The organism is Streptomyces sp. NPDC107517, from assembly GCF_055582645.1.
Genome location: NZ_JBVJPM010000012.1, coordinates 228,195 through 283,753, shown reverse-complemented (window position 1 = coordinate 283,753; position 55,559 = coordinate 228,195). Strand labels below are relative to the sequence as shown.

Annotated in this window: 51 protein-coding genes, 2 tRNA genes, 1 pseudogene and 1 riboswitch (2 of these 55 cut by a window edge); of the genes and pseudogenes, 22 read left to right on the top strand and 32 right to left on the bottom strand. The window is 70.4% G+C overall.

Going from position 1 to position 55,559, the window contains the following annotated elements; genetic code table 11:
* Nucleotides 1–527, top strand: the 3' portion of a protein-coding gene (nagB, locus tag ACZ67T_RS27145) for a glucosamine-6-phosphate deaminase (RefSeq protein WP_469987574.1). It extends 259 nt beyond the left edge of the window; the window shows 527 of its 786 coding nt (coding positions 260–786); its start codon lies off the left edge, out of view; the stop codon is at nucleotides 525–527.
* Between the two features lie 176 nt (nucleotides 528–703).
* On the opposite strand, the gene ACZ67T_RS27140 is transcribed toward nagB, so the two are convergent.
* From ACZ67T_RS27140 to ACZ67T_RS27125, 4 genes are all read right to left on the bottom strand, one after another.
* Nucleotides 704–2,197, bottom strand: coding sequence for a glycoside hydrolase family 3 protein (locus tag ACZ67T_RS27140; protein WP_469987573.1), 1,494 nt, complete (start codon nucleotides 2,195–2,197; stop codon nucleotides 704–706).
* Nucleotides 2,198–2,206: 9 nt separating this feature from the next.
* Nucleotides 2,207–3,046, bottom strand: a complete 840-nt coding sequence (locus tag ACZ67T_RS27135; protein WP_469987572.1) for a carbohydrate ABC transporter permease — start codon at nucleotides 3,044–3,046, stop codon at nucleotides 2,207–2,209.
* On the bottom strand, nucleotides 3,043–4,029 hold the full coding sequence (locus ACZ67T_RS27130; protein ID WP_469987571.1) for a carbohydrate ABC transporter permease: 987 nt from the start codon (nucleotides 4,027–4,029) through the stop codon (nucleotides 3,043–3,045). The genes ACZ67T_RS27135 and ACZ67T_RS27130 overlap by 4 nt, the downstream gene beginning before the upstream one ends.
* Nucleotides 4,030–4,127: 98 nt before the next feature.
* The gene (locus ACZ67T_RS27125; protein WP_469987570.1) at nucleotides 4,128–5,408 is read right to left on the bottom strand and encodes an extracellular solute-binding protein; all 1,281 of its coding nucleotides are present in this window, start codon (nucleotides 5,406–5,408) and stop codon (nucleotides 4,128–4,130) included.
* Nucleotides 5,409–5,710: 302 nt separating this feature from the next.
* Here ACZ67T_RS27125 and ACZ67T_RS27120 point away from each other — a divergent pair, with 302 nt between their 5' ends.
* The 5 genes from ACZ67T_RS27120 to ACZ67T_RS27100 all read left to right on the top strand — a co-directional run bounded on the left by ACZ67T_RS27120 (nucleotide 5,711) and on the right by ACZ67T_RS27100 (nucleotide 12,724).
* Nucleotides 5,711–6,499: a GntR family transcriptional regulator gene (locus ACZ67T_RS27120; protein WP_100595947.1), complete on the top strand. Its 789-nt coding sequence runs from the start codon at nucleotides 5,711–5,713 to the stop codon at nucleotides 6,497–6,499.
* 173 nt (nucleotides 6,500–6,672) lie between these two features.
* Nucleotides 6,673–6,927, top strand: a complete 255-nt coding sequence (locus ACZ67T_RS27115; RefSeq protein ID WP_100595948.1) for a DUF3311 domain-containing protein — start codon at nucleotides 6,673–6,675, stop codon at nucleotides 6,925–6,927.
* Complete coding sequence (gene mctP / locus ACZ67T_RS27110) at nucleotides 6,924–8,555, top strand: monocarboxylate uptake permease MctP (protein ID WP_469987569.1); 1,632 nt, start codon at nucleotides 6,924–6,926, stop codon at nucleotides 8,553–8,555. The genes ACZ67T_RS27115 and mctP overlap by 4 nt, the downstream gene beginning before the upstream one ends.
* Nucleotides 8,556–9,085: 530 nt before the next feature.
* A riboswitch (cobalamin riboswitch) is annotated at nucleotides 9,086–9,203 on the top strand.
* Between the two features lie 117 nt (nucleotides 9,204–9,320).
* Nucleotides 9,321–11,705 carry a ribonucleoside-diphosphate reductase subunit alpha gene (locus tag ACZ67T_RS27105; RefSeq protein ID WP_469987568.1) on the top strand — a complete coding sequence of 795 codons (2,385 nt, stop codon included), beginning with the start codon at nucleotides 9,321–9,323 and terminating at the stop codon, nucleotides 11,703–11,705.
* On the top strand, nucleotides 11,705–12,724 hold the full coding sequence (locus ACZ67T_RS27100; RefSeq protein ID WP_469987567.1) for a ribonucleotide-diphosphate reductase subunit beta: 1,020 nt from the start codon (nucleotides 11,705–11,707) through the stop codon (nucleotides 12,722–12,724). The genes ACZ67T_RS27105 and ACZ67T_RS27100 overlap by 1 nt, the downstream gene beginning before the upstream one ends.
* A 52-nt stretch (nucleotides 12,725–12,776) precedes the next feature.
* Here ACZ67T_RS27100 and ACZ67T_RS27095 read toward each other — a convergent pair whose 3' ends face one another.
* Entirely contained in the window at nucleotides 12,777–12,944 is a 168-nt protein-coding gene (locus ACZ67T_RS27095; protein ID WP_469987566.1) for a hypothetical protein, read from the bottom strand.
* A 93-nt stretch (nucleotides 12,945–13,037) separates the two neighbouring features.
* Here ACZ67T_RS27095 and ACZ67T_RS27090 point away from each other — a divergent pair, with 93 nt between their 5' ends.
* Nucleotides 13,038–14,000, top strand: a complete 963-nt coding sequence (locus ACZ67T_RS27090; protein ID WP_469987565.1) for a GlxA family transcriptional regulator — start codon at nucleotides 13,038–13,040, stop codon at nucleotides 13,998–14,000.
* Between the two features lie 74 nt (nucleotides 14,001–14,074).
* Here ACZ67T_RS27090 and ACZ67T_RS27085 read toward each other — a convergent pair whose 3' ends face one another.
* From ACZ67T_RS27085 to ACZ67T_RS27040, 10 genes are all read right to left on the bottom strand, one after another.
* Complete coding sequence (locus ACZ67T_RS27085) at nucleotides 14,075–15,454, bottom strand: bifunctional albaflavenone monooxygenase/terpene synthase (RefSeq protein WP_469987564.1); 1,380 nt, start codon at nucleotides 15,452–15,454, stop codon at nucleotides 14,075–14,077.
* Nucleotides 15,451–16,551 (bottom strand): epi-isozizaene synthase, encoded by a 1,101-nt coding sequence (gene cyc1, locus ACZ67T_RS27080; protein WP_469987563.1) that lies wholly within the window; start codon nucleotides 16,549–16,551, stop codon nucleotides 15,451–15,453. Before cyc1 ends, ACZ67T_RS27085 begins: the two co-directional genes overlap by 4 nt.
* A gap of 323 nt (nucleotides 16,552–16,874) precedes the next feature.
* The gene (gene def, locus ACZ67T_RS27075; protein ID WP_116510169.1) at nucleotides 16,875–17,525 is read right to left on the bottom strand and encodes a peptide deformylase; all 651 of its coding nucleotides are present in this window, start codon (nucleotides 17,523–17,525) and stop codon (nucleotides 16,875–16,877) included.
* Between the two features lie 64 nt (nucleotides 17,526–17,589).
* On the bottom strand, nucleotides 17,590–18,570 hold the full coding sequence (locus ACZ67T_RS27070; protein WP_469987562.1) for a tetratricopeptide repeat protein: 981 nt from the start codon (nucleotides 18,568–18,570) through the stop codon (nucleotides 17,590–17,592).
* Nucleotides 18,571–18,720: 150 nt separating this feature from the next.
* Complete coding sequence (locus ACZ67T_RS27065) at nucleotides 18,721–20,079, bottom strand: HD-GYP domain-containing protein (RefSeq protein WP_469987561.1); 1,359 nt, start codon at nucleotides 20,077–20,079, stop codon at nucleotides 18,721–18,723.
* Nucleotides 19,998–21,323 (bottom strand): HD-GYP domain-containing protein, encoded by a 1,326-nt coding sequence (locus ACZ67T_RS27060; protein WP_469987560.1) that lies wholly within the window; start codon nucleotides 21,321–21,323, stop codon nucleotides 19,998–20,000. Before ACZ67T_RS27060 ends, ACZ67T_RS27065 begins: the two co-directional genes overlap by 82 nt.
* A gap of 239 nt (nucleotides 21,324–21,562) precedes the next feature.
* Nucleotides 21,563–21,874, bottom strand: a complete 312-nt coding sequence (gene rsrA / locus ACZ67T_RS27055; RefSeq protein ID WP_326774182.1) for a mycothiol system anti-sigma-R factor — start codon at nucleotides 21,872–21,874, stop codon at nucleotides 21,563–21,565.
* A complete protein-coding gene (gene sigR / locus ACZ67T_RS27050) occupies nucleotides 21,871–22,536 on the bottom strand; it encodes an RNA polymerase sigma factor SigR (protein ID WP_199841903.1) in 666 nt (221 codons plus the stop codon). Before sigR ends, rsrA begins: the two co-directional genes overlap by 4 nt.
* A gap of 305 nt (nucleotides 22,537–22,841) precedes the next feature.
* Nucleotides 22,842–23,438, bottom strand: a complete 597-nt coding sequence (locus tag ACZ67T_RS27045) for an alpha/beta hydrolase family protein (RefSeq protein WP_469987612.1) — start codon at nucleotides 23,436–23,438, stop codon at nucleotides 22,842–22,844.
* Between the two features lie 106 nt (nucleotides 23,439–23,544).
* Complete coding sequence (locus ACZ67T_RS27040; RefSeq protein WP_469987559.1) at nucleotides 23,545–24,360, bottom strand: SOS response-associated peptidase; 816 nt, start codon at nucleotides 24,358–24,360, stop codon at nucleotides 23,545–23,547.
* A gap of 49 nt (nucleotides 24,361–24,409) precedes the next feature.
* On the opposite strand from ACZ67T_RS27040, the gene ACZ67T_RS27035 reads away from it, so the two are divergent.
* The 4 genes from ACZ67T_RS27035 to ACZ67T_RS27020 all read left to right on the top strand — a co-directional run bounded on the left by ACZ67T_RS27035 (nucleotide 24,410) and on the right by ACZ67T_RS27020 (nucleotide 27,982).
* On the top strand, nucleotides 24,410–25,132 hold the full coding sequence (locus ACZ67T_RS27035) for a M50 family metallopeptidase (RefSeq protein WP_469987558.1): 723 nt from the start codon (nucleotides 24,410–24,412) through the stop codon (nucleotides 25,130–25,132).
* Nucleotides 25,133–25,198: 66 nt separating this feature from the next.
* The gene (gene aroA / locus ACZ67T_RS27030; RefSeq protein ID WP_469987557.1) at nucleotides 25,199–26,515 is read left to right on the top strand and encodes a 3-phosphoshikimate 1-carboxyvinyltransferase; all 1,317 of its coding nucleotides are present in this window, start codon (nucleotides 25,199–25,201) and stop codon (nucleotides 26,513–26,515) included.
* Between the two features lie 16 nt (nucleotides 26,516–26,531).
* The gene (rsgA, locus tag ACZ67T_RS27025) at nucleotides 26,532–27,542 is read left to right on the top strand and encodes a ribosome small subunit-dependent GTPase A (protein WP_469987556.1); all 1,011 of its coding nucleotides are present in this window, start codon (nucleotides 26,532–26,534) and stop codon (nucleotides 27,540–27,542) included.
* A 116-nt stretch (nucleotides 27,543–27,658) separates the two neighbouring features.
* A complete protein-coding gene (locus tag ACZ67T_RS27020) occupies nucleotides 27,659–27,982 on the top strand; it encodes a DMT family transporter (protein WP_116510189.1) in 324 nt (107 codons plus the stop codon).
* Between the two features lie 55 nt (nucleotides 27,983–28,037).
* On the opposite strand, the gene ACZ67T_RS27015 is transcribed toward ACZ67T_RS27020, so the two are convergent.
* Nucleotides 28,038–28,643, bottom strand: coding sequence for a TetR/AcrR family transcriptional regulator (locus tag ACZ67T_RS27015; RefSeq protein WP_469987555.1), 606 nt, complete (start codon nucleotides 28,641–28,643; stop codon nucleotides 28,038–28,040).
* Nucleotides 28,644–28,775: 132 nt separating this feature from the next.
* On the opposite strand from ACZ67T_RS27015, the gene hisN reads away from it, so the two are divergent.
* A complete protein-coding gene (gene hisN / locus ACZ67T_RS27010; RefSeq protein ID WP_469987554.1) occupies nucleotides 28,776–29,570 on the top strand; it encodes a histidinol-phosphatase in 795 nt (264 codons plus the stop codon).
* Nucleotides 29,571–29,769: 199 nt separating this feature from the next.
* Nucleotides 29,770–30,171, top strand: coding sequence for a CBS domain-containing protein (locus ACZ67T_RS27005; protein ID WP_100595972.1), 402 nt, complete (start codon nucleotides 29,770–29,772; stop codon nucleotides 30,169–30,171).
* Nucleotides 30,172–30,253: 82 nt separating this feature from the next.
* Here the strand turns inward: ACZ67T_RS27005 and ACZ67T_RS27000 are convergent.
* Nucleotides 30,254–31,725: pseudogene (locus tag ACZ67T_RS27000) on the bottom strand (catalase).
* Nucleotides 31,726–31,852: 127 nt separating this feature from the next.
* Between ACZ67T_RS27000 and ACZ67T_RS26995 the strand changes: the two are divergent.
* The 4 genes from ACZ67T_RS26995 (at nucleotide 31,853) to ACZ67T_RS26980 (ending at nucleotide 35,294) form a co-directional block, all read left to right on the top strand.
* A complete protein-coding gene (locus ACZ67T_RS26995; protein ID WP_469987553.1) occupies nucleotides 31,853–32,269 on the top strand; it encodes a Fur family transcriptional regulator in 417 nt (138 codons plus the stop codon).
* A gap of 214 nt (nucleotides 32,270–32,483) precedes the next feature.
* Entirely contained in the window at nucleotides 32,484–33,266 is a 783-nt protein-coding gene (locus ACZ67T_RS26990; protein WP_469987552.1) for an ABC transporter ATP-binding protein, read from the top strand.
* Entirely contained in the window at nucleotides 33,263–34,126 is an 864-nt protein-coding gene (locus ACZ67T_RS26985; RefSeq protein WP_469987551.1) for an ABC transporter permease, read from the top strand. Before ACZ67T_RS26990 ends, ACZ67T_RS26985 begins: the two co-directional genes overlap by 4 nt.
* Before the next feature lie 31 nt (nucleotides 34,127–34,157).
* Nucleotides 34,158–35,294 (top strand): ABC transporter substrate-binding protein, encoded by a 1,137-nt coding sequence (locus ACZ67T_RS26980; RefSeq protein WP_469987550.1) that lies wholly within the window; start codon nucleotides 34,158–34,160, stop codon nucleotides 35,292–35,294.
* Nucleotides 35,295–35,363: 69 nt separating this feature from the next.
* Here the strand turns inward: ACZ67T_RS26980 and ACZ67T_RS26975 are convergent.
* The 4 genes from ACZ67T_RS26975 to ACZ67T_RS26960 all read right to left on the bottom strand — a co-directional run bounded on the left by ACZ67T_RS26975 (nucleotide 35,364) and on the right by ACZ67T_RS26960 (nucleotide 40,713).
* Nucleotides 35,364–35,437: transfer RNA gene (locus ACZ67T_RS26975), tRNA-Met, on the bottom strand.
* 137 nt (nucleotides 35,438–35,574) lie between these two features.
* A complete protein-coding gene (locus ACZ67T_RS26970; protein ID WP_469987549.1) occupies nucleotides 35,575–37,443 on the bottom strand; it encodes a tetratricopeptide repeat protein in 1,869 nt (622 codons plus the stop codon).
* A 210-nt stretch (nucleotides 37,444–37,653) separates the two neighbouring features.
* A tRNA-Met gene (locus tag ACZ67T_RS26965) sits at nucleotides 37,654–37,727 on the bottom strand.
* Nucleotides 37,728–37,770: 43 nt separating this feature from the next.
* Entirely contained in the window at nucleotides 37,771–40,713 is a 2,943-nt protein-coding gene (locus tag ACZ67T_RS26960) for a UPF0182 family membrane protein (RefSeq protein WP_469987611.1), read from the bottom strand.
* 140 nt (nucleotides 40,714–40,853) lie between these two features.
* On the opposite strand from ACZ67T_RS26960, the gene ACZ67T_RS26955 reads away from it, so the two are divergent.
* Nucleotides 40,854–41,396, top strand: coding sequence for a PPA1309 family protein (locus tag ACZ67T_RS26955; RefSeq protein WP_469987548.1), 543 nt, complete (start codon nucleotides 40,854–40,856; stop codon nucleotides 41,394–41,396).
* 73 nt (nucleotides 41,397–41,469) lie between these two features.
* Here the strand turns inward: ACZ67T_RS26955 and ACZ67T_RS26950 are convergent, their stop codons facing one another.
* The 4 genes from ACZ67T_RS26950 to ACZ67T_RS26935 all read right to left on the bottom strand — a co-directional run bounded on the left by ACZ67T_RS26950 (nucleotide 41,470) and on the right by ACZ67T_RS26935 (nucleotide 44,697).
* Nucleotides 41,470–42,558, bottom strand: a complete 1,089-nt coding sequence (locus tag ACZ67T_RS26950; protein ID WP_469987547.1) for a YlbL family protein — start codon at nucleotides 42,556–42,558, stop codon at nucleotides 41,470–41,472.
* 25 nt (nucleotides 42,559–42,583) lie between these two features.
* The gene (locus ACZ67T_RS26945) at nucleotides 42,584–42,820 is read right to left on the bottom strand and encodes a hypothetical protein (RefSeq protein ID WP_469987614.1); all 237 of its coding nucleotides are present in this window, start codon (nucleotides 42,818–42,820) and stop codon (nucleotides 42,584–42,586) included.
* Between the two features lie 169 nt (nucleotides 42,821–42,989).
* A complete protein-coding gene (locus ACZ67T_RS26940) occupies nucleotides 42,990–43,454 on the bottom strand; it encodes a molybdenum cofactor biosynthesis protein MoaE (RefSeq protein ID WP_469987546.1) in 465 nt (154 codons plus the stop codon).
* Between the two features lie 130 nt (nucleotides 43,455–43,584).
* The gene (locus tag ACZ67T_RS26935) at nucleotides 43,585–44,697 is read right to left on the bottom strand and encodes an SDR family oxidoreductase (protein WP_469987545.1); all 1,113 of its coding nucleotides are present in this window, start codon (nucleotides 44,695–44,697) and stop codon (nucleotides 43,585–43,587) included.
* A gap of 190 nt (nucleotides 44,698–44,887) precedes the next feature.
* Between ACZ67T_RS26935 and ACZ67T_RS26930 the strand changes: the two genes are divergently transcribed.
* Together ACZ67T_RS26930 and ACZ67T_RS26925 are read left to right on the top strand one after the other, a co-directional pair.
* Nucleotides 44,888–46,360: a zinc-dependent metalloprotease gene (locus tag ACZ67T_RS26930; protein ID WP_469987544.1), complete on the top strand. Its 1,473-nt coding sequence runs from the start codon at nucleotides 44,888–44,890 to the stop codon at nucleotides 46,358–46,360.
* A complete protein-coding gene (locus tag ACZ67T_RS26925; RefSeq protein WP_469987543.1) occupies nucleotides 46,357–46,881 on the top strand; it encodes an NUDIX hydrolase in 525 nt (174 codons plus the stop codon). Before ACZ67T_RS26930 ends, ACZ67T_RS26925 begins: the two co-directional genes overlap by 4 nt.
* A gap of 92 nt (nucleotides 46,882–46,973) precedes the next feature.
* Here the strand turns inward: ACZ67T_RS26925 and ACZ67T_RS26920 are convergent, their stop codons facing one another.
* From ACZ67T_RS26920 to ACZ67T_RS26905, 4 genes are all read right to left on the bottom strand, one after another.
* Nucleotides 46,974–47,729: an AIM24 family protein gene (locus ACZ67T_RS26920; RefSeq protein ID WP_469987542.1), complete on the bottom strand. Its 756-nt coding sequence runs from the start codon at nucleotides 47,727–47,729 to the stop codon at nucleotides 46,974–46,976.
* 16 nt (nucleotides 47,730–47,745) lie between these two features.
* The gene (locus ACZ67T_RS26915; protein WP_100596677.1) at nucleotides 47,746–48,426 is read right to left on the bottom strand and encodes an AIM24 family protein; all 681 of its coding nucleotides are present in this window, start codon (nucleotides 48,424–48,426) and stop codon (nucleotides 47,746–47,748) included.
* Between the two features lie 11 nt (nucleotides 48,427–48,437).
* Complete coding sequence (locus ACZ67T_RS26910; protein WP_469987541.1) at nucleotides 48,438–50,129, bottom strand: TerD family protein; 1,692 nt, start codon at nucleotides 50,127–50,129, stop codon at nucleotides 48,438–48,440.
* Nucleotides 50,130–50,383: 254 nt separating this feature from the next.
* Nucleotides 50,384–50,980 carry a M48 metallopeptidase family protein gene (locus ACZ67T_RS26905; protein WP_469987540.1) on the bottom strand — a complete coding sequence of 199 codons (597 nt, stop codon included), beginning with the start codon at nucleotides 50,978–50,980 and terminating at the stop codon, nucleotides 50,384–50,386.
* 326 nt (nucleotides 50,981–51,306) lie between these two features.
* Here ACZ67T_RS26905 and ACZ67T_RS26900 point away from each other — a divergent pair, with 326 nt between their 5' ends.
* On the top strand, nucleotides 51,307–52,500 hold the full coding sequence (locus tag ACZ67T_RS26900; RefSeq protein WP_469987539.1) for a ThiF family adenylyltransferase: 1,194 nt from the start codon (nucleotides 51,307–51,309) through the stop codon (nucleotides 52,498–52,500).
* Between the two features lie 41 nt (nucleotides 52,501–52,541).
* Nucleotides 52,542–54,044, top strand: coding sequence for an ABC1 kinase family protein (locus ACZ67T_RS26895; RefSeq protein WP_469987538.1), 1,503 nt, complete (start codon nucleotides 52,542–52,544; stop codon nucleotides 54,042–54,044).
* Between the two features lie 370 nt (nucleotides 54,045–54,414).
* Here ACZ67T_RS26895 and ACZ67T_RS26890 read toward each other — a convergent pair whose 3' ends face one another.
* The 3 genes from ACZ67T_RS26890 to ACZ67T_RS26880 all read right to left on the bottom strand — a co-directional run.
* The gene (locus ACZ67T_RS26890; RefSeq protein WP_326774205.1) at nucleotides 54,415–54,738 is read right to left on the bottom strand and encodes a hypothetical protein; all 324 of its coding nucleotides are present in this window, start codon (nucleotides 54,736–54,738) and stop codon (nucleotides 54,415–54,417) included.
* Nucleotides 54,735–55,103, bottom strand: coding sequence for a WhiB family transcriptional regulator (locus ACZ67T_RS26885; protein WP_469987537.1), 369 nt, complete (start codon nucleotides 55,101–55,103; stop codon nucleotides 54,735–54,737). The genes ACZ67T_RS26890 and ACZ67T_RS26885 overlap by 4 nt, the downstream gene beginning before the upstream one ends.
* Nucleotides 55,104–55,275: 172 nt before the next feature.
* A protein-coding gene (locus ACZ67T_RS26880; RefSeq protein WP_227297114.1) for a hypothetical protein crosses the window boundary here: on the bottom strand, nucleotides 55,276–55,559 show its 3' portion. It continues 40 nt past the right edge of the window; only the last 284 of its 324 coding nucleotides appear in the window; the start codon falls outside the window, past its right edge; it ends in the stop codon at nucleotides 55,276–55,278.

The following is a 55,559-nucleotide window of genomic DNA, read 5'->3' as shown; positions in this document are numbered from 1 at the left end:
AGGTCGTCGAGCCGCTCGGTCTGAGCGAGGGCTCCTTCATGGGCCCGGACGGCAGCGCCGATGACGTACAGGCGGCCTGCGAGGCGTACGACAAGGCGCTCGCGGCTGCCGGCGGTGTGGATCTCCAGCTGCTCGGCATCGGCACCGACGGACACATCGGCTTCAACGAGCCGTGCTCGTCGATCGCCTCCCGCACGCGGATCAAGACGCTGACGCAGCAGACCATCGCGGACAACGCGCGCTTCTTCGACGGCGACCTCAGCCAGGTGCCGCGCCATGTCATCACGCAGGGCATCGGCACGATCCTGGAGGCGCGGCATCTGGTGCTGCTCGCCACGGGTGAGGGCAAGGCGGATGCCGTGGCCGCGACGGTCGAGGGGCCGGTGGCCTCTGTGGTGCCGGCGTCGGCGCTTCAGCTGCACCCGCACGCGACGGTTGTCGTCGACGAGGCGGCGGCGTCGAAGCTGAAGCTTGCCGACTACTTCCGGCACACGTACGTGAACAAGCCCGACTGGCAGGGGCTGTAAGCGAGTTCGGGACGACATGAAGGTGCCGGTCACCCCTGGTGAGGGGTGACCGGCACCTTCATGTCCGTCGTCCGTCGTCCGTCGTCTGTGGGAGGCGGGAGCGTCGCGGCTTGTCGCGCCCACGCGGCGAAACCCGCACCGCGTCACCGCCCCGCGCCCCCGAAGGGGCGCTCGGCTCACCCGGCGACGATCACCTCGGCGGCGGCCAGGCCACACACCCGGGCCGCGCCGTGTGTCGCCACGTGGAGGGCTCCCCGGGGCGGCGCCTGCGGTACGCCCATCTCGACCACGACCGTGTCGGGGCGGGCCGCGAGGAGCGTGTCCAGCGACTGAGCCATCCACGCGTGCCGATGGGCGTCGCGGACCACGGCGACGATGCGCCTCTCCCCCGCCGCGGCCAGGGCGGCGGCGCCCGCGTCCGCGCCGGAGAAGCTGCCGGTCTCCGTGCCGGGCAGCAGCCGCTCCAGTTCGGCGGCGACGCCCCACGGCGTCTCGTCGCCCACGGCGATATTGGCGACGGGCGTGAAGGCGGCGACGTACGGCGCCTCGGTGACCGGGGCCGCGTGCTCACCGCGCGTGACGGTCACCGCCCGCCGCGCCGCGACCAGTCCGATCCCGGTGTCGGGCGCGCCCCCCGAGTGCTCGGCCGCGCCCGGCACCGAGGCCCACCGGGCGAGCGAGCGCACCCGCGCCGCGGCGTCGGCGAGCCGTTCCTCGGGCAGATCGCCCGCGTGCACCGCGGCGACCAGCGCGTCCCGCAGCCGCAGCACCGTGTCGTCGTCGGCGAGCCCGCCGCCGACGCAGATGGCGTCGGCGCCGGCCGCGATGGCGAGGACGCTGCCGCGCTCGATGCCGTACGTGGCGGAGATGGCCTGCATCTCCATGCCGTCGGTGACGATCAGCCCCTCGTAACCCAGCTCCTCACGGAGCAGGCCGGTCAGGATGCGGCGCGAGAGGGTGGCGGGGCGGTCCGGGTCCAGGGCGGGGACCAGGATGTGGGCGCTCATCACCGCGCGCGTACCGGCCGCGATCGCCGCGCGGAACGGCGCGAGTTCACGCTCGTGCAGCACGTCGAGGCCCACGTCGATGCGGGGCATGTCGTGGTGCGAGTCGACGGCGGTGTCGCCGTGGCCCGGGAAGTGCTTGGTGCAGGCGGCGACGCCCACGGACTGGAGCCCGGTGACGTAGGCGGCGGTGTGGCGCGAGACGAGGCCGGTGTCGGCGCCGAAGGACCGTACGCCGATGACCGGGTTGGCAGGGTTGGAGTTGACGTCCGCGGACGGGGCCCAGTTGAGGTTGACGCCGCAGGCGGCGAGGCGGCGGCCGAGTTCGGCGGCGACGGACCGGGTGAGCTCCACGTCGTCGACGGCGCCGAGAGCGTGGTTGCCGGGGAACGAGGAGCCGGAGCGCACCTCCAGGCGGGTCACGTCCCCGCCCTCCTCGTCGATGGCGACCAGGACGTCGTCGCGCTCCGCGCGCAACTGGGCCGTCAGGGCGGCGAGTTGCCCGGGCGAGGCGATGTTGCGGCCGAACAGGCCGACGGAGGCCAGGCCTTCGCCGAGCCGGCGCAGCAGCCAGTCGGGGGCGCTGGTGCCGGTGAAGCCGGGCTGGAGGACGGTGAGCGCGTCACGGGTGAGGGTGTCGGTGCCGCGTGCGGTGAGTGTCGTCATCTGGCGGTGTTATCCCTTCACGGCGCCGTCGGTGAGGCCGCTGACGGCCCTGCGCTGCAGGAAGACGAAGAGGATCAGGATCGGGATCGCGAAGAGCGAGGACGCGGCCATGGTCGCACCCCAGTCGTCGCCGAACGCGGTCTGGAAACTGGAGAGCCACAGCGGCAGCGTCTGTGCCTCGGGCGACTTGTTGAGGACGAGGACCATCGGGAACTCGTTCCAGGCGGTGATGAAGCCGAACATCGACGTCGACATCAGGCCGGGCGCGAGCAGCGGCAGGATCACCCTGCGGAAGGCCTGCATGCGGGTGCAGCCGTCGACCATCGCGGACTCCTCCAGCTCCCTGGGCACGGCGGCGACGAAGCCGCGCAGCGTGAGGAGGGTGAAGGGCAGGATCATCACCATGTAGAAGAGGGTCAGCGGGACGAGGCTGTTCAGCATCGACGCGTCGCGCACGATCATGTAGATCGCGATGACCATGACTTCCCAGGGCGCCATCTGGGCCAGCATGAACCCGATGATGAAGCCGCGGCGGCCCTTGAACCGCATCCGCGCCAGGGCGAACGACGCGGCCAGGCCGATGATCAGCGAGAAGACGACCGCGAGCACGGTCACGGTGACCGAGTTGCGCACCAGCGTCCAGAAGTTGTCGGCGCCGAACGCCGTCCTGAAGTGCTCGAACGTGATGTCGGTCGGGAACCAGACGGGGTTCTCGCTGATGATGTCGCCGGTCGGCTTGAGCGACGTGGCGAACATCCAGTAGACCGGGAAGACGAAGCCGACGAACAGGATCACGGCCGTCACGTTGGGCCAGGCACGGCGGAACGTCGACGAAGCGGAGCGCTTCACTGCTCGTCCTCCTCTTGCTTGAGCACGATCCGGAGGTAGTAGGCGGTCAGCACGAGCAGGATCAGGATCGTCAGGACGGCGATCGCCGCGCCCATGCCGAAGTGCTGGTTGCCGACGCCCTCGATGTACGCGTACACGGGCAGGATCTCGGTGAGCCGGTCGGGGCCGCCACCGTTGATCGTGAAGACCTGGACGAACGCCTTGAAGACCCAGATGATCTCGAGGAACGTCGTCGCGTAGAGGAAGGGCCGCAGATACGGCAGCGTGACCGAGAGGAAGCTCTTCCAGGGGCCGGCGCCGTCGAGGGACGCGGCTTCGTAGAGCTCCTTGGGGATGGTGGTCGTCGCGGCGTAGAGGTTGATCGCGACGAACGGGATCGACATCCAGACGATCAGCACGGTGACGACGAAGAACGTCGACATCTGGGTGCCGGTCCAGCTGTAGTCGGCCATGGAGTGCCAGCCGAGCTTGTCGAGGACCCAGTTGACGACGCCGAAGCGCTCCGCGAACAGCCACTGGTAGACGGTGGTCGCGGCGACGACGGGCATCGCCCAGGCGAGCACGAGCCCGACGAGGAGCAGGACGCGCATGCGCCTGCCGAGCCGGGCGAGGAGCAGGCCGACGAGGGTGCCGAGCACCATGATCAGGACGGCGTTGACGAGGGTGAAGACGATGGAGCGTCCGGTCACCCGCCAGAAGTCCGAACTGGTCAGTACCTCTTGGTAGTTGTCGAAGCCGTTCCACTCGGTGACATGCTGGATCAGCTGCCCCATGTTGAGGTTCTGGAACGACAGGAGCCCGTCCTTGAGCAGCGGCCAGCCGAGGAGCAGCACGGTGGCCGCGACCGCGGGAAGCAGCAGCAGATAGGGCGCGAGCGCCCCGGCCCGTGCGCGGGCCTGCTTTCTCGGTCCGCCGGATCCCCCGCCGTCCGCTTTCAGGACCTCCGCCGGGCCGGAGGGCGGCCGTTCGGTCTGCACGGTCATGCTCGCCATCTCTTTTCTGGGCCTGCCGGGACGCCGTGAACCCCGCGGGGGCGGAGGGCGCATGGCCGCGCTCCGTCCCCGCGGGGCCTGTCGCTGCCTTACTGCTTCTGCGAGAGGCGCTTGTTGAACTCGGCCTCGACCTGCTTGGCGGCGGCGGCCGGGGACTTACCCTTCAGCACCGCGGTCATGTAGGTCTTGACCGGGTTGGGAGCGTTCTCGACCGGGGCCCACTCCGGGATCAGCGGGGTGGTGCCGCCGCCGGCGGCGGCGGGAGCGGCGGCCTCGGCGGCCGCGTTGCCCTTGAGGTTGGACTGCAGCGCCTCCTTGTTGGGGATCACGCCGCCTTCCTTGGCGAGCTGGCCCTCGAACTTGTCGGAGAGCGCGATCTTCAGGAACTCCTTGGCGAGGTCCTGCTTCTTGCTGCCCGCGGCGACGGCGAGGTTGGAGCCGCCGAGGAAGACGCCCTCGGGCTTGTCGGCCGTGGCACCCGGAACGGTGAAGTAGCCGATCTCCTTCTCGATCTTCGGGTTGGCCTTGATGGCGAGGGCGGACTCCCAGCCCATGCCGATGAAGGAGCCGGTCTTGCCCTTGGCGAAGACCTCGGCCTGCTGCGGGGTCGCCTCGTCCTTGTCCTTGGGGGCCTTGGACAGCGCCTGGAACTTCTTGTACGTCTCCATGGCGGCGCCCACCTTGGGGTCGGCCAGGTTGGAGACGTACTTGTCGCCGTCCTTCTTGACGAGCTCGGCGCCCTCACCGATGGTCAGGCCGACGAAGTGGTACCAGTTCTGCCCGGGCAGGTAGATCGGCTCGGCGTCCGTCTTCTTGCCGATGGTCTGGAGGTCCTTGTAGAACTCGTCGCGCGTCTTGGGGAGGTCCTTGATGCCGGCGTCGGCCCAGATCTTCTTGTTGTAGATGACGACGCGGTTCACGACGAACCACGGGGCGGCGTACTGCTTGCCGTCCGAGACCGCGGACTTGTTCATCGACTCGGCCCAGTCGGCGCCGAGGGACGACTTGAGGTCGGAGAGGTCGGCGAGGCCGCCGGTCTTGGCGTAGGCGGGGGTCTGTGTGTTGCCGACCTCGAAGACGTCCGGCGGGTTCTCCTCGGACAGGGCGGTGGTCAGCTTCTGCTGAATGCCGTTCCACTGCTGGATCTCGATCTTCAGCTTCGCGCCGGTCTTCTTCTCGAAGGCCGCCGTGACGTCCTTCTGCCAGGTGTCCGGCGTGGAGCCGTCCATGGCCCACACGGTCAGCGTCTGCCCCTTGTAGCCGTCGGCTCCGGCCTTCTTGTCCGTGCTGCCGTCATCACCACTGCCACAAGCCGCGATCGAAACCAACATGCCCGCGACACCGATAGCCGCAATGAGCCTGCGCTTCACGTCACCCTCCTCAGGGATGCCAGCAACCCCCCGCCCACAACGACGGATACGACGAACACAACAAACTCGACGTGGTACTGCACGTGGGACTGGGACCTGGTCTTTAATGGTGTAGACCAGTACCCGGAGCTTGGCCTAGACCTTTAGGGGTGTCAAGGGTGTATAAGAAGGGCTGTCACGTCCGTTATCGGACCGACACCTGAGGGAGCACGGCTCCCCCGGGGAGGGCCGTGCCACGATGTGAGCCGCGACAGACGGAGGAGCCGGTGACGGCAGCACCACAGGAGCCGGGAAGGCGGGCCATGGGCACCCATGCGGGCAGCAGCGGAACCGATGCGGGCGGCGCCACGACGGCGGAGGCACCCGCAGCGGGCCGCACCGCGCGTGTGCCCAAGTACTACCGCCTGAAGCGGCACTTGCTGGACATGACCGAGACGCTGCCCCCGGGCACACCGGTCCCGCCCGAGCGCACCCTCGCCGCCGAGTTCGACACCTCCCGCACGACCGTGCGCCAGGCCCTTCAGGAACTGGTCGTCGAGGGCCGGCTCGAACGCATCCAGGGCAAGGGCACGTTCGTCGCCAAGCCCAAGGTCTCGCAGGCGCTGCAACTGACCTCGTACACCGAGGACATGCGCGCCCAGGGCCTGGAACCCACCTCGCAGCTCCTGGACATCGGCTATGTGACCGCCGACGACACCCTCGCCGGGCTCCTCGACATCACGGCGGGCGGGCGCGTCCTGCGCATCGAGCGGCTCCGTCTCGCGAGCGGCGAGCCGATGGCCATCGAGACGACGCACCTGTCGGCCAAGCGCTTCCCCGCGCTGCGCCGCTCCCTGGTCAAGTACACGTCCTTGTACACGGCGCTCGCCGAGGTCTACGGCGTACGCCTGGCCGAGGCCGAGGAGACCATCGAGACGTCCCTGGCGACCCCGCGCGAGGCGGGCCTGCTCGGCACGGACGTGGGCCTGCCCATGCTGATGCTGTCGCGGCACTCCGTGGACGGCACCGGGCAGCCCGTCGAGTGGGTGCGCTCGGTGTACCGGGGCGACCGCTACAAGTTCGTGGCCCGCCTCAAGCGCCCGACGGACTGACGGACGTCGCACGCGAATCCGCTTGTGCCGACCGAGAAGTCGGCACATGAACGGCATGTCGGCCACGCTTTGTCCGATATCCGGACGGGGGTTCCATACGACGAGATCGTCGCCTAGATTTCCGCCACGTTAAGCATGAGATAAGCGGGATCAGCGAGGGGACGGACCGCCGAATGTCGGATGTGCCTGAAGTGAAACGGCCGGTGGTCACGCCGGTGCGAGTGGTCATTGCCCTGTGCCTCGTCGCACCGTTCGTGGCGATGCTCTGGGTCAGCTCATACGCGAAGGTCGACCCGGCCTTCATCGGTATTCCGTTCTTCTACTGGTACCAGATGCTGTGGGTCCTCATCTCCACGGCGCTGACGATGATCGCGTACAAGCTGTGGCAGCGTGACCAGCGCGCCCGGAAGACGGGTGGGCAGGCATGAACGGCGGAGTCAACGGCGTCGCGCTCGGCGTCTTCATCTTCTTCTTCATCGCCGTCACGGTCATGGGCTTCCTGGCCGCGCGCTGGCGCCGGTCCGACAACGAGCAGAGCCTCGACGAATGGGGCCTGGGCGGACGGTCGTTCGGCACCTGGGTCACCTGGTTCCTGCTCGGCGGCGACCTCTACACGGCGTACACCTTCGTGGCCGTCCCGGCGGCGATCTACGCGGCCGGCGCCTCCGGCTTCTTCGCCGTGCCCTACACGATCCTCGTCTACCCGCTGATCTTCACCTTCCTGCCGCGCCTGTGGTCGGTGTCGCACAAGCACGGCTACGTGACGACCTCCGACTTCGTGCGCGGCCGCTTCGGCTCCAAGGGCCTGTCCCTGGCCGTCGCCGTCACGGGCATCCTCGCCACGATGCCGTACATCGCGCTCCAACTGGTCGGCATCCAGGCCGTCCTGGACGTGATGGGCGTCGGCGGCGACGAGTCGACCAACTGGTTCATCAAGGACCTGCCGCTGCTCATCGCGTTCGCGGTGCTCGCCGCGTACACGTACTCGTCGGGTCTGCGGGCGCCCGCGCTGATCGCGTTCGTCAAGGACGGTCTGATCTACCTCGTCATCGCCGTCGCGATCATCTACATCCCGATCAAGCTGGGTGGCTTCGACGCCATCTTCCACGCGGCGAACGAGAAGTTCGCGACGCCCAACCCGGCGACGGGCAAGCCGGTCGGATCGCTCGCCCCGGCACCGGCCGGGCAGTGGACGTACGCGACGCTGGCCCTCGGCTCGGCGCTGGCGCTCTTCATGTACCCGCACTCGATCACGGCGACGCTGTCCTCGCGCAGCCGCAACGTGATCCGCCGCAACACCACCATCCTGCCGCTGTACTCCCTGATGCTGGGCCTGCTCGCGCTGCTCGGCTTCATGGCGATCGCGGCCGGGATCAAGGTGCAGAACGGGCAGCTGGCGATCCCGCAGCTGTTCGAGAACATGTTCCCCGACTGGTTCACGGGCGTCGCGTTCGCGGCCATCGGCATCGGCGCGCTGGTGCCCGCGGCGATCATGTCCATCGCGGCGGCGAACCTGTTCACGCGCAACATCTACAAGGACTTCATCAAGCCCGACGCCACCCCCGAGCAGGAGACCAAGGTCTCCAAGCTGGTCTCGCTCCTGGTGAAGGTGGGCGCGCTCGCCTTCGTCCTCACCATGGACAAGACCGTCGCGATCAACTTCCAGCTCCTGGGCGGCATCTGGATCCTCCAGACCATGCCGGCCCTCGTCGGCGGCCTGTTCACCCGCTGGTTCCACCGCTGGGCGCTGCTCGCCGGCTGGGCGGTCGGCATGGTCTACGGCACGCTCGCCGCGTACGGGGTCGCGTCGCCGACGCAGAAGCACTTCGGCGGCAGCGCCAAGGAGATCCCGGGCATCGGCGAGATCGGCTACATCGGCCTCACGGCGTTCGTGATGAACGTGGTGGTGACGGTGGTCCTCACCTTCGTCCTGAAGGCGCTGAAGGCCCCTGAGGGCGTCGACGAGACGTCCGCGGCGGACTACACGGCGGACGCCGGCGACCCGGGTGTCCTGAAGGAGCTGCCGGAGGCGACGGCGGGAGCCGGCGGGCACTGACCCGACTTCCCCGACGCAGCACGGGCCGCCGGATTCCTCCGGCGGCCCGTTGCCGTACCGCGGGTTCATGAAGCCTTGCAGAGGTCCTTCCTCACCCGCCGCGCCGCCTCGGCGGCCGAGGAGGAGCCCCGCATGCGCACCAGTTCCCCGCGCGTCCCGGCCGGCCGCGCAGGCGCTCCGGTCGCCTCCGCCGTAACCCCGGTCGAAGGTTCCCAGGGAGATCGCGGTCGCCTTCGCGCCCTTGCCGACGGCCCCCGGCCGGAAGGAGGGCGGCGCCCAACTCGGTGTCCGTGAAGACCTTCGCGGGGTCCGCCGTGCGGTCGGCACGGGACGCCGAAGGCTGCTTGCTCGCACCGTCGCCGCGCGCCCCGTCCCCGCCGTCGCCGCATCCGGCGAGCAGCACCAGCAGTACGGCGGCACAGGCCGTTCCCCGCCCTCGCACCGCGCTTCCCCCTGCTAGGCCATCAGTTCGGCCGCAACCCTGGTCGACACAAGATGTGGGGCTGTCATCCGAGGCCGGCACAAGATGTATGCTCGTGCTCGCTGTCGCCGCAGGGGAATCCGGTGCAAGTCCGGAACTGTCCCGCAACGGTGTACGTATGCACGCATACGCGAAGTCCGAGGACCTGTCGACAGCCTGCCCGAGCCGTCCGGCCCGGGCTGACGACGTCCGGGTCTCGTGGAGTGGGCCGGTGACGCGGGCTCCGCCATGCCCCCGTGCCCTCCTCCCCGTCAGGCCCAGAGCCGAGCGAGGGAGAGCTCCACGTGACCATCGCGCCCGCCGAACCGGCCTCAGCGCCGGCAGGGAACCCCGAACAGCACGACGCCCCGGGAACCGCGCTGCTGCGCACCCTGACCGAACTGACCGCCGACCTGACGGACACCGACCCGGGCAAGGTCGCCGCCGCCGCGCTGCGCGGCAGGTCCGCCGTGGCGGACTCCGGCATCACCGCCGAGCTGCGCTCCCTCGCCACCGAGGCCGCCGCGGGCCTGATCTCCGAGGACCCGGCGTACTCGCGGCTCGCCGCCAGGCTCCTGACGATCAGCATCGCCGAGGAAGCCGCGTCGCAGGGCGTCACCTCGTTCTCCGAATCCGTCGCGGTGGGCCACCGCGAGGGCCTGATCGCCGACCGCACGGCCGACTTCGTGCGGCTGCACGCCGAACGCCTCGACGCGCTCGTCACCGGCTCCGCCGCCGAGGGCGCCGACGACCGCTTCGGCTACTTCGGACTGCGCACCCTGCACAGCCGTTACCTGCTGCGCCACCCGATCACCCGGCAGGTCGTCGAGACCCCGCAGCACTTCATGCTGCGTGTCGCGTGCGGCCTCGCCGAGGACGACTCGGTCCGCGCCCTCGACGAAGTCGCCTCCCTGTACCGCCTGATGAGCCGACTCGACTACCTGCCGTCGTCGCCGACGCTCTTCAACTCCGGCACCCGCCACCCGCAGATGTCGTCCTGCTACCTCCTCGACTCGCCCCTCGACGAGCTGGACTCCATCTACGACCGCTACCACCAGGTGGCGCGCCTGTCGAAGCACGCGGGCGGCATCGGCCTCTCGTACTCGCGCATCCGCTCGCGCGGTTCGCTGATCCGCGGCACCAACGGGCACTCCAACGGCATCGTGCCGTTCCTCAAGACCCTCGACGCGTCCGTCGCGGCCGTGAACCAGGGCGGCCGGCGCAAGGGCGCCGCGGCCGTCTACCTGGAGACGTGGCACTCCGACATCGAGGAGTTCCTGGAGCTGCGGGACAACACGGGCGAGGACGCCCGGCGCACCCACAACCTCAACCTCGCGCACTGGATCCCGGACGAGTTCATGCGCCGCGTCGCCGACGACGGCACGTGGTCGCTCTTCTCGCCGTCCGACGTGCCCGACCTCGTCGACCTGTGGGGCGAGGAGTTCGACACCGCGTACTGCGCGGCCGAGGCCGCCGGGCTCGCGCAGAAGACGATGCCGGCCCGCGAGCTGTACGGCCGCATGATGCGCACCCTGGCGCAGACCGGAAACGGCTGGCTGACCTTCAAGGACGCCGCCAACCGCACCGCCAACCAGACGGCGGAGCGCGGCAACGTCGTCCACTCCTCGAACCTGTGCACCGAGATCCTCGAGGTCACGGACGACGGCGAGACCGCGGTCTGCAACCTGGGATCGGTCAACCTCGGCGCCTTCGTGCGCGACGGCGGTATCGACTGGGAGCGTCTGGACGCGACCGTGCGCACGGCCGTCACGTTCCTCGACCGCGTCGTCGACATCAACTTCTACCCGAGCGAGCAGGCCGGCCGCTCCAACGCCAAGTGGCGTCCGGTGGGCCTCGGCGCGATGGGCCTCCAGGACGTCTTCTTCCAGCTGAAGCTGCCCTTCGACTCCCCCGAGGCGAAGGCGCTGTCCACGCGGATCGCCGAGCGCATCATGCTCGCCGCGTACGAGGCGTCCGCCGACCTCGCCGAGCGCAACGGTCCTCTGCCCGCCTGGGAGAAGACCCGCACCGCGCGCGGCGTGCTGCACCCCGACCACTACGGCGTCGAGCTGACCTGGCCGGAGCGCTGGGCCGCGCTGCGCGAGCGCATCGCCGCCACCGGGATGCGCAACTCCCTGCTTCTCGCCATCGCGCCCACCGCCACCATCGCGTCCATCGCGGGTGTCTACGAGTGCATCGAGCCGCAGGTCTCCAACCTGTTCAAGCGCGAGACGCTGTCCGGCGAGTTCCTCCAGGTCAACTCCTACCTGGTGCAGGAGCTCAAGCGGCTCGGCGTGTGGGACGCGCAGACCCGCGAGGCGCTGCGCGAGTCCAGCGGTTCCGTGCAGGGCTTCGGCTGGATCCCGGCCGAGGTGCGCGAGCTGTACCGCACGGCGTGGGAGATCCCGCAGCGCGGCCTCATCGACATGGCCGCGGCCCGTACGCCGTTCCTCGACCAGGCGCAGTCGCTGAACCTGTTCCTGGAGACGCCCACCATCGGCAAGCTCTCGTCGATGTACGCGTACGCCTGGAAGTCCGGTCTGAAGACGACGTACTACCTGCGCTCGCGCCCGGCGACGCGGATCGCCCGCGCGGCGTCCGCCGCCCCCGTCCCCGTCCAGCAGGCCGCCGACCCCGAGGCCGTCGCCTGCTCCCTCGAAAACCCCGAGTCCTGCGAGGCCTGCCAGTAATGACCACCCCCGACTCCGAGAAGAACCTGCTCGACCCTGGCTTCGAGCTGACCCTGCGTCCCATGCGCTACCCGGACTTCTACGAGCGCTACCGGGACGCGATCAAGAACACCTGGACTGTCGAGGAGGTCGACCTCCACTCGGACGTCGCCGACCTCGCGAAGCTCTCGCCGGGCGAGCAGCACATGATCGGCCGCCTGGTCGCGTTCTTCGCGACGGGTGACTCGATCGTCTCGAACAACCTGGTCCTGACGCTGTACAAGCACATCAACTCCCCCGAGGCGCGCCTGTATCTGTCGCGCCAGCTCTTCGAGGAGGCCGTGCACGTCCAGTTCTACCTGACCCTCCTGGACACCTACCTGCCCGACCCGGAGGACCGCGCGGCCGCGTTCGACGCGGTCGAGGAGATCCCGTCCATCCGTGAGAAGGCGGAGTTCTGCTTCAAGTGGATGGACTCGGTCGAGAAGCTGGACCGCCTGGAGACGAAGGCGGACCGCCGCCGCTTCCTCCTCAACCTGATCTGCTTCGCGGCGTGCATCGAGGGCCTGTTCTTCTACGGGGCGTTCGCCTACGTGTACTGGTTCCGCAGCCGCGGCCTGCTGCACGGCCTCGCGACCGGCACGAACTGGGTGTTCCGCGACGAGACGATGCACATGTCGTTCGCGTTCGAGGTCGTCGACACCGTCCGCAAGGAGGAGCCGGACCTGTTCGACGACCGGCTCCAGGAGCAGGTCACCGCGATGCTGCGCGAGGCGGTCGAGGCCGAGCTCCAGTTCGCCCGCGACCTGTGCGGTGAGGGCCTGCCCGGGATGAACACCGACTCGATGCGCCAGTACCTGGAGTGCGTCGCCGACCAGCGTCTCCAGCGCCTCGGCTTCGCACCCGTCTACGGCTCGGAGAACCCCTTCTCCTTCATGGAGCTCCAGGGCGTCCAGGAACTGACGAACTTCTTCGAGCGCCGGCCGTCGGCCTACCAGGTCGCGGTGGAGGGTTCGGTCGGGTTCGACGAGGACTTCTAGGCCGGGGTCTGCGCCCCGAAGTCTCCTGGCCGGGATCTCCTGACCGGGATCCCTAGGCGACCGTCGTGAACTCGGCCCGGCGGGACGGGCGTTCCGCGTCCCGCCGGGCCTGCCGGATCTCCCGGTCGATCCGGCGGTCGTGGGCCATCCCGTACAGGGACGGGGCGGCCAGGAGGAGGAAGACGAAGAGGACGGTGAGGAAGTTCATCGCTGTGTTCATGTCCTCCACTCTCGTCCGCCGCGGACGCATCCGGCAGTGGCAGGACTGTCACCGACCCTCGAATTACTGCCAAGCCTGCGGCACACTGAAAGCATGCTGAAGAACGTGGCCGCTGTGCTGCTCGACGGTGTGCATCCCTTCGAACTCGGCGTCATCTGCGAGGTGTTCGGCCTCGACCGGAGCGAAGCCGGACTGCCTGTCTACGACTTCGCGGCGGTGTCCGTGGAGGGGCCGACGCTGTCCACCCATGTACCGGGCATGACGATCTCCACCCCGTACGGCCCGGAGCGGCTCGAGGAGGCCGACCTCATCGCCGTCCCCGCGGCGGGCCGCGTCCGTGAGGGCTGTCCGCCCGAGCTGCTCGCCGCGCTGCGCCGGGCCGTCGACCGGGGCGCGCGCGTCCTCAGTGTCTGCTCGGGGGTGTTCGTGCTCGGCGAGGCCGGGCTGCTCGACGGCCGCCGGTGCGCGGTGCACTGGCGGTACGCGCAGGAGCTCGCCGTCGCGTTCCCGCGCACCCGCGTCGACCCCGACGTCCTGTACGTGGACGAGGGGCCGGTCATCACCTCCGCGGGCACCGCCGCCGGTATCGACGCCTGTCTGCACATCGTCCGCACGGAGCACGGCTCCGAGGTCGCCAACGCCATCGCCCGCCGCATGGTGGTCCCGCCGCACCGCGACGGCGGCCAGGCCCAGTACGTGGAGCGACCGCTGCCCGTCACTCCCTGCGACACCGTGGGGGGCGTGCTGGCGTGGATGGAGGCCCATCTGGACGAGACGCTCACGGTCGAGGAACTCGCGGCGCGCGCCCATATGTCGCCGCGCACCTTCGCGCGCCGCTTCCAGCAGGAGACGGGGACGACGCCGTACCGCTGGCTGCTGCGCCAACGGGTGCTGCTGGCACAGGAGTTGCTCGAAGGCACGGACCAGACGGTGGAGTCGATCGCCGGGCGGGCCGGGTTCGGCAACGCGGCGGCGATGCGGCATCAGTTCATGAAGGCGCTGGGCACGACACCCAACGCCTTCCGGCGCACGTTCCGGGTCCGATCCGCGGCCTAGGGTCTTTCGTTCGGATCAGGCCGGGTGGGCGGGGGCCGGTCGATGACCGCCCCCGCCCACCCGGCGCCGGACCGCTACCCGCGCCCCTCCACCCGCAGCAGCGCCCGCTTGGGCTGGAGCGTGATCCCGATGCGGGCCGTGCTGTCCGTCTCCGCGACCGGAACCAGCCGCCAGCGAGGCGACACCGTGGCCAGGATGATGGCCAGTTCGGCCATGCTGAAGTGATCGCCGGGACACTTCCGGTTACCGACACTGAACGGCATCATCGCGCTCTGCCGGCTTTCCGCGGCGCGTTCCGGCAGCCAGCGGTCGGGGTCGAACCCCAGATGATCCGGGAAGGACCGCGGATCGCGCTGCATCGCATACGGGCTGTAGACGATGTCCGCACCGGCCGGAATGTGATAGCCGCCGAGCTCGGTATCGACGGCGGCCTGCCGCGTCAATATCCATACGGCCGGCCGTATGCGCATAGCCTCCGTGATGACATTGCGCGTGTGGATTAGACCCTTGAGGTCGGCGAATGCGACGGGCCGGCCGGCCGTCACGGATTCAACCTCCTCGTGCAACCGGCTTTGCTGCTCGGGGTGTTCCGCGAGGAGCTGGAACGTCCACGTGAGGGTCGACGCCACATTCTCCGCGCCGGCCACGACGAGGGAGACGACTTGGTCGTGCACCTCCTGCTCGCCGACCGTTTCGCCATTCTCGTCCTCGGCCCCGAGCAATGCCGCGAGCAGGTCACCCGGATTGACGCCGGACGCGCGCCGCTCGGCAATGATCTCGTCCACCAGCCGATGCAAATCGGCCAACGCCCGCTCGAATCGGCGATTGGCCGGAAGTGGCAGCCGGTAGAAGGGTCCGACGGACAGGACCATGCGCCGGTACAGGCCGCTGAAGACCGTGTGCAGCGAGGAGCTGAGCCGGTCGGCGCGCTCGTCGACCGAGTCGACGTGCAGGACGGAACGGGCGACGATCCGCACCGCGGCGCGGAACACCTCGGCGCCGATGTCGACCGTGTCGCCGGGCTTCCAGCGCGCCGCCATGGCACGCGCCTCCTCCTCCATCACGGTCGCGTAGTCGGCGATGCGGTCGGTCCGGAACGCGGGCTGGACGGTCCGCCGCTGGCGCCGGTGCATGGGGCCGTTACTGGTCGCCACGCCCTTGCCGAGAAGCACTCCGAGCGTGTCCCACAGGGGCCCGCCGACCCGGTAGTCGGGGCTCTTGAGGAGCGCGGCCACAAGGTCGGGATCACAGACCGCGTACGCCGTCTTCGGGCCGAGCCTGAGGCGGACCAGGTCGCCGTGGCCGCGCAGTGAGGCCACGAAGGCGAGGGGGTCGCGCACGAGGTTCCAGGCGTGCCCGAGGAGGGGCGCGCCGCCGCCGGCGTACGGCGGTGTGCGCCGCTCGCCGGGCTCCGCCACGGCCGGAACGGAGGATTCTGCCGATTCGACGGTCATTCGTCACCTGCCTGGTCGCTGATGTACGGAGGAGTGGCGCGGTCGTCCCAGCTGTCCACCTGATAGCGGCCCGACTCGTGGTGGAACCAGTACACGGAACTGAACCAGTTCCGCATATTGGAGACGCACGACCTGAGTGCCTGGGCGAGGCTCTCGCCCGCTAAAGTCCCGTCGGCCGCCTCGTTCGCCATCCGCAGAACTTCGGGCTCCGCCACCAGGAATTCAAAAATGCATCCTCGAACCCTTCGGCGGACTTCTTCCACAGCCCCTTCGAGGGAAAGCCCTTCGTGCTGGATGAGGCTGATTCCGAGGTTGTGGAGTTCATCGCCCGCGAGTTCCTTGGGCAGTGAGCACAGGTCGTTGTACCACGCGGCGAAATCCTGGCACGCGAGCGCGGCACGCCGGTACGCGGGGCTTTCGATCACCCATTCCGGGAGCTCGTACTGCGCGGTCGGCTCAAGGAGATCGAGCCATATCCAGTGCGCGAAGGTATTCCTTCGGAGTTCGATGTACTCCTCGACCGAAGGCACCGTTCCCGAGGTCCGGTTCCGGAATTCCTGGTCGTAGGCGTCGATCACCACGTGGAAGTGGCGGGCGAACCGGGCGTTCCACGAACGGGTGAGGGAGCCGTTCAGCCGGAGCACGCTGTCGGCGAACGCCGCAACCAGTGGGTCCTTGTGGTGCAGATGGAGCTGAGGTGCCTCAAGTGCCGCGTGGAGCTGGACGGCGAGGCGTCGCCAGGCACCGGCCCGACCATGGATCACGTCGCGGTCGTGGCGGTCGTCCCAGACGAAGAACCACGCGCTGTAGTCGCAAATCGCGGAGAGGAGGTCGTCGGAGGCTCCTATGTAGTAGCCCGCCATGAGGTCGGTGTAGCACAGGCCATCGGCATATTTCTCCACCTTGTCGGGCGACATGAGCCGCTTTTGGAGCAGCCAGGACCGCGTCTTCTCCTGAAGCTTTGGCCAATACGGATGCAGATTGCGAGGAAACGCCTCCTCGATCACCGGTAGCGCCAGCGCCGGTGGGACCGCTGTCTGCGTCTGCGTCTGTGTCTGCACCCGAGTCCGTGAAGTGCCGTGTGAGAAAGCAGGCACGAACAAACCCCTCTCAGCCGCCTGATGGCATGCGCCCCTCCGCCGTGCCGGGCGCACGCCGTTGCGTATCCCCGCACTTTCTATTCAGCACTACAACTGACCGTTCTGGGAACGGATTTGCTCCCCTCACTCCCCCCACGCGCCGGAAAAGTCCCCTTAGATGACTGATTTTGGATCACCGCGGCCGGTCCGGTTCGTACACCTGACCGCAGGGGCGGTCCGGACCCCGAACACGCGAGCGGCGTCCGGCCAGTTGGGAATCTGGCACGGACGCCGCTCAGCTGTCACTCGGGTGCGGTCAGGACCCAACAGGCCCTTCTCTCTCAGTCGTTGGGGACGACCTCGTAGCGCGGGGTGCCCTCGGCCATCTGCTTCAGGGCGTCCTTGCGCTCGCGCTTGGAGAGGCGGTCGATGTACAGGTACCCGTACAGGTGGTCCGTCTCGTGCTGGAGGCAGCGCGCGAAGTAGCCCGTGCCGCGGACCTTGATCGGGTTGCCCTTCTCGTCCTGCCCGGTCACCACCGCGTAGTCGGGACGCGCGAGCGGCGCGTACGCCGTCGGCACGGACAGGCAGCCCTCGTTCGAGTCGTCGAGGCGGCGCTGGTCCGCGGGCAGCTCCTGGAGCACCGGGTTGCAGACCACGCCGGTGTGGCGCGCCCCGTCGTCGTCCGGGCAGTCGTAGACGAAGACCTTCAGGTCGACGCCGATCTGGTTGGCGGCGAGGCCCACGCCCTCCGCGGTGCGCTGGCTGGCGAACATGTCGTCGACCAGCTGCGCGAGCTCGTCGCCGAACTCGGTGACGTCCTTGCACTCCTTGTGCAGGACGGGGTTCCCGACGACGGTGATCGGCCGCGACGTGCCGCGCGCGACGGCGGCCTCCTCGCGGGCGGCGTTGTCCTCGGTGTCGAGGACGAAGCCCTCGTCGTCCACGGGGAGCACTCCGGCGTGCTCGTGCTCGGTGTCCTGCTGCGCCATGTCCGACGTACGCCTTCCGGTACCTGCTACGACAAATTTTCCGGGTACAGCCTACGGGGACCGGTCAGCAGACCTCTTCAAGGTCCCGCCAGTCCCTGGAGTCGGGGCTGTCCGCGACCCAGCCGTCGAGCAGCCCCCGCACCAGCGCCGCGGGCGCCGCGACACCGCACTCGCGCTCGGGCACCCACAGCTGGCCGTCCGTGCGGTGGCCGAGCGGCCCGGGATGTCCGGGCTCGCTGTGGTCGTGCGGGTCCAGGTGCTCGCCGTCGCCCTCGTCGGACGGCATCCGCGACTCGGAGCACATCCGGCACAGCAACCGCACGGAGGACGACCAGTCCTCGGCGGCGAAACCGGCGTCGGAGGCGAGCTGCTCCAGGGCGTCCCGGTCGGACTCGGTCGCCGCCTCCAGGAGAACGACCCAGGTGGGGACGGGCGAGGGAGCCCACAGCTCGATCTCGTCGAAGACGGGGTACGCGTGCCCGGCGGCCGTCGTCCGCTCCCCGTGGGGCACGCCGTCGTGCAGCACGACCTCGCCCCAGCGCCGCCCGGAGGACGGCAGCGGGATGGACAGGACCTCCATGCGGGCGGGGTCGAGCCTGCGCCCCCACACCACCTCGGCCTCGCCCTCCGGCGACAGCCGCACGGCGGCGCTGCCCAGGTCCATGCCGGTCGGTTCTCCGGCGGCCGTCGCGCCGCCCGGCACCTTCAGTCCGTACGCCTGCCAGGCTCGCCGTGCGAGCGGCCAGTCCTGCAGGGCGGTGGCCGCGATGCCCACGTTCCACCAGTCGGGGGCGCCGCTCTCGCGGTCCAGGAGGGCGACCGCGCGCAGGCCCGCGGCCCGCGCCTGCTCCCAGTCGTGCCGGAACTTGTGCAGCAGCGCGAGGTTGAACCAGGACTCGGACAGCCACGGCTCGAGGTCGGCGGCCCGGGTGAGCAGGGCCCCGGCGTCCTCGTACCGGCCGTCGCCGATGAGCGTGAACGCCCGATCGGTGGCCTGCCGCCATGAGGCGGAGGGCCGGTGCCGTCCCTTGCCGAAGATCCTCACGATTCCCGCCTGCATTCCCGCCTGTCGGTCCGGGGGACGGTGCCCTCGGGAGGCCTTCCCCCAAGGAGCACGGCCGGGGCCTGAGCCCCCGGACATCCTCTTCTTCGCATCCAACCACGTACGGCCACAGAGCCGCTCATTACCCATGGGTTACCCAGCCGGGGGCAGGGTCACCCCGCCCCTCGACACGACCCTGGCCAGGGATTCCACCACATCGGGCTGGTAGTCGCGCCCTGTGGCCAGACGTAGTCGCTCCAGGGCGGTGAGGGGGCCCTGGGGGCCTTCTCCCCGGGCCATCTCGTCGTATGCGTTGGCGGTGCGGACGATGCGCGCGGTGAGGGGCTGCTCACGGTAGGGGTCGGCCTGGCGCTCGACGACGACGGCGACCTCGGCGTCCACGCCCGTCTGGCGCACGACGGCCCCGCCGAGCAGCGCGATCCGGCGCTGCTCCTGGGCGGGCAGGGCGGCGGTGGCGCCGTCGGCCACGGGGTCGACGAGGGACAGCTGCCCGATGTCGTGCATGAGGGCCGCGTACTCCAGGACGGTGAGGTCGGGCTCGGACAGACCCAGCTCACGGCCCACGGCACGGCTGAGCGCCGCGACGCGCAGGGCGTGGCCCTGGGGCGTGTAGCCGGCGATCTCGGTGGCGCGGGCCAGCGAGGCGATCGTCTGCCGGTACGTGGTCCGCACGGCGGCGTACCGGCGGAAGGCGAGCTGGGTCAGGAGGAGGGGCAGGCAGAAGACGGGCAGCGCCCACAGTCCGGCGACGGCCACGGCGAGGGCGATGACGGCGCCGGTGGCGCACACCGCGGAGCCGATGCCGCTCATGGCCCGCAGCTCGTCCCTGAGCAGCGGCCCGAACGGCCAGCCGGTACGGGCGTGCGCCATGGCCGCGGCGAGGACGGCGTCGCACAGCGCGGTCAGCACGAGCAGCCCGACGAGCAGCAGCGCGTAGGCCGCGCCGTCGCCGAGCCAGGCGCCGAACCTGCCCTCGTTGTACAGGGGTTGGAAGCAGACGGCGGCGAAGGCGACGGTGAGGACGCGCCGCGCCATGTGGTCGGCGGACGGTCCGCGCCCGACCGCGAGATGCGGCACGGAGCCGACGAGCGCGGCCGCGACGCAGACGGCGACGACCTGGAGTGCTCCGTGATGCGTCGCCTGCCCCGCCGTCTCCCCGAGGAGTGCGTAGGCGAGCGCGCCGGCGACCCCCAGTGGTGCGGGCTCCCGGTCCCTTCCGGGTGCTCCCCAGCGCGCGAGTTCACCGACGGCTATGAGCACGCCGAAGGCGAGCGCCGTCCCGGGTTCCTCCAGCCCGTTCCACAGGGTGGCGCCCAGGGAGCCGGCGGTGAGCACGACGGCGAGGCCCTGGACGGCCGCGATCGTGGTGCGCGCCCGGCCGCTCCCCGGACTCGGGGACCGCGTCCACGTCACCGCGAGGCCGCCCGCCGCGTGACGCGGGTCCCGGGCACCTGCCCGGCGGCCTCGTCCGCGGTCACGGCCGGGTTCCATCCGTGCCGCCCGAGCGCCCGCACCAGCGCCGCGACCATCAGCGGGTCGAACTGCGCGCCCGCGCACCGGGACAGCTCGGCGAGAGCGACGTCGACGGGCCGCGCCCGCGAGTAGGACCGGGTGGACGTCATCGCGTCGAACGCGTCCGCCACGGCCACCACCCGCGCGAACTCCGGGATCTGCGCCCCCGTGAGCCCGTAGGGGTACCCGCTGCCGTCCATCCGCTCGTGATGATGCAGGATCGCCGCCCGCGCCTCCCCCAGGAACCCGATGCCGCGCACCATCTCGTGCCCGTACTCGGGGTGCAGTTCGATGATGCGCCGCTCCTCGGGGGTCAGCGGGCCGTCCTTGCGCAACAGACGGGTGGGGACGCCGAGTTTGCCGACGTCGTGCAGGATCCCGGCGAACCGCAGGACCTCGGCGCGCTCGTCCGCCATGCCGAGTTCGCGGGCGATCATCATGGACGCCCGGCCGACCCGCTCGCTGTGGCCGCGCGTGTATCCGTCCTTGATGTCGACGGCCTGCACGAGGGCCCGGATCGTCTCCTGGTGGGCGGCGCGCTCGCGGTGGTACTGGGCGAACACCCAGCAGGAGATGTACATCGGCAGCAGGACGAGCAGCGCGGCGAACGGGCCGTACGGGCTGCGCCACAGGACGGCCATCATGAGGCCCGCGAGACCGTGCACGGCGACGGGTCCGAGGGCGCTCGGGAAGAGGCCGCGCCAGGCGGCGCGCAGCGGGACGCGTTCGGCGGTGGCGAGGATGCCGCCGTCGAGCAGGGCGAGGACGGCGCAGAAGACGAGGACCGCCGCTCCGGCGGGCACGAGCGCGTACGGGAAGTGGGGCGCGGACACCGCCGCGGTGCCGCCGAGCGCTGCGTGGACGCGGGCGGCGGCCCAGGTGGCGAGGGCGAGCTGGGCGGCGCGCCAGACGCGGCGCAGGCCGGCCGGGCGCCGGTCGGTCCTGGTGCCGAGCGCGCCGGGCACGGCGACGAGCGCGGCCGCCGCGGGCGGCAGGAGGAACGCTCCGGCGAGCAGGACCGGGAAGAAGGTGCCCATGCCCTGGGGTACGCGGCGCCCGATCACGCGGCACTGGCCCGCGTGTTCGCATGCCGTGTAGAGGACGGCGAGGAGCCCGACGGCGGGCCAGGGAGTGGCCGGGCCCGCGGCGGGGGCCAGGCACGCGAGAGCGCCGCCGGCCGCGCACAGGACGTAGCCGAGGGCCACGGGCTGAACCGTGCGCATACCGACCCCCCTCCCCGTTATCCCGCCTTCAGGTTCCGGAGAATAGAGCGGTGGGGAGGGCGCGCGGGCGGCATCGCGAGGATTCCCCGGGGCACCCGACGGCGGATTAGCACATTCGGGTGACGGGGGTGGAGAAGGAGGGGCGGGGAACCCGGCCGGGAACGGCGGGGAACGGCGGCGGGACGTGACGTACCGCCGTCACGTCCCGCTCGTCACCGCTCGGCCCAGGGGCCGCAGTCTCAGGCTTCCCGCAGCTTGGGAGCCGACGCCGTCACGTCCTGGTCGGGCACGGCCTGCCCCGACCGGATCAGGTCGATGCGGCCCATGACCTTCGACCGCAGATCGCTCGGTACGTCGTCCTGGCCGCAGCACCGCTTGACCAGCTTCTTCACGGCCTGCTCCAGGCCGTACTTCTCGAGGCACGGAGAGCACTCCTCGAAGTGCGTCTCGAACTTCGTGCAGTCACTGTCCGGCATCTCGTGATCGAGGAACTCGTAGAGATGGTCGAGGACTTCACTGCAGTCTGTCTCGTGGTGCTCGCCGCAGCTCATGAGCCCGAGCCTTTCGCTTCGTTCGACTCCCCGGCACCGGCCGGGACCAGTCCGCGGTCGCGGGCGTAGTCCTCGAGCATGCCGCGCAGCTGGCGACGGCCCCGGTGGAGCCGGGACATCACCGTCCCGATGGGTGTCCCCATGATGTCCGCAATCTCCTTGTACGCAAAGCCCTCTACGTCGGCGAGATAGACCGCGATGCGGAACTCCTCGGGGATCGCCTGGAGCGCCGACTTCACGTCCGAGTCGGGCAGGTGGTCGAGCGCCTGCGACTCGGCGGAACGCAGGCCGGTCGACATGTGCGACTCGGCACGCGCCAGCTGCCAGTCCTCGATCTCCTCGGCGGCACTGCGCTGGGGCTCGCGCTGCTTCTTGCGGTACGAGTTGATGAAAGTGTTCGTGAGGATGCGGTACAGCCACGCCTTGAGGTTCGTGCCCTCGCGGAACTGGTGGAACGACGCGTACGCCTTCGCGTAGGTCTCCTGTACCAGGTCCTCGGCATCCGCCGGGTTGCGCGTCATGCGCAGCGCGGCCGAGTACATCTGGTCGAGGAACGTGAGCGCGTCGCGCTCGAAGCGCAGGCTGCGCTCCGCGGCGGTCTCCTCGGGCTCTTCCGCCTGGCCGTGTTCGGTCCCTGCGTCGGTGCCAGTGACCGGACCCACCTCCTCCAACGACGTGGCGGGGCCGAAGGAGACCCCACTCGAATCGGAGAATAGACGACCCTCGGTCGGAGCGGCCTGGCGATCAGGTCCGCCCGCCGTCCGAATGGGGGCGGTCTTCGCCGCGTGCAGCACGCTCCACTCCAGGTCAGCGGCGCTGCTGCGGCTCGGGCAGATGGTCGAACCCATGCGGCGGACTTCCTCTCGTAAGCACTCGTGACAACTCGTGACTTCTCGCAAGTCTTCGACAGCACTCTCGTACCGCCTGTTCCGCACAACAGACGCCCGGGCCGCAACATTCCCGGGCGTTACGCGAGTGATCCGGCCCACTTCACGACGGCGTCCACGATGAGTGCCACGGCCTCGTCCTGGCCGATGTCCGCCCGCTTCGGCACCGCGAACCCGTGGTCCCCGTAAGGGATTTCGACGAGCTCGTACGTGGTGGATCCGGGGAATTCCGCGGGTTTCCCGAAGGGGTCGTTGCCGCCCTGGACGACGAGGGCGGGGACCTCGGCACCGAGGAGTTCGTCGGCGCGGGACTTCTCGGGGCGGCCCGGCGGGTGGAGCGGGAAGCTCAGGGCGAGGACGGCGGCCGCGCCGAGTTCCCGCGCCGTGCGGCACGCCACGCGCGCGCCCGCGCTGCGCCCGCCCGAGACGACCGGGAGCCCCGGCTTCTCCAGGGCGGGCCACACCCCGCGCCAGCCGACGTCCAGGGTCTTCGGTGCGGGTGCCACCTTCTTGCCGGCCACCCGCCACGGCTGCTCGACGAGGGCGACGGTCACTCCGTGTGCGGGCAGCTCGGCGGCGAGGGCCTTCAGGTCCCGCGCCTCGATGCCGCCGCCGGCGCCATGGCTGAGGGCCAGGACGAGGCGGGCCTTCTTCGCGGGGGCCGGGTACCAGGTGATGCGGGCCTCACCTGCGCCGGTCTCGACGGTCTCGGTCTTCGCGGCGGGCCCGGCGGCGCGCGTGGCCGTGTTACTGGCCGTGTTGCTGGTCGTGTTCTTGGTCACGTCAGAAGAGTGTGCCCTCCTCGGGCCCCTCCAGCTCCTTGAGCAGCTCGGGCCCGTTGTTGCGCACGTTGCTGACCGAGGTCGAGACGGGGTAGGCCCGCATCAGGCCCTCCGGCGGCGGCGCGAGCAGCGACTTCAGGTCGTCGACGTCGGTGCGGGCCGGGTCGAGCCAGGCGTCCCACCGGTCCGGGGTGAGCATGAGCGGCATCCGGGGGTGGATGTCGAAGAGCGAGCGGGGCCCCTCGTCGGGGGCGACGGCGAGCGGCGCGGTCTCCGCCTCGGTGGTGATGACGGTGCAGGTCACCCACCAGGCGAGCGGGTGCTCGTCGGGCAGGGTGCGGTCGCGCCAGAACTCGTACAGGCCCGCCATCGCGAAGACGGAGCCGTCGGCGGGCGTGACGAAGTAGGGCTGCTTGCGCGGCCGCTTCTTCTTGCCCTCGACCTCCAGGTCCCGCTCGCCGACGCCGGTGACCCACTCGTAGTAGCCGTCCGCGGGCAGAATGCAGCGGCGGCTCGCGAAGGCGCGGCGGTACGAGGGCTTCTCGGACACCGTCTCGGCGCGGGCGTTGATCATCCGGGCGCCGCCCTCGGGGGTCTTCGACCACGACGGCACGAGGCCCCACTTGAGCGTGCGCAGCTGGCGAACCGGATTCCGGTCGGCGGCGTCCTTCACAGGGCGGTCGAGGACCGCGTAGACCTCCTTGGTCGGGGCCACGTTGAAGTCGGGCGCGAGGGTCTCCTCGGGCTCCCACTTCTCGATCTCAAAGATTCCTGCGAGATCCTCGGGCCTACGACTCGATGCATACCGTCCGCACATACGTGCCACAGTGCCAGATACTGGCCCGCCAGAGGGAGCCGCTCCAACCATGTACGTCACCGCGAGCAGCGCCGCCGCCGACCTGTGGGACCGGGTCTTCGGCAGCCAGTCCGACCCCGATCAGTGGGTGGTGTTCGCCACAGCGGCGGTCGCGCTCGCCGTGATCGTCCCGCACAACATATGGCGGCTCTCCCGCAACGCGATCACCATCGCCCACGAGGGCGGGCACGGCGTCGTGGCCCTGCTCAGCGGGCGCCGTCTCGACGGCATCAGGCTGCACTCGGACACCAGCGGCCTCACGGTCAGCCGCGGCAAGCCGTCGGGCCTCGGCATGATCCTGACCGCGGGAGCCGGCTACACCGCTCCCCCGCTCCTCGGCCTCGGCGGCGCGGCGCTGCTCGCCGCCGGGCACATCACGGCCCTCCTGTGGCTGGCCACGGCTCTGCTCGTGGCGCTGCTCGTGATGATCAGGAACGCTTATGGCGCGCTGACCGTGATCCTGACCGGCGGCCTCTTCGTGCTCGTGTCCTGGCTGGCGGGACCGCAGGTGCAGGCCGCGTTCGCCTACGTCGTCGTGTGGTTCCTGCTGCTGGGCGGCGTGCGGCCCGCGTTCGAGCTGCAGAGCAAGCGCAGGCGGGGCGGGGCCGGGGACTCCGACGCGGACCAGCTGTCGCGGCTCACGCACGTGCCGGCGGGAATGTGGCTGTTCTTCTTCCACGCCGTCTCACTGTGCTCACTGCTCGGCGGGGGCCGCTGGCTGCTCGGACTGTGACCCCCTGCTCGGCGGGGCGGGGGCTCGTGATCCGGCCCGATCGCCTGAGCCCACTAAAGTAAAGGCATGACCGAAATCCCCGCGCACACCTCCCTCTGGCCCGCCCCGCACGCGAGCGGCCCCGTCTTCGCGACGGTCCATGTGCCGGGATCGAAGTCGGTCACCAACCGCGCGCTCGTCCTGGCCGCGCTCGCCGCCGAGCCCGGCTGGCTGCGCCGCCCGCTGCGCTCGCGCGACACGCTCCTGATGGCGGCCGCCCTGCGCGCCATGGGCGTCGGCATCGAGGAGGGCGTGGGCCCGGACGGTTCCGGCGAGGCCTGGCGCGTGATCCCCTCGGGGCTGCGCGGCCCGGCCACGGTCGACGTGGGCAACGCCGGCACGGTGATGCGCTTCCTGCCCCCGGTCGCAGCGCTCGCCGACGGACCGGTGCGCTTCGACGGGGACCCCCGTTCGTACGAGCGGCCGCTGAACGGCGTGATCGACGCGCTGCGCGTGCTCGGCGCCCGGATCGACGACGACAGCCGCGGCTCGCTCCCGATGACCGTGCACGGCACCGGCGCCCTCGACGGCGGCCGGGTCGAGATCGACGCGTCCTCCTCGTCGCAGTTCGTCAGCGCCCTCCTGCTGTCCGCGCCGCGCTTCAACCAGGGGGTCGAGGTGCGTCACGTCGGCGGCCCGCTGCCCTCGATGCCGCACATCCGGATGACCGTCGACATGCTGCGCACGGTCGGCGCCCAGGTCGACACCCCGGAGTCCGGCGGCGAGCCGAACGCCTGGCGCGTCACCTCGGGCGCCCTGCTCGGCCGCGATCTGACGGTGGAGCCCGACCTGTCGAACGCCCAGCCGTTCCTGGCCGCGGCCCTCGTCACCGGCGGCAAGGTCACCGTCCCCGACTGGCCGGAGCGCACGACGCAGCCCGGCGACCGGCTGCGCGAGATCTTCACCCTGATGGGCGGCTCCTGCGAACTGACCGGGCAGGGCCTCGAGTTCACCGGATCCGGCGCGATCCACGGCATCGACGTGGACCTGAGCGAGGTCGGCGAGCTGACGCCCGGCATCGCGGCCGTCGCGGCCCTCGCCGACTCCCCCTCCACGCTGCGGGGCGTGGCGCACCTGCGTCTGCACGAGACGGACCGCCTGGCCGCGCTCACCAAGGAGATCAACGAGCTCGGCGGCGACGTCACCGAGACGGCCGACGGCCTGCACATCCGGCCGCGCCGCCTGCACGGCGGGATCTTCCACACCTACGACGACCACCGCATGGCCACCGCGGGCGCGATCATCGGCCTCGCCGTGCCGGGCGTGGAGATCGAGAACGTGGGGACGACCGCCAAGACCCTGCCCGACTTCCCCGACCTGTGGGCCGGGATGCTGGGGAACTGACGGGCGGATCGAGATCATGCGCCGTTACGGCAAGAACCCCGACGAGGACGACATCCGCGTCCGCCCCAACCGCAAGGGCAACCGCCCGCGCACGAACATCCGCCCGAAGCACGAGGACGCCGCCGACGGCATGGTCCTGACCGTGGACCGGGGCCGCCTCACCGTCCTCATCGACGACATCCCGGTCACCGCGATGAAGGCCCGCGAGCTGGGCCGCAAGGCGGCCGTCGTCGGCGACCAGGTCTCCGTCGTCGGGGATCTGTCCGGCAAGAAGGACACCCTCGCCCGCATCGTCCGCATCGGGGAGCGCACCTCCGTCCTGCGCCGCACGGCCGACGACGACGACCCGTACGAGCGCGTGGTCGTCGCCAACGCGGACCAGCTCGCCATCGTCACCGCCCTCGCTGACCCCGAGCCGCGCCCCCGCATGATCGACCGCTGCCTCGTCGCCGCGTACGACAGCGGGCTCGACCCGCTCCTCGTCCTGACCAAGTCGGACCTCGACCCGCCGGACAAACTCCTGGAGCTGTACGGGGCGTTGGGCGTCCCCTACGTCGTCACCAGCCGGGACGAGCTGGAGAGCGGGGCCGCGGTCGCACGGGTGCGCGAGCAGCTCGACGGCAAGATCACCGTGTTCGTCGGCCACTCCGGCGTCGGCAAGACGACGCTGGTGAACTCGCTGGTGCCCAAGGGCAGCCGGCGTACGACGGGCCATGTCAACGCGGTCACGGGCCGCGGCCGGCACACCACGACGTCCGCGCTCGCGCTGCCGCTGCCCGACGACAGCGGATGGGTGATCGACACCCCGGGCGTGCGCTCCTTCGGTCTGCACTACATCGACCCGTCGCGCGTCATCCACGCCTTCCCCGACCTGGAGCCGGGCACCGAGAACTGCCCGCGCGCGTGCAGCCACGACGAACCGGACTGCGCGCTCGACGAGTGGGTCACTCAGGGACACGCCGATCCCGCGCGTCTGTACTCACTGCGGAGGCTGCTCGCCACGAGGGAGCGACGCGAGGGCGACTGACCTCAGCGTTGTTTGCGACCGCGCCTCGACGGTAAGTGCATAATCGCACCAAGCCGGACGCAAGATCGAAACCGTACGAAGCGGTCACGGAAGTCGAAGATGCTGGAGGCAAGCACATGGCGTGGCTGCTGGTCATCGTGGCGGGGATTCTCGAGACCGGCTTCGCGGTCTGCCTGAAGCTCTCGCACGGCTTCACCCGGCTCTGGCCGACGATCGCGTTCTCGTGCTTCGCCCTCGGCAGCTTCGGCCTCCTCACGCTCGCGCTGCGCAAGCTCGACGTGGGCCCCGCGTACGCGGTGTGGACGGGCATCGGCGCGGCGGGCACCGCGATCTACGGGATGGTCTTCCTCGACGACCTGGTCTCCACCCTCAAGCTCGTCTCGATCTCGCTCGTGATCGTCGGTGTGATCGGGCTTCAGCTGTCGGGCTCGGCACACTGAGCCGTCGGCAGCCGTCCCGTACCGTCAACTCGGCTTCTTCGACGGGCCGTTCACGTCAGACGACGGTGGCGCCCGTCCTGCGGTGCGTCAGCGCGTCCCGCACGAGGCGCGCGACGCCGCCCTCGGCCTCGGGGGCGATCAGACAGGACAGGGCGAGCCGGACGGCCAGTTCGCAGTCTCGGGCCAGGTGGTCCGCCTCCGCCCGCGGCCGGCCCGCCGAACGCAACGCGACCGCGGCCCGCTCACGGACCAGCTTCACCAGGTCGCCGGGGCCGGGGAGCGGCCCGTCGGCCCGGCGCTGCGCGGGCACAGTGGACGACGAGGGCACCCCGGCGAGCGCCGGGGCCGGCAGTCGCCCGCCCCAGCAGCCGGTGAGCACGGCCCGTACCAGCGCGCTGGAACCGGCCGCGGTGACGGTCCACTCGGCGACGCCCTCGACCCCGGCCTCCTTCAGGGCCCGGTCGACGCCCGCCAGATAGGCGTCGGCCTCGCGTCGGACCAGGGCGCGCGCGAGCCCGTCCTTGCTGCCGAACTCGTTGTAGAGGGTCTGCCGGGACACCCCGGCGACGGCCGCCACGTCGATCATCCGCACCAGGGGCCAGGCGCGCCCGGCCAGCGCCGTACCGGCCGCGTCCAGCAAGGACTCCCGCGCCGTGGGCATCGCCGCCTCCCCGCGCCGTAGCGGCTCAACCGTCAGCGTTGACGCGCACGCGTGCCCTGTCAATAGCCCTCGCGGACCGCCGGGCCCGGCGCCCTGTGGCCCCGGACCGACCTCGATCGATACTGTTCGTCCATGCCCGACTATCACGATGATCTGCGCCTCGCCCACGTCCTCGCGGACGCCGCCGACGCCGCGACCATGGACCGGTTCAAGGCCCTCGACCTGAAGGTCGAGACCAAACCGGACATGACGCCGGTGAGCGAGGCCGACAAGGCCGCGGAGGAGCTCATCCGCGGCCAGCTGAAGCGGGCACGGCCGCGGGACGCGATCCTCGGCGAGGAGTACGGGATCGAGGGGACGGGACCGCGCCGCTGGGTCGTCGACCCGATCGACGGCACCAAGAACTACGTACGAGGCGTGCCGGTCTGGGCGACGCTCATCTCGTTGATGGAGGCGGGCGAGGGCGGCTACCAGCCGGTGGTCGGCGTCGTCTCCGCGCCGGCTCTCGGCCGCCGCTGGTGGGCGGCGAAGGGCGCGGGCGCCTACACGGGCCGCAGCCTGACATCGGCCTCGCGCCTCAACGTCTCCAAGGTCGGGCGCCTCGCTGACGCCTCCTTCGCGTACTCCTCGCTGAGCGGCTGGGAGGAGCAGGGCCGGCTCGACGGCTTCCTCGACCTCACGCGCGCGGTGTGGCGCACGCGTGGATACGGCGACTTCTGGCCGTACATGATGGTCGCCGAGGGCGCCGTCGACATGGCGGCGGAGCCCGAGCTCTCCCTGTGGGACATGGCGGCGAACGCGATCATCGTGACGGAGGCGGGCGGCGTCTTCACCGGCCTCGACGGGCGCCACGGCCCGCACAGCGGCAACGCGGCGGCGTCGAACGGCCTGCTCCACGGCGAGCTGCTGAGCTACCTGCAGACGTGAGCGTCGCGCCGCTACGGCGCGCGGAAGCTCCGTAGCGGCGCAACGGACCTTCCGCGCCCCCTTGTTGACGGCCCGAGCGGCTGCGACTCTGAGAGTCCCCACACTTGTGAACTTGTGAATCCGTTCTCCAGGTCGGGACCGGAGGCAATCCTTCGGCATCCCGGAGGTCGCGGATTCACCAAGGAGGTGGCTCACGCCCATGCTCGTCCGCGACGCCATGAGCACGATGGTCCTCACCATCGGCCCCGCCCACACACTGCGCAGGTCGGCCCGGCTGATGTCCGAACGCCGGGTCGGCGCGGCGGTCGTCCTCGACCCCGACACCTGCGGGATCGGCATTCTGACCGAGCGCGACATCCTCAACTCGCTCGGCCTCGGCCAGAACCCGGACCATGAGATCGCCGGCACCCACACCACGACCGACGTCGTCTTCGCCGCCCCGGCGTGGACGCTCCAGGAGGCTGCCGAGGCCATGTCGCACGGCGGCTTCCGGCATCTCATCGTGCTCGACGACCAGGAGCCGGTCGGCATCGTGTCGGTCCGCGACATCATCCGCTGCTGGGCCCCGGCCCGCCGCGCGTCGACCACGCTGGTGAGCTGATTCGCGTACGGCGCCGCCGTACGCGAACAAGAGGGCCGGCCCCCGATGGGAGCCGGCCCTCTGCCTGCGTCAAGCGTCCCGGTCAGCCGCGAAGGGCCTGGACCGCGGCCTCGAGGCGCTTGCCGAAGTCACCGTCCGCCTGGCGGAAGTTGCCGATCGCGCGCTCGGCGATGTCGTCGCGGGAGACGCCCGCGATGTTGCCCGCGAGGTTCTCGATCAGACGGGCCTTCTCGTCCTCGGACATCAGGCGGTAGAGGTTGCCCGCCTGCACGAAGTCGTTGTCCTCGGCGTGCGAGGGGGCCTCGTGGTTGCCGGTGCCGCCGGTGACGGGTGTCGACACCCACAGCGGCCGGTCCGTCTGGAACGGGCCGCCGAAGGAGTTCGGCTCGTAGTTCTTCGCGCCCCGGTGGCGGCCGTCGTACAGGAAGCCGTCACGGGAGTTGGTGCGCGCCTCGGTGGCGTGCGGCGGTTCACCGGCAGGTGGTCGGCGTTGATACCGACGCGGTAGCGGTGCGCGTCCCCGTACGCGAAAAGGCGGCCCTGGAGCATCTTGTCGGGCGACGGGCCGATGCCCGGCACGAAGTGCGCCGGCGAGAAGATGCTCTGCTCGACCTCGGCGAAGATGTTCTCCGGGTTGCGGTTGAGCTCCAGCTTGCCGATCTCGATCGCCGGGTAGTCCTCGTGCGGCCACACCTTGGTGAGGTCGAACGGGTTGAAGCGGTAGGTCGCCGCGTCAGCCGCCGGCATGATCTGCACCTGCACGGTCCAGGACGGGAACTCGCCGCGCTCGATGGCCTCGCGCAGGTCGCGCTGGTGCGAGTCCGGGTCCTCACCGGCGAGCTTCGCGGCCTCGCCGGCCGTGAGGTTCTTGATCCCCTGGTCGGTCTTGAAGTGGTACTTGACCCAGAAGACCTCGCCGGCCTCGTTGTTCCACTGGTACGTGTGCGAGCCGTACCCGTTCATGTGGCGCAGCGTCGCCGGGATGCCTCGGTCGCCGAAGAGCCAGGTGACCTGGTGCGTCGACTCGGGGCTCAGGCCCCAGAAGTCCCACACGTTGTCGGCCTCCTGCGAGCCCGTGTACGGGTCGCGCTTCTGCGTGTGGATGAAGTCGGGGAACTTGATGGCGTCCTTGATGAAGAACACCGGGGTGTTGTTGCCGACGAGGTCGTAGTTCCCCTCCTCGGTGTAGAACTTCAGCGCGAAGCCGCGGGGGTCACGCACGGCGTCCGCGGAGCCGAGGCTGCCCGCGACGGTGGAGAACCGCAGGAACGTCTCGGTCTGCTTGCCGACCTCGGAGAGGAACGTGGCCCGCGTCCACTGCGAGACGTCCCGGGTCAGCGTGAACGTGCCGTACGCACCGGCGCCGCGGGCGTGCACGATGCGCTCCGGGATGCGCTCGCGGTTGAAGTGCGCGAGCTTCTCGAGCAGCGCCTGGTCCTGGACCAGCACAGGCCCGCCGACGCCCGCGGTCTCGCTGTTCTGGTTGTCGGCGACCGGCGCGCCGGCCTCCGTGGTGAGCGGTCCCTGCGACGTCACGTGCGCCTCCTGTGTCAAGTCAGCCAAATCCTGTCCCTTGGCCAAAGCCAGTTTCGATCCTACAATGGACAATGTCTAAGTCAAGTGAGCTTCCAAAGTCACACCCGTTCGGGACCTGGTCCCTCCGCCTGTTAGGCTGGCCCTCATGAGTGACCTGTTGGAACGACTGCGCGGACGCGGCTGGCGTATGACCGCACAGCGGCGCGTCGTGGCCGAGGTCCTCGACGGCGACCATGTCCACCTGACGGCCGACGAGGTGCATTCACTCGCCGTCGCCAGACTCCCCGAGATCTCCCGGGCGACCGTCTACAACACGCTCGGCGAGATGGTCTCCCTCGGCGAGGTCATCGAGGTCGCCACGGACAAGCGCGCCAAGCGCTACGACCCGAACGCGCACCGCCCGCACCAGCACCTGGTCTGCGCCCGGTGCGGCGCGATCCGGGACGTCCACCCGAGCGGCAACCCGCTCACCGACCTCCCCGACTCCGAGCGCTTCGGCTTCACGATCTCGGACGTCGAGGTGACGTACCGGGGCGTCTGCCCGAACTGCGCGAAGGCGTAGCGCACACCACCCTTTCCGAGGAGGGCCCGCACCGTCCGGTGCGGGCCCTCCTCGCATACCCCTCCTCGCGCGCCCCTCTTACCGCACCCCTCTTCACCGGACCCTCTCGCGCGCCCCTTTGGTCCGTATCTCAACAACCCGCCCCCTTCCCCAATCTGACGACCCGTCATATCGTCGGCGGCGCCCACCTCCACCGCACCCCGGGAGGAAAACCGTGGGAGAGCCGCACCCCAAACTCCAGGCCCGCACACTCACCCGGTCCTTCGGCCGAGGCCACCGCACGGTGGCGGCCCTCGGTCCCCTCGACCTCACCATCGCCCCCGGCGAGTTCACCTGCGTGGTCGGTCCCTCCGGCTGCGGGAAGTCCACCCTCCTGCGCATCGCCGCCGGCCTGCTGCGCCCCACCGCGGGCGAGCTGGCCATCCGCACAAAGAGCGACCGCCCGGCCGCGATGATCTTCCAGGACTACGGGATCTACGACTGGAAGACGGTCCTGGCCAACGTCCGCTTCGGCCTCGACATCCAGAAGGTCCCCCGCCGCGAGGCCGACGCCCGCGCCACCGACTGGCTCACCCGCATGGGCCTCGCCGACTTCGCCGACGCCTATCCGGCCGCGCTGTCCGGCGGCATGCGCCAGCGCGTCGCCATCGCCCGCGCGCTCGCCGTCGAGCCCGAGATCCTCCTCATGGACGAGCCGTTCGCGGCCCTCGACGCCCAGCTGCGCACGATCCTGCAGGACGAGCTCCTCGACCTCACCCAGAGCACCCGCACCACCACCCTCTTCATCACCCACAGCCTGGAAGAGGCGATCGTGCTCGGCGACCGCGTCCTCGTGATGTCGGCACGGCCGGGCCGCATCATCGCCGAGCGCCGCCCGCCGTTCGCCCGGCCGCGCACCGGCGACATCCGCTCGACACCCGAATTCACCGCGCTGAAGGGCGAGTTGTGGGATCTGCTGCGGGGCGAGGTACGTCGCGACGAGGCGGTCCCGGCATGACGACGACCGCGCCGAAGGAAGACACGACGCTCCTGGTCAGACGGCCGGGCCCGCAGGAGCTGCACCCTGCCCGCACCCACCGCAGGCGCCGCGCCCTCGAACTCTCGCTCGCCGTCGCCGTCCCCCTCGTCCTGGTCCTGCTGTGGCAGCTCGCCGCCACCCAGGCGTGGATCGACGACCGCGTCTACCCGGCGCCGTCCACGATCCTCGTCGACGGCTGGCACCGCGCCGCGGACGGCGACCTGTGGCCGGACGTGTGGGCCACTCTCAAGCGCGTACTCGCCGGATACGCGATCGGCACCGTCGCCGGATACGCCCTCGGCCTCCTGATGGGCTCGCTCTCCGTGGTGCGCGCCGCCCTCGAACCGATGCTGGACGCGCTCTACGTCGTTCCGAAGCTGGCCCTGCTGCCGATCTTCCTGAACATGTTCGGTCTCGGCGAGGGCCCGCAGATCGCGCTGGTCGCCGCGACCGTCTTCTTCTTCGTCTGGATCTCCACGATGGCGGCGGTGCTCGCCGTCCCCTCCGGCCACCGGGACGCCGGACAGGTCTTCGGCGCCTCTCCGTGGCAGATGTTCCGGCACGTCCTGCTTCCGGCGTCGCTGCCCGCGGTCCTGGTCGGCGCCCGCATCGCCGCCGGCGTCGCGGTCCTCGTGATCGTCGCCTCCGAGCAGATCGCGGCCACGAACGGCCTCGGCCACCTGATCTTCGACGCCCGCGCCCTCTTCCAGAACGACGTGATGTTCGTCGGCATCGTCTGCGTCGCCGTGCTCGGCGTCGTCTTCTCCGAACTGGTGCGCATAGCGGGCCGGCTGCTCACTCCGTGGGCGCCGCGCGACCGCGGCCGCGGCCAGTCCTGACCTCCACCGTCCCTTCCCGTACGGAGAATCCATGCGCACCAGACTCGTCTGTACGACGCTGCTCGCGACCGGCGCCCTGCTCGCCTCGGCCGGCTGCGGCGGCAACAGCCACTCCTCGCCCAACACGGCCGCCAAGCCCCGCACGGTCAAGGCGGTGGCGGGCTGCGGGAAGAACGGCTGGACCGATCCTTCGGACCTGGCCGCCGACCGCGCACCCGCCCGCTGCGACAAGGGCGCCCCGGCGCCGGTGAAGCTCGCCAAGACCCGCAAGCTCACCATCGCGACCGGCACCCTGAGCGCCGAGTACGTGGCCCCGCTCGAACTGGCTCTGCAGAAGGGCGAGTTCAAGAAGGAGGGTCTCGACGTCACCCTGAAGGTCCTGCCGACCCCGGACGCGCTCCCGCTGCTGGCCAAGGGGGACATCGACGCGCAGTGGGCGGCGCCCGAGGCCGCGGTGATGAACGGCATCAGCGGCGGCTTCGACATCAAGTGGGTCGCCGGGAACTTCTCCCCGGACCCGAAGTCCAAGAGCGGAATGTGGGTGCGCCTGAAGAAGGGGCAGAGCCCGGACCACGTCCCGATGGCGGGGCGCAGGCTCGGCACGATGATCGGCAAGGGCTCGGTCATCTCGTACCCCATGGACAAGGCGCTGAAGAAGCACGGCGGCGGGCTCGACAAGATCCAGTTCCAGCAGCTCGGCTCGGCCGACGTGCTGACCGCGCTTCAGAACGGCGGTGTCGACTCGGCCTGGCTGCTCGACCCGGTGTGGCGCAAGGTCGACGGCGACAAGCGGTTCGCGTTCCTGGGCGGCCAGCCGCTCGGTGAACCCCTGGGCGGCCTCCTGTTCGGCCCGAAGCTCCTCAAGGAGGACCCGGACGCCGGGGTCGCGTTCCTGCGCGCGTACATCCGCACGGTGAACACGTACTTCGCGGGCGACTACAAGAAGGACCCGGCGTTCGTCACCGACCTCGCCGGGCTCCTGAAGACCGACAAGGCCGTACTGGAGTCGACGCCGTCGCTGCGGATGGACTGGGAGATCAGGTCGGGCACGACGGACAGGCTCCAGGCCGCGTACCGCGCGGCGGGCGTCTCCAAGGGGGACCCCCTTGCGGAGGACAAGGTCGTGGACCGGGCGCTGTACGCGGAGGCGGTGGGCCACAAGCCGTGACGCCGGGCTGATCCGGCCGGAAACAGAGCTGAGGCCCGGAACCAATGGTTCCGGGCCTCAGGCCTTCAGTAGCGGGGACAGGATTTGAACCTGCGACCTCTGGGTTATGAGCCCAGCGAGCTACCGAGCTGCTCCACCCCGCGTCGGTGAACACGACTCTACGCGAACGGCCCCGACCAGCGCAAATTCCTTCCGGCGCCTGGCGTGCGAGGGCGAAATGAGGGTCTGACGGGTGTGGCGGGGACCGGTCCGGGCCCCGCCACACCCCCATCTGCCTCCGTTACGCGGACAGCTCCGAGCGCAGCGCGTCCCGCAGCCGCCCGGCCCGCTCGGACACCTCGGCCGGACCGAGCTCCACGGCCCGGTGAGCCCACCGCTGCCCCTCGACGAGGTCGCCACGGCGCGCGCACAGCAGCGCGAGGCGCAGCGCCGCGCGCCCGTGCCCGGCGTCGGCGGCGCGCGTCCACCACAGCGCGGCCTCCGGCTCGCTCCCCTCGCGGGCGAGCAGCAGCCCGAGGTTGAACGCGCCGTTGCGCGAGCCCGCCTCCGCGGCCTCGCGGTACCAGCGCGCCGCGCAGACGATGTCGCCCCGCGCCGCGGCCAGCATGCCGACCCGTACCTGCGCGCGCCGGTGCCCCTGCTCGGCGGCCCGCTCGTACCACTCCTCGCACTCGGCACGCTCACTGACGCACTCGCCGAGCGCGGGCGGCCCGACCGGGGGCTGCCGCGCGTCGAGGATCGTGGCCAGGCGGTACGCGCCCTCGGCGCTGCCCCCGCCGGCGGCGCACCGCAGATGCCGCTCGGCGTCCCGCTCGTCACCGTCCCGCAGCCGGGCGATCCCGGCCTGGAGCGCGGCCTCGGTGTGCCCGCCCGCCGCGGCCCGCTCGTACCACTGGAGGGCGGCGTCCTCGTCGCCCCGGCCGGCGTACAGGATGCCGAGGTTGAAGGCGGCGTCCACGCTGCCCGCCTCGGCGGCCTTGGAGAACCACGGCTCGGCGCCCGCCGCGTCGCCGCCCTGGAGGAGCAGCACGGCCAGCGCGTTCGCCGCCTCGCGGTGGCCCGCGTACGCGGCACGCCGGTACCACTGGTCGGCCTGCGCGGTGCGGCCCTGCTCGGCGCAGAGCAGGCCGAGGTTGTACGCGCCGTTGATGTCCCCCGCGTCCATGGCCGCGCGGTACCAGCGCTCGGCGGTCTGGGTCTCGCCACGCCGGGCGTGCAGGGCGCCGAGCGCGTTGGCGGCGTTGCCGTCGCCATCCTGGGCCGCGCGCAGCCACCAGACCCCTGCGCTCTCCTCGTCACCGGCGTCGCGCAGCAGGAAGCCGAGCGCGCAGGCGGCCCGGGGCTCGCCGTCCTTCGCGGAGTTCAGGTACCAGCGGCCGGCCTCCTTGAGCTCTCCGCGCTTCTCCAGGATCGCGCCGAGGTGCAGGGCGGCCCGGCGGTGTCCGCGCGCGGCGGCCTGCCGGTACCACTGCTCGGCCTCCGCGGCCGCGGGCAGCTTCCTGCGGGCACCGGTCGCGGTCGCGTCGCCGGGGGCGCCGCTCTCGTCGTCGGCGGGCGCGGGCGCACCACGGAGCGCCCCCTCGGGGCGCTCGTGCGCGGCGCGCCGGTCGAGGGTGCGGGCGAGCCGGTAGGCGGCCTCGCGGTGGCCGTGCTCGGCGGCAGCGCGCATCCAGCGCTCGGCGCCGACGTCGCTGCGGTGTTCGAGGAGGTCGGCGAGCGCGTACGCGCCGAGGGCGTGGCCCTGTTCGGCGGACTGCCGCAGCCAGTACTCGGCGGCGGGCTCGTCACCGCGCTCGCGGTGGTGGCGGCCGAGGGCGTGCGCGGCGGGGGCGGATCCGGCGACGGCGGCGATGCGCCACCAGCCGGCGGCCTCGTCCGCGTATCCGCGCTGGTGCAGCAGGACACCGAGGTTGTTGGCGGCGGCGCGGTCGCCCGCGGCGGTGGCAGCGCGCAGCTGGGGCTCGGCTCCGTCGAGGTCACCACGGCGCAGCAGCATGGCTCCGAGGACACTCATCGCCTCGACGTCGCCGGACTCGGCGGCCGGCCGATGACGTGCTTCCTCGGCGGCCGCCCCGGGTTCCTCCCGGTCGGCCGGCTGCACAAACCGCCCTGTCTCCAACAGAGTTGCCTTGTCCCCCATAACGTCCATCGTCGCACCACCTGCAACCTGGGTACACCTGGTATACCGCAGCCAGTGAGGTCACTTCAGCGTTTTGTCGACATGCCCACAGAGAGATAAGTGAAACACGAAAACCTCAACTACCCCCGGGAGAGGCACGCTTCGCACGGACGGACGGTTACTGCGCACACGACGAAGGCCCGGATCCTGAAAGATCAGGATCCGGGCCTTCGTCTTCAGTAGCGGGGACAGGATTTGAACCTGCGACCTCTGGGTTATGAGCCCAGCGAGCTACCGAGCTGCTCCACCCCGCGCCGTTGTGTTCAAACCGTACCACGGCGCGAGGTGGGTCTTCGCTCAGCTGCTCGACCCTCCACTGTTCTTGCTGGTGTCCTTGTCGGCGCTCTGATCAGCGCTCTTGTCGCTGGACTTGCCGTCGCCGGCCGCCTTGTCGGCCGCGGACTGTGCCTTGTCGGCGCGCTTGAGGGCATCCTCCAGCTTGTCCTGCGCGTCGGCGTAGGCGTGCAGGTCGCCCTTCTTCATGGCGGCCTGGCCCTCCTCGAAGGCCTTCTCCGCGTCCGCGAGGGCTTCCTTGACCGTGGAGTTCTCCGGTGGCTTCGTCGTGTCGCCACCGGGCTTCTCCGGCTCGGCCGGCTGCGCGCCGTCCACGCCGAACGCCTGGTTCAGCGCGTCCCCGAGGTCGTCGGCGAATCCGGTTCTGTCGCCGTAGGAGACCGCGACCTTGCGCAGCAGCGGGTACTCCGCGTTCCGGCCCTGTGCGTAGATCGGTTCGACATAGAGGAAGCCCTTGTCGAGCGGCACCGTCAGCAGATTGCCGTACAGGACCGTCGAGTCGGCACCCTTCATGTCGCGGACGAAGTTCGCCACGGACGACAGGGAGTTCAGCTTGTTCTGCACCTGTTCCGGGCCGTACACCTTGTCCTCGGTGACCCGCAGCAGTCTTATCGTGCCGTAGTCCTTGCTGGTGGCATCGGCGTCGACCGCCATGAACGCGCGCAGGTTGGGGCGCCCGCTCGGGGTGAACGTCGTCGTCAGCGAGAACTGCTGGTCACTCTGGCCCGGCATCTTCATGGACAGGTAGTAGGGCGGGACCGCGCTGTTGTCCTTCTTCGTCGGGTCGTTCGGGACCTGCCACGCGTCGGACGCGTTGTAGAACTGGTCGGAGTCCGTGACGTGGTACAGGGACAGCAGCTCGCGCTGCACCTTGAACATGTCCTGCGGATACCGCAGATGGTCCTTGAGCTCCTGCGGGATCGCGCTCTTGGGCTCGACCGTGCCGGGGAACGCCTTCTTCCAGGTCTTGAGGACCGGGTCCTTGTCGTCCCACGTGTACAGCTTCACCGTGCCGTCATAGGCGTCGACGGTGGCCTTCACCGAGTTGCGGATGTAGTTGACCTGGTTCTGCTGGGCCACCACCGCGCGCTGGGTGTCGCCCTCGTTGAGGGAGTCGGCCGTCGTGTCACCGAGCGTCGTACGGGACGCGTACGGGTATCCGTTCGACGTCGTGTACGCGTCGACGACCCACTGGATCTTGCCCTTGACGACCGCCGGATACGCGTCGCCGTCGATGGTCAGCCAGGGGGCGACCGCCTCGACGCGCTCCTTGGGCGTGCGGTTGTACAGGATCTTCGAGCCGTCGCCGATGGCTCCCGAGTACAGGATCTGCGGCTCGCTGAAGGAGACCGCGTACGCGGCGCGGTTGATCGGGTTGGAGAGGCTGACGCCGCCCTTGCCGCTGTAGCTCGTGGTCTTCTGGGTGCCGTCGTCCTGCTCGTAGTCGAGCTCCTTCTGGGGCCCGCCGACGATCGAGTACTGGCGGGTCTTCTCGCCGTAGTAGATCCGCTGCTGGTACGAGCCCAGGGTCCCGCCGGCGGGCAGGCCCGACTCGGTGAACAGGGGTGCGCCCGGGGAGTCCGGGTCGGTCTGCGTGCCCTTGGCCGCGACCGCTCCGAAGCCGTGCGTGTAGGTGAAGTGGTCGTTGATCCAGTTCCGCTTCTCGACGCCCGCGAGGTTGAGCTCACGCAGGCCGATGACGGTGTCCTGGCCCTTGTAGCGGTCGACGTCGAGGGTCTTCGGGAACTGGTAGTACTTCCGCTCCTGCTCCAGCTGCTGGAACGTCGGCGAGACCACGTTCGGATCGTTGACCCGGTAGCTGGCCGCCGAATCGGCGTCCGTGCGCTGCTTCTTGGAGTCCTTGACCGTGCCCTTGCCGGTGTAGTCCACCGGGGACACCCCGGCGATCCCGTACGCCTTGCGGGTCGCCTCGATGTTCTTCTCGATGTACGGGGCTTCCTTGGACTGCTCGTTCGGCTGGACCTGGAACTTCTGGACGATGGCCGGGTACAGGCCGCCGATCAGGATCGCGGAGAGCACCATCAGACCGAAGCCGATGACGGGCAGCTGCCACGTGCGCCGCCACAGCGTCGCGAAGAACAGCACGGCACAGATAACGGCGATGCAGAACAGGATGGTCTTGGCCGGCAGATACGCGTTCGCATCCACGTACCGCAGGCCCGTCCAGTTGTCCGTCGCCTTGAAGTCGCTGGACTTCACCGCGAGCCCGTACCGGTCGAGCCAGTACGCGACCGCCTTGAGGGTCACGAACACGCCGAGCAGCACGGAGAGATGACCGGTTGCCGCGGCGGTGGCGCGCGCGCCCGGGGTGGTGATCCGCAGCCCGCCGTACAGGTAGTGGGTCAGCGCGGCCGCGATCAGGGAGAGGATCGTCGCCGCGAAGCCGAAACCGAGCAGGAACCGGTACCACGGCAGGTCGAAGGCGTAGAAGGCCACGTCGAGGTGGAACTGGGGGTCCTTCTGGTGGAACGGCACGCCGTTCACCCACATCAGCCACGTGCGCCACTGGGTGGCGGCTGAGGCGCCCGCGATGAGGCCGACCAGGGCCGTGATGCCGAGCAGCAGCCACTTCTTGTAGGGCGCGATGCTCATGCGGTACCGGTCGAGGCTCTGCTGCTCCATCGACATGGCGCTCAGCGGGGGCCGCAGCCGGTGCGCGAGCCAGACGTTCAGTCCGACGGCGATCGCCATCAGCAGTCCGAAGACGAAGAACAGCCCGATCTTCGTCCACAGGGTGGTCGTGAAAACGGACGAGTAGTCGACCGATCGGTACCAGAGCCAGTCGGTCCAGAACCCTGCGAACATGACGAACGCCATGCCCAGTGCGGCAAGGACGCCGAGCGTCATGAGCAGGGAACGGACGCGCCGGGACGGCCGGCCCACTCTCATCCGTGGCCCCGTCGGGCCTCCGCCGCGGTCCGGCATCTGGAAAGCCAAGGTGCGCACCTCGAAAAGTTCGAAATCGATCGGTCGGGCCCCCGTGATCGCGGACCCATCACCTATGCAACTTACTCACGCTTTACTCAGTTCCCGGTTCCGGGTACTAACGAGGCAGGATTGTGACCATGTCCAACACTCCCATGGCAGCCAGCCCGCTCACCCGGGCCGTACTCGAGATCGACGAGTACGCCTCCGGCCTCGGCTGGGACCAGCCCGCCCGCCTCTTCGCCCTCGTCGACACCGCCCGTCTGCGGGCCCAGGAACCCGGCCTAGCGGCCCAGCTCGGCCTGGACGGCGAGCAGGAGGCCGCGGCCTTCACCCCGATCGAGCAGGACGAGGTGCCCGCCGACAAGCCGCTCGACGAGTTCCTCGGCACCATCGCCTGGCCCGACGCGGTCGTCGGCTGCGCCCTGACGGTGGAGCGGCTGATGCTGCCGCCGTCCGCGGAGGCGTCCGTTCCGGAGGGGCTCGGTGAGGCGCAGCTCGCCGGCTGGGTGGCGAAGCACCCGGGCCGTCAGGAGGTCCGGATGACCGTGGCGGTACTGCGTGACGGTGCGCGCGAGTCGGCGCTGCGCCTGCGCGAGAAGGACTCCCCCAACGAGGTCCTCACCGGGGCGGACCTGGTCCCGGGCCTGGCCGAGGCCCTCGCGGCGACGTTCGCCGAGTAGCACTCGCGCCGCAACGAGAACAGGGGGCGCCGCACAGTGTGCGGCGCCCCCCGTCATGTTCTTGAACCTCGTGTCACCCCTTGACCGTGCACTTCGGCAGGTCGCTGGTGTTGCCCGAGCGGATGTCCTCGAGGGCGTTCATCGCGTCGTCGATGGTGTTGACCTTGACGAGGGTGAGTCCGCCCGGAACGTCCTTGGCCGCCTCGGCGCAGTTGTCCTTGGGTGTCAGGAAGTAGCGCGCGCCCTTGCCACGGGCGCCGACGGTCTTCATCTGGATGCCGCCGATCGGGCCGACCTTGCCGTCGTCGTCGATGGTGCCCGTGCCGGCCACGAACCGGCCGCCGGTGAGGTCCTCGGGCGTCAGCTTGTCGACGATGCCGAGCGCGAACATCAGTCCGGCGCTGGGGCCGCCGACGTCGGCGAGCTTGATGTCGATGGCGAACGGGAACGTGTGATCGGTTCCGGCCTGGATGCCGACGATCGCGCGGCCGTCCTTGGCCTTCTGGGTGGTGACCGTGACGTTCTGCGTGCGGGTGGGCTGCTTGCCCTCCTTCTCGGCGGCGGCCGCGTCCTTGACGGGCACGATCGTGAAGGAGACGTCCTCGCCCGGCTTGTGCTTGGTGACGAGCTTCGCGACATCGGCCGGCTTCTCGACCTTGGCGCCGTCGACGGCCTTGATCACGTCACCGGCGTGCAGCCGCCCCTCGGAGGGGCCGCCCTTGATGACCGACTGGACGATCACCCAGGACTTCACGGGGATCTTCAGCTCGTTCAGGGCGGCGACCTTGGCGCTCTCCTGGGACTGGCTGAACTCCTCGGCGTTCTCCTGCGAGGACTGCTGCTCGGTCTTGCCGTCGGGGTAGAGCGTGGCGTGCGGCACGACGATGCTGTCGTGCGCGAGCCAGCCGTAGACCGCCGAGACGAGGTTCATGTTGTAGTCGGCGCTCGTGACCCGGACCGTCGTCATGTTGAGGTGCCCGGTCGTCGGGTACGTCTTCCGGCCGGAGATCTGGAGCACCGGCTCGCCGTCGTGGTCCCCGAGCGTGTTGACCGTCGGTCCCGGGGTCATCTCCGCGTACGGAACTTTGATGAGCACTCCCGCGCAGAGCAGCGCGATCAGCATCAGGGTCGAGGCGAGCATCGTCGCGGTGCGGCGTGGCATGGAACGACAGTACGGGACCGGTCTGTCAGTGCACCGCTGGGGCGTCCGTCCGGGACTCGACCGGGGGCAGCGCGTCCGCCTCGGGGTCGAGGGGGTCCGTCTCCGTGCCCGTGTGCGACCGTTCCATGGCCTCGCGGAAGCGGACGTACCCGTTGAGCTCCGACACGTCACCCGTCCTGCGGTTCCGTGCGGCCCAGCTGCCCCACACACCGGCGCCGACCGCCGCTACAAGCGGAATCAGCAGCCACAAAAGCGCCGCCATGCCGGACCTCCGACCCCATGAGCCACTACAACTGACTGATCAGCAGATTAACCATCTGCTGTGTCAACGCTCGCCGCAGGGGGGCGGTTACGCAACCGGAACCGCCCGTGTGGCCGAAGGCGATGAGCGTGGCCCGGCTACGGGAGGCCAGTGGCCCGGCTCCGGGAGGTCAGCAGGCGCCGACCCACTCCTCGGTGCCGTCGGAGAACTTCTGGTGCTTCCAGATGGGCACCTCGTGCTTGAGGTCGTCGATCAGCTTGCGGCAGGCCTCGAAGGCCTCTCCGCGGTGCGGACAGGACACGGCGACGACGACCGCGATGTCGCCGACAGCCAGATCGCCCACTCGGTGGACGGCCGCGAGGGCGCGCACCGGGAACTGGGCGACGACCTTCTCGGCGACGGTCCGCATCTCGAGCTCGGCGGAGGGGTGGCACGAGTACCCGAGCGCGTCGACGTCGGCGCCACCGTCGTGATTGCGCACCGTCCCCACGAACAGCGCCGTGCCGCCCGCCGCGTCCTCCCCGACGGCCCGGAACACCTCGTCCACGGACAAGGGCGTGTCGCGGATCGCGATGAGCCGGATGGGGTCGTGCGCCGACTGCTCTCCGGGGTGGTCGTTCGTGGTGCGTGCCATGAGGTCATCGTGCCGTACGCGGCCACCGGCACGGAATAGCGCTTTCCACCGGCACGCGCGCGTAGTGAGTTGGAGCCTCCTACAGGGCGTGCCGGTCCGGAGGCCGGCCGGGGCGGGCCGGTCCGGGCCGTCAGATCCTGCGCCTGGCCTTGCGGGCCCGGCGCACGACGGCGGCCGCGCCGAGCAGGGCGACGGTGGCTCCGGCCGCTCCGGCCGCGGTCGCGTCCTTGCGTCCGAGGCGGCGGCCCGCGACGGTGTGCCGTCCCGAGACCTCCTCGAGGAGTTCGGCGAGGACCTCCTCGTTGGTCCACTGCGGGCGCCATCCGGCGTCGTGCAGCCGGCTCACGCTGACCACCCAGGGGTACATCGTGTACGCGAGGTCGCCCGCGGGGGACGGCGTGAGACCGATCCGGTGGAGGCGGGCCGCGGCGCCCAGGGCGACCGCGGAGGGCAGCTCCATGCGGCGGATCCCGCTGAGCTCCTCGACCTCCTCCTGCTCCAGCCAGCCGTCGCAGCCGACGGCGAGTTCCCCTTCGACCCGCTCCAGGACGGCGTACTCGAGGGCGCTGCACAGGTCCTCGACGTGGCAGAACTGCCAGGCGGGCCGGGATCCCGCCACGACGAGGAGCCGCGGCGACTCGAAGTACCTGGTCAGGGCGGTGTCGGTGCCGCCGACGAGGGTGGCGGGGCGGACCACGGTCACATTGAGTCCGGGGTGGGCGCGCGGCGCGCGTCGGGCGAGCCGCTCGACCTCCAGGAGGTCGCCGACGCCGGTGGCCTCCGCGGTCGCGCGCAGTTCGGCGTCCTCGGAGAGGGGCAGCTCGTTGTCCTCGAGCGCTCCGTAGACCATCGCCGAGGTGCACAGGACGACACGGTGGACTCCGGCGGCGGCCGCGGCGGTGAGCACCGTCTGGGTGCCGCGCACGTTGTACGCCGTACGGGCCGCGGGGTCGGTCTCCAGGTCGAGGTCGAGCGCGAGGTGCACGACGACGTCCGCGCCGCGCAGCTTCTCGGCGATCGCCGGGTCGCGCACGTCCAGGATGTGCCAGGTCGCGGACGCGCACTCACCGCGCCGCTCGTCGATGGCCAGGACCTGCTTGATCTCGTCGGATGCGGCGAGTCGCTCGGTGAGGAGCGCGCCGACGCCGGAGGCGGCACCGGTGACCGCGACGACAGGGCCGCGCGCTCCGGAACGGGTCGAGGGGTTTCGCGCTGCGCGAACCTGTGGATCTGGGGAACTCACCGGGCGTCTCCAGCGGTTGTATTCAGTACGTACGTGTACGACGCGTACGTACCAGGAGGCATCCATCCTGCCGCAGGCCGTGAGTCGGCGGAGCACCGAGGCCCGATCGCGTCACGGTGTCTACGCTGGGTGTGTAGTCGGGCAAACGCCGCCGGGACAGAACCGGTGGCCTAACCAGCCGAGGAACCCCGTGAGTGACACCCCATTCGGATTCGGCCTTCCGCCGGAGGAGCCGGACGACGGCGACGAGGGCAAGAAGAAGGATCAGCAGGGCGGTGGCGGTCAGGGACCTGCCAACCCCTTCGGTTTCGGAGGACTGCCCGGCATGGGCGGCGGGGACAACCCCTTCGCCGCGATGTTCGGTTCTCTGAACCCCAATGACCTGGGGGCCGCCTTCCAGCAGCTCGGCCAGATGCTCTCGTACGAGGGCGGCCCGGTGAACTGGGAGATGGCCAAGGACATCGCCCGTCAGACGGTCTCCCAGGGCACCGCCGACGGCACCAAGGACGCGAGTGTCGGCCCCGCCGAGCGCTCGCAGGTCGAGGAGGCCGTGCGCCTGGCCGACCTGTGGCTCGACGACGCGACGTCGCTGCCGTCGGGCGCCGGGTCCGCGGTGGCGTGGAGCCGCGCCGAGTGGGTCGAGGCGACCCTCCCGGTGTGGAAGGAACTCGTCGACCCGGTCGCCGAGCGTGTCGGCCTGGCCATGGGCGATGTCCTTCCCGAGGAGATGCAGGCCATGGCGGGCCCGCTCATCGGGATGATGCGCTCCATGGGCGGCGCCATGTTCGGCTCGCAGATCGGGCAGGCCGTGGGCGTCCTCGCGGGCGAGGTCGTCGGCTCGACCGACATCGGTCTGCCGCTCGGCCCCGCCGGCAAGGCGGCGCTCCTGCCGGTGAACGTCGAGGCGTTCGGCAAGGACCTCGGCATCCCCAAGGAGGAGGTGCGGCTCTACCTGGCGCTGCGCGAGGCCGCCCACCAGCGACTCTTCTCGCATGTGCCGTGGCTGCGCTCGCACCTGTTCGGCGCGGTCGAGGGGTACGCGCGCGGCATCAAGGTCGACACGGCGAAGCTGGAGGACGCGGTCGGCCAGCTCGACCCGCAGAACCCGGAGCAGCTGCAGGAGGCGCTTCAGCAGGGCATGTTCCAGCCGGAGGACACTCCGGAGCAGAAGGCCGCCCTGGCCCGCCTGGAGACCGCTCTCGCGCTCGTCGAGGGCTGGGTCGACGCCGTGGTCCACGCGGCCGCGAAGCCGCGCCTGTCGTCGGCCGACGCGCTCCGTGAGACGCTGCGCCGCCGCCGGGCGACCGGTGGCCCCGCCGAGCAGACGTTCGCAACGCTGATCGGTCTGGAGCTGCGCCCGCGCCGCCTGCGGGACGCCTCGCGGCTGTGGGCCTCGCTGACGGACGCGCGCGGTGTGGACGGGCGCGACGGCCTGTGGGCGCACCCGGACATGCTGCCGACGGCTTCGGACCTGGACGACCCGGACGGCTTCGTGCACCGCGAGCAGCTGGACTTCTCCGAGATCGACAAGATGCTCGGCGAGGCGGCGAGCGGCGGCCTGGACAAGCCGAACCTCTCCAAGGAGGGCGACTCCAAGGGCGACGGTCCCGCGGACAGCTCCGAGGACGGCTCCGACGGCTCCAAGGACGACGAGGGCAAGTGACGCTGCACGACGACGCGGTCCTCGTACTGAAGGCCTACGAGGGCCAGCCCGAGCTGCGCCAGGCGTACCTGGACCACCTGTCCGCCCATCCCGAGGACGGCATGTGGAAGGCCTGCACGGACGGCCATCTGACGGCGAGCGCGCTGGTCATCGACCCGTCCCGCGGGCGGGTGCTGCTCACGCTGCACAAGAAGCTCCAGATGTGGCTGCAGATGGGCGGCCACTGCGAGCCGGGTGACCTGACGCTCGCGGACGCCGCGCTGCGGGAGGCGACCGAGGAGTCCGGCATCCCCGGCTTGACGCTCCTGGCGGGCGGCCCCGTGCGGCTCGACCGGCATCCGATCCCGGGACCGTGCACTCGGCATCTCGACACGCAGTACGCGGCTCTCGCTCCCGCCGACGCGGTGGCCGCCATCAGCGACGAATCGCTCGACCTGCGCTGGTTCCCGTACGACGAGGTCGCGGGCGTCGCGGACGAGTCCGTCGTGCGCCTGGTGGAGGCGACGCGCGCCCGACTGTGAGCGGGCATGTGTAAGGGGCGGCCACCGCGGTGGCCGCCCCTTACACATGGCGCTGGGCACATGGTCGCTCCGGACCCGTGGTCGCGCTTGGGTCAGCTCCAGACGTTGCCCTGGTTCTGGCCGCGGGCACCCTGCTGGCCCATGCCGTACTGGGCGCTGAGGCCCTGGCCGATCACCGCGTTCTGCGGGGGCAGCAGCTCGCTGGGCTGCACGAGGGCGTAGCCCTGGCCCATGAAGCTGAGCTCCCAGCCCTCACCCGTGTTACCGCGGCGCCGCCACACTCCGGAGGAGTGCGTCTGGGCCTGCATCTGCACGCGCAGGCCGTTGGACCAGGCGACGATCGCGTCCGCGTCGGCGTTGACGTACCGGTCCGGGGTGACCTGGAGCATCAGCGGCTGCCCCGACGTCATCAGGGCGACCTTGCCCCGCCCGGTGATGTTGAGCTGGTACTTGCCGGAGCCGGAGATGCCGTACTGGCTGTCGACGGCGACGACCTGGTGGCTGAGCGAGGAGTCGAGCGCGAGGACGTAACTGCTGTCCACGGTCAGACCGTCCTGCTCGACCTCCACCACGTGGATGTACTGGGCGAGGTTGGCGAGGTAGACGGTGCCCTGCCCGTGGCAGCGCATCAGGTCGAGGCCCTCACCGGTGTGGGCGCGGGCGCGCCGCTGACCGGAGGTCTGGATCTCGCCGTCGAACTCGACGAGGCCCTGGTAGGCGACCATGGCGCCCTTGCGGGCGAGGATGTCGTCGTGACCTTCGAGGGCGACCCGCAGCAGCTGCGGGTTCTGGACGGTGTAGCGCTCCTGGGTCTGCTGCTCGGAGTGCGCGAAAAGCGGGCTCTGCATGGTGTTCCGTTCCCCCTCAGCCCCGGACTCGGAGGCGGTCGGTGCTGTCCTCACTGGGCTGTACGACGACGATGCCTTCCCCGGAGAAGCCCATCTGGTAGGCCTCGCCACTGCCGCGCCCGATGAGCGAGCCGGCCTTGAAGCTGCGCTTGCCCTTCACCTTGAGGTTCGGGGACCAGGCGATCAACGCGTCCGGGTCGACGTACGTCTCGTCCTCGCCGCGGCCGCAGTCGACGACGATGGGAGTGCCCCGGGACGTGAGGGCGACATAGCCCTGCCCGGAGATCTTGATGTTCCACAGGCCCTGTCCGGCGAACTTGGCGAGGCCCTTGACGCGCTCGACGCCCCACTGGAGGTGCGCGTCGAAGGCGAGCAGGTTCGTGCCGTTCACCGAGATCGAGTCGCCGCCGAGGTTGATGACGACAATCTCGGCGCCGTAGTCGGCGAGGTAGAGGATGCCGTCTCCGGTGGCCTTCATCAGGGGCGCGCCCTCGCCGGTCATCCAGTCGCGGGCGATCTGGCGGACGGCGGGCGGATTGGGCTCGTACTGGACGAACCCTTCGTAGGCGACCATCGAGCCCACGCGCGCGAGGAGGTCGTTGCCGGTCTGCATGGCGACCTTGAGCATGTTGGCGCCGTGGTTCTCCATGCGGGCGGCTACCGGGGTCGGGGCGTAACCCGCGAGTGGCTGGTTCATGACGGGCTCCCTCAGACCTCGAACGGCTGGACGACGATGAAGTTCCCTGGCGCACCCCGGAACTGGAGGTTCACGCTCTCCCCGCTGTGTCCCGGGTAGGCGTTGTAGCGCATGCGTACCTGGCTGGACACGATCGCCTGCGCGGCGGCCGACCAGGCGACGACCGCGTTGCAGTCGGCGAACGTCGTCGGCGTCACGGGCAGCACGACGGGTGTGCCGTGCGTCTTGACGACGACCGTGCCCGTGCCCTGGAACTGCATGACGAACAGGGCGCCGCCGGGAATGCCGTGCCCCTCGATCCTGCGCACCTCGTGCTGGAGGCTCTCGTCGAACGCCAGCACGTTCTCCGCGGATACGCAGATCGCGTCGCCCTGGAGCTCGATGGGGTGCAGATGCGTGGTGTCGTCGGCGAGGAAGACCTGGCCGCGGCCGGTGCAGCGCATCAGCTGCATCTCCTGGCCGGTCGCGTTGCCCACGATCCGGCCGGCGAAGCCCGCGCCCTTGTAGCTGAACTCGACCTTGCCCTGGTAGAGCACCATGCTGCCCTGACGGGCGAGCACCGGCTGGTCGCTGCCGGCGCCGAGGTCGACGCGGATCAGCTTCTTGTTCTGCAGGGTCCACCGCTGACCGGTGGGCGCCTCACGGAACGCCGAGAGGGCGGCGGCCACACCGGCAGCGCCTCCGCCCTGCGGCACACCCTGAGGCACCCCGTACGGCGACGGGGCACCCTGCTGACCGGGGAACTGACCGGGCGGCTGCTGCCCGTAACCGGGAGGCGGAGTCGGCTGCCCGTAGCCCGGAGGCGGGGTCGGCGCCTGGGGCTGCTGTCCGTAGCCGGGAGGCGCGGTCGGCTGCCCGTAGCCCGGGGGCGGGGGCGCGGTCTGACCGGGAACCTGGCCGATGGGCGGCGCGTGCGGGGTGGGCGCGGCCGGCGGCTGCATGGCGCCGGGCGGCGTGGCCAGCGGTGCCACGATCGTCGGCGCCGCGTGCACCGACGGCGGGGCCGGGGCGGGCGCGGGCGGCGGCATGGCTCCCTGCGGCGGCGCGTAACCCTGCTGGGCGGGCTGCGGGGCCGGGGCGGGCGCGCCGAACGCGGGGGGCGCCGTGGCCTGCCCGGGCGGCGCGAACGACGGTGCACCGGCCTGCTGCTGGGGCGGCGCGGCGGCGGGCTCCTCGTCTGCGACCTCACCGCCGAAGTTCTTCAGCAGCGCGTCCAGTCCGCCGTCGAACCCCTGCCCGACGGCCGCGAACCGCCAGACGTCCTTCAGGTAGAAGTCGCCCAGCATCACGGCACGTTCGGTCGAGAACTCCGTGCCGTTGAACGAATAGCGGGCGACCTCCTCGCCGCCCGCGACGATCCGTACGTATCCGGGGGCGATCTGCGACATCTGCCCGGCGCCGTCGATCGTCGCGGTGAACGACAGCTTCTGGATGTTCGCCGGGATCCGGTCGAGGGTGACACGGAAGGACTCGCTGTCGCCGGCCTGCGCACCGAGAAGCTGAATCGACTCCTCGGGCGACTTCGGCTGATTGAAGAAGACGAAATACCGGTCGTCCGAGAGCCGTTCGTCGGCGTCAAGACCGAAGCAGCTGATGTCGAAGGTCAGTCCGGGACCCGTGATCTGCACGCCTACGTACAGATCGGTGCCCGCGGTGAGGTCACTGATCTTGGCCTTGTGGCCGCGTTGGAATTCCCTGGCCATGCGTAACGACCGTCCCCCATCCCGAAGGTGAATACGTCGCGTCAGGCTAACCGCAATCGCTGACAGCGGCGGCAGCCGGTACAGCCCTGGTACACAACGGGCACGCGGCGGGCGGAATCAGGGACGGGCCGACGGACAGCCGGACCTGAACGCCGGAAGGTCATATAACGGTGACTGCCAGGTCAGTCACTCCAAGGCGGTTGCTCCCAGGCAGTCACTCATGAGAGGCCACCCGTGGGCGGCACTCCTGGTGCTCACTCCTCGCGAGCGGCCGGCAGGTGCGGCAGCCGGTCGGCCGCGACAATGCCCTCGAGATAGCCCCGCGCCCGCTCCGTGCGCGGATACGCCTCAAGGAGACGCCAGAACCTCGGCCCGTGCCCCGGCACCAGCAGATGCGCCAACTCGTGTACGAGCACGTAGTCGACGACGTACTCCGGCATCCCCTGCAGCCGGTGCGACAGCCGGATGCTGCCCTCGGACGGCGTGCACGACCCCCAGCGCGTGTTCTGATTCGTCACCCAGCGCACGGACGTGGGGCAGGCCCGGCCATCGAAGCACTGCTCGGACAGCCGCTCCGCCCGCTCGGCGAGCTCCGCGTCCCCCAGGACCCGTTTGCTCTCCTGCGCGGCCAGCTTGTCGAGCATGACGTTGACCCAGCGCTTCTCCTCGGCCTCCGACATACGGGCCGGAATGAGGACGACGGTCCGGTCACCCTCGCGATACGCGGAGACCGTTCGACGCCGCCGGGCGCTTCTGCGGACCTCTACCGCGCTCGCCCTCGGGCCGCTCGGCGGCGGGCTGGTCGTGCTGCGCTGCGTGTTCGTGGCACGGTGCAGTGGGTCGGCGGGCACGCCCCGACGTTACCCGCTGCACATGGGGGAAGTCCCGCCTCCGGGACTCTTCGGTGCGGCCCCGCACGCCTCCCGCGCAATTTATACGACTAACACCCACCCCCTGTGGATAACTTTTCGCACGGATTCCCCCCGCCCTGCATCCTGGCAATCGACCGACGAGCCACCCGAATTCGGACTGCGATCACGTCACCGACACCACCGACTTCGCCAACGTCATCGACTTGATCGCAACTTGACCGCCAGCTTGACCGTCAACTTGATCACCAGAGCGAGAACACAGGCACATCACGGGGGAACAGATGGGCACTTCACCACCGACAGCCATGCATCCGATCCTGAAACCGGCACTGCGACGCGGCTGGCGCGACCTCAATACCGTCCAGTTCGGCGTGGCAGCCGCCCACGCCGTCGTACTCGGCCCGGTCGACACCGCGACCGGCACCTTCCTCACCCTCCTCGACGGAACCCGCGGCGTGGCCCTGCTGCGCGACGAAGGCCGCCGGATGGGACTGCCCGACGGTCATGTCGACGCCCTGCTCCACCGGCTGACGAGGGCCGGACTGCTCGACGACGCCACCGGCGGCGGCCCGGCCTTCGACGCGCTCCGCAGGCGCCGAGGAGTCCTCGACCGACTCCGCCCCGACCTGGCAGCCCTCACGGTCCTCTCTCCTGAACCAGCCGCAGGCGCACGGAAGTTGGCGGCCCGCCGCAGCATGCGCGTCCAGGTCCGGGGAACCGGCCGCGTCGGCACGGTCATCGCGTCCGTCCTGTCCGCCGCGGGCGTCGGCCACGTCGACGTGCGCGACGGAGGCTGTGTCGAACCGTGGGACGTGGCCCCGGGCGGACTCCCCGTCGAATCCGTCGGAGAACGCCGAGACACGGCCGCGTATCGAGCCGTACGCAAGGCGGCACCCGACCGCCCACCCCGCCCCGACCGCCGCTCCGGCCCACCTCGATCCCAATCCCAGCCGCGAACCCCGTCCGAGATCCAAGCCCCGCCCTCGACCGGGGAACCGGCCCTCTCCCTCGTGATCATCGCCCCACGCGACGGCCTGTCCGCCCACACCCCCGACCCCCTCGCCGCCGAAGAACTCATCGCCTCGGGCACGCCCCACCTCTACGCCGGAGTGGTCGAGGCCACCGGAGTCGTCGGCCCCCTGGTACTGCCCGGCGGCACCGCCTGCGCCGGCTGCCTGTCGCTGGACCGTACGGACCGCGACCCCACCTGGCCCCGGCTACTCGCCCAATGGCGTTCCGGACGTCAACTCCAGGTACCCGCATGTGACCTGGCTCTCGCCACGGCCGTCGCCGGACTCACGGCAGCGCACGCGCTGGCCTTCCTCGACGGCGAACTCCCGTCCAGTACCGGCGCCCGCTGGGAGGCATCGGCTCCCGGACTCGACTGGCACGCCCGCCCGGTATGGGCACATCCGGACTGCTCATGCGGAGCAGGTGAGCGAAGTAAGGGGGAGCAGACCTCCGAGGGCGGAGAGCAGCACGACACAATGGCCGGGTAACCGCCACTGGCGGCACGGCAGGCTGGGACTTGGAGGGGCGCATGTCTGATCTTCCCCGGAAGGCGGTAACTCGTACCGCCAAACTGGCCGCGCTGCCACTCGGCTTCGCCGGGCGCGCGACCTGGGGCCTCGGCAAACGCATCGGCGGGAAGTCGGCCGAGATCGTCGGGCGAGAACTGCAACAGCGCACGGCGGACCAGCTCTTCAAGGTTCTCGGTGAGCTCAAAGGCGGGGCCATGAAGTTCGGACAGGCCATGTCCGTCTTCGAATCCGCCCTCCCCGAGGAGGTCGCAGGCCCGTACCGCGCCGCGCTGACCAAACTCCAGGAAGCGGCGCCCCCCATGCCCACCAGCACGGTCCACGCCGTCCTCGCGGAACGGCTCGGCGACGAATGGCGGGAGAACTTCCTGGAGTTCGCGGACAAGCCCGCGGCAGCCGCATCGATAGGGCAGGTCCACCGCGCCATCTGGCACGACGGCCGCGAGGTCGCCGTCAAGGTTCAGTACCCGGGAGCCGGCGAGGCCCTGCTCTCCGACCTGAACCAACTCGGCCGCTTCGCCCGCCTCCTCGGCCCCCTGATCCCCGGCATGGACATCAAGCCGCTCATCACGGAACTGCGCGACCGGGTGTCCGAGGAACTCGACTACGGGCTGGAGGCACAGGCCCAGCGGGCTTGTGCCGAAGAGTTCGCCGACGATCCCGATGTGCACGTACCCGACGTGGTGCACCAGTGCGACCAGGTCCTCATCACCGAATGGATAGACGGAACACCGCTCTCCGAGGTGATCATCGACGGCACCGACGAACAACGGAACCGGGCAGGACAGCTTCTCGCCCGCTTCCTGTTCTCGGGCCCGGCCCGCACCAGCCTCCTCCACGCCGATCCGCACCCTGGAAACTTCAGGCTGCTGCCCGACGAGAAGAACGACTGGCGACTCGGAGTCCTCGACTTCGGCACCGTGGACCGGCTCCCCGGCGGCCTCCCCGAAACCATCGGCACCTCACTGCGCATGACCCTGGCGGGCAACGCGGAAGCGGTCTACGAACTGCTGCGCACGGAGGGCTTCGTCAAGGAGACCATCGACCTCGAACCCGATGCGGTGCTCGAGTACCTGTTGCCGATCATCGAGCCGGCCCTGGTCGACGAGTTCACCTTCACGCGCGGCTGGATGCGCAGCCAGGCCGCACGCATCGCCGATCTGCGCTCCCCCGCCCACCAGCTCGGCAAGCAACTGAACCTGCCGCCCTCCTACCTCCTGATACATCGCGTGACCCTCAGCACCATCGGAGTCCTGTGCCAACTCGGCGCGACGGTACGGCTACGGGACGAACTTGAGAGGTGGCTACCAGGATTCCTGACGGGCGACGAGGAGCCGGTTGACTACGCGGCGGGCGGAGCGGTCCTTGGATCGGCCGGCGTCACCGTCGAGGGCCCGGCCGTCGGCGCGGTCGAGGGATCAGCCGTCGGCGCGGTCGAAGACATAGCTGCGGAAGCAGCGGCGAGCGCGGGGACGAGCGAGGACGTCTCGGCTGCTGAGGCGTGATCAAAAACTGGGGGCGGGGCGGGGAGGGGAGGGGGGAGGGGAGGGAAGCCCCCCAAGGAATGTTCTGCCGAAGCTCACCACCACTCCGAATCCAGCCGCCCCTCAATAGCCCTCAGGTTTTCCCGGGCGCAGCGGTCGCAGTAATGCCGGCCGGTCCCGTTCTCCACTGAGTAGGTCCAGGTCGGCGGGGCGTCCTGGGCGGTCGTGCCGCAGAGGGCGCACACGACGGTGCCGGGTTCGGGCTCGGGTCGCTGCGCTGAGTCGCCGTCGGGAAGAGACGTCACGTGGTGACGATAGCTCCGTCTTCCGAGGCTGAGGGGCAACGCACCGCGGGGGCCGATCCGTTGTGGATCGGCCCCCGCGGGGTGGGTCACTGCATGACCGCCATGGCGAGCGCGCGGCGGGCGCGCAGTGATGCGCGCTCGGCGCGGCGCTGCATCCGGCGGGCCGTTGCCAGGCGCAGTGCGCGGCGTTCGGCCTCGGCGGAGCGCAGCCGCTCGTGCATATGCGCACGAGCCAGTGCTTCTGGGATGAGTTGCATCTCTCGGGTCCTGTTCTGGCGCGAGTCGTTCGCGTCGGTGGTGGTGAAGTCTGGGGTCGCAGAGCCGGTGGGCTCGCTGGTGGACGGCTTCATCGGGGCCTGCTTCTGGGGGTCGTGCGTCAGGGGGCGGTCGATCGTTCCTCGTGCGTTCATGCCGCGACCGGGTTCTTGCGCGGGCGGCCACGCGGCCGCTTCCGGGCTACGACGACGCCCTGGACGAACAGTTCGCCACCCCAGACGCCCCAGGGCTCACGCCGCTCCTTGGCGCCGGCGAGGCACGCCTCGACGAGCGGGCAGGTGCGGCAGAGGGACTTGGCGTACTCGACATCCGCCGGCGACTCCGCGAAGAAGACCTCGGGGTCGTAGGCACGGCAGGGGACGGGTACGCCGAGGTTCTCGATGGCGTCGTCGAGCGCGGTGAGCGTAGTCAGGGGGTTCAAGGCGGGGTCCTCCGTGAGACCGGGCGGGGGGAGAGTGTCTGAAGGCGGTACTGACGGGGCGTGCGCTTCGAGTTGCACGGTGATGTCTTCCTCGTCTGGTCGTTCCGGCCTGTGGGCCGGGTGGCGGTGGTACCGGGTCTTTTCTTGTTCCCGAGGCCCCTTCGTTCTGTTGTCCCGTGCGGGCAAAACAGAAGGGCCGCGGATCCCGGGTGGGGTTCCGCGGCCCTGAAGGCGCCGGCCTGATCGAGGATCAGGCTGGATCACTCCAGGGTTCGAGCCCACGGAAGGCCCACATCGTGTGGTGGTGCGTCGTCTGCTTCCGGGATCCGGCACCGGCCGCCGCAAAGGCATAGGCCTGGGCCTGTGCCGTTGCTACTGCTTCCGGTGCCTTGGTCGGTCGCTCATTGCCCTCGCGGACGGGAAGGTCGGCGAGAGACAGGAAGGACTCCGGACGGGCGGCGGGAATGCCGGACGCACCGGTGCCCAGGTTCGAGAAACCGAGCAGGCAGGAAGCGACGACCGAGCGATCGGTCA

What these genes read in the sequence shown, in the direction of transcription:
- ACZ67T_RS27140 (WP_469987573.1), bottom strand. Translation starts at nt 2,197, where the DNA reads ATGACGACACTCACCGCACGCGGCACCGACACCCTCACCCGTGACGCG.
- ACZ67T_RS27130 (WP_469987571.1), bottom strand. Translation starts at nt 4,029, where the DNA reads ATGACCGTGCAGACCGAACGGCCGCCCTCCGGCCCGGCGGAGGTCCTG.
- ACZ67T_RS27120 (WP_100595947.1), top strand. Translation starts at nt 5,711, where the DNA reads ATGGGCACCCATGCGGGCAGCAGCGGAACCGATGCGGGCGGCGCCACG.
- ACZ67T_RS27115 (WP_100595948.1), top strand. Translation starts at nt 6,673, where the DNA reads ATGTCGGATGTGCCTGAAGTGAAACGGCCGGTGGTCACGCCGGTGCGA.
- mctP (WP_469987569.1), top strand. Translation starts at nt 6,924, where the DNA reads ATGAACGGCGGAGTCAACGGCGTCGCGCTCGGCGTCTTCATCTTCTTC.
- ACZ67T_RS27100 (WP_469987567.1), top strand. Translation starts at nt 11,705, where the DNA reads ATGACCACCCCCGACTCCGAGAAGAACCTGCTCGACCCTGGCTTCGAG.
- ACZ67T_RS27095 (WP_469987566.1), bottom strand. Translation starts at nt 12,944, where the DNA reads ATGAACACAGCGATGAACTTCCTCACCGTCCTCTTCGTCTTCCTCCTC.
- ACZ67T_RS27090 (WP_469987565.1), top strand. Translation starts at nt 13,038, where the DNA reads ATGCTGAAGAACGTGGCCGCTGTGCTGCTCGACGGTGTGCATCCCTTC.
- ACZ67T_RS27085 (WP_469987564.1), bottom strand. Translation starts at nt 15,454, where the DNA reads ATGACCGTCGAATCGGCAGAATCCTCCGTTCCGGCCGTGGCGGAGCCC.
- def (WP_116510169.1), bottom strand. Translation starts at nt 17,525, where the DNA reads ATGGCGCAGCAGGACACCGAGCACGAGCACGCCGGAGTGCTCCCCGTG.
- ACZ67T_RS27065 (WP_469987561.1), bottom strand. Translation starts at nt 20,079, where the DNA reads ATGGAACCCGGCCGTGACCGCGGACGAGGCCGCCGGGCAGGTGCCCGG.
- ACZ67T_RS27060 (WP_469987560.1), bottom strand. Translation starts at nt 21,323, where the DNA reads ATGCGCACGGTTCAGCCCGTGGCCCTCGGCTACGTCCTGTGCGCGGCC.
- rsrA (WP_326774182.1), bottom strand. Translation starts at nt 21,874, where the DNA reads ATGAGCTGCGGCGAGCACCACGAGACAGACTGCAGTGAAGTCCTCGAC.
- ACZ67T_RS27040 (WP_469987559.1), bottom strand. Translation starts at nt 24,360, where the DNA reads ATGTGCGGACGGTATGCATCGAGTCGTAGGCCCGAGGATCTCGCAGGA.
- ACZ67T_RS27035 (WP_469987558.1), top strand. Translation starts at nt 24,410, where the DNA reads ATGTACGTCACCGCGAGCAGCGCCGCCGCCGACCTGTGGGACCGGGTC.
- aroA (WP_469987557.1), top strand. Translation starts at nt 25,199, where the DNA reads ATGACCGAAATCCCCGCGCACACCTCCCTCTGGCCCGCCCCGCACGCG.
- rsgA (WP_469987556.1), top strand. Translation starts at nt 26,532, where the DNA reads ATGCGCCGTTACGGCAAGAACCCCGACGAGGACGACATCCGCGTCCGC.
- ACZ67T_RS27020 (WP_116510189.1), top strand. Translation starts at nt 27,659, where the DNA reads ATGGCGTGGCTGCTGGTCATCGTGGCGGGGATTCTCGAGACCGGCTTC.
- ACZ67T_RS27015 (WP_469987555.1), bottom strand. Translation starts at nt 28,643, where the DNA reads ATGCCCACGGCGCGGGAGTCCTTGCTGGACGCGGCCGGTACGGCGCTG.
- hisN (WP_469987554.1), top strand. Translation starts at nt 28,776, where the DNA reads ATGCCCGACTATCACGATGATCTGCGCCTCGCCCACGTCCTCGCGGAC.
- ACZ67T_RS27005 (WP_100595972.1), top strand. Translation starts at nt 29,770, where the DNA reads ATGCTCGTCCGCGACGCCATGAGCACGATGGTCCTCACCATCGGCCCC.
- ACZ67T_RS26995 (WP_469987553.1), top strand. Translation starts at nt 31,853, where the DNA reads ATGAGTGACCTGTTGGAACGACTGCGCGGACGCGGCTGGCGTATGACC.
- ACZ67T_RS26985 (WP_469987551.1), top strand. Translation starts at nt 33,263, where the DNA reads ATGACGACGACCGCGCCGAAGGAAGACACGACGCTCCTGGTCAGACGG.
- ACZ67T_RS26980 (WP_469987550.1), top strand. Translation starts at nt 34,158, where the DNA reads ATGCGCACCAGACTCGTCTGTACGACGCTGCTCGCGACCGGCGCCCTG.
- ACZ67T_RS26970 (WP_469987549.1), bottom strand. Translation starts at nt 37,443, where the DNA reads ATGGACGTTATGGGGGACAAGGCAACTCTGTTGGAGACAGGGCGGTTT.
- ACZ67T_RS26960 (WP_469987611.1), bottom strand. Translation starts at nt 40,713, where the DNA reads ATGCCGGACCGCGGCGGAGGCCCGACGGGGCCACGGATGAGAGTGGGC.
- ACZ67T_RS26955 (WP_469987548.1), top strand. Translation starts at nt 40,854, where the DNA reads ATGTCCAACACTCCCATGGCAGCCAGCCCGCTCACCCGGGCCGTACTC.
- ACZ67T_RS26950 (WP_469987547.1), bottom strand. Translation starts at nt 42,558, where the DNA reads ATGCCACGCCGCACCGCGACGATGCTCGCCTCGACCCTGATGCTGATC.
- ACZ67T_RS26945 (WP_469987614.1), bottom strand. Translation starts at nt 42,820, where the DNA reads ATGGCGGCGCTTTTGTGGCTGCTGATTCCGCTTGTAGCGGCGGTCGGC.
- ACZ67T_RS26940 (WP_469987546.1), bottom strand. Translation starts at nt 43,454, where the DNA reads ATGGCACGCACCACGAACGACCACCCCGGAGAGCAGTCGGCGCACGAC.
- ACZ67T_RS26920 (WP_469987542.1), bottom strand. Translation starts at nt 47,729, where the DNA reads ATGCAGAGCCCGCTTTTCGCGCACTCCGAGCAGCAGACCCAGGAGCGC.
- ACZ67T_RS26915 (WP_100596677.1), bottom strand. Translation starts at nt 48,426, where the DNA reads ATGAACCAGCCACTCGCGGGTTACGCCCCGACCCCGGTAGCCGCCCGC.
- ACZ67T_RS26910 (WP_469987541.1), bottom strand. Translation starts at nt 50,129, where the DNA reads ATGGCCAGGGAATTCCAACGCGGCCACAAGGCCAAGATCAGTGACCTC.
- ACZ67T_RS26900 (WP_469987539.1), top strand. Translation starts at nt 51,307, where the DNA reads ATGCATCCGATCCTGAAACCGGCACTGCGACGCGGCTGGCGCGACCTC.
- ACZ67T_RS26895 (WP_469987538.1), top strand. Translation starts at nt 52,542, where the DNA reads ATGTCTGATCTTCCCCGGAAGGCGGTAACTCGTACCGCCAAACTGGCC.
- ACZ67T_RS26890 (WP_326774205.1), bottom strand. Translation starts at nt 54,738, where the DNA reads ATGAACGCACGAGGAACGATCGACCGCCCCCTGACGCACGACCCCCAG.